Source organism: Stenotrophomonas sp. JAG2, from assembly GCF_041080745.1.
Taxonomy (GTDB): Bacteria; Pseudomonadota; Gammaproteobacteria; order Xanthomonadales; family Xanthomonadaceae; genus Stenotrophomonas; species Stenotrophomonas maltophilia_AA.
The window spans coordinates 1-57671 of sequence record NZ_JBEUMH010000017.1; the positions used below are offsets into that span (position 1 = coordinate 1).

Below are 57671 nucleotides of genomic sequence, written 5' to 3' on the forward strand. Positions count from 1 at the left end.
CGCCGGTGGCCGAGCCGCCGCGCCGCGCGCGCGCCGCCGCTGCCGCCGTACCTGCAGCGCCCGCGCCCAGCGCCGTCGCCACCGGTGGCGCGCCCAAACCCGGTCGCATGCAGACCAGCAATGTCCGTTCGGGGCAGCAGCTGTATGCGGAAAACTGCGACTTGACCGTCATGGCCACCGTCGGCGCGGGCGCCGAAGTGATCGCCGACGGCAGCATCCACATCTACGGTACGTTGCGGGGCCGTGCCCTGGCAGGTGCCCAAGGCAACACCACGGCGCGTATTTTCTGCCGTGAATTCCACGCTGAACTGGTCGCCATTGCCGGCCACTACAAGGTACTGGACGATGTCCCGGACTCCCTGCGCGGCAAGGCCGTGCAGGTGTGGCTGGAACAGGACCAGATCAAGATCGCTGCGCTGGACTGACGCAGCCCCCAAACAGAAGAATCAGGAGAAATCCTTTGGCTGAAATCATCGTAGTCACCTCCGGCAAGGGCGGCGTCGGCAAAACCACCAGCAGCGCCAGCCTGGCCTGTGGGTTGGCGCGTCGTGGAAAAAAGGTGGCGGTGATCGACTTCGACGTCGGCCTGCGCAACCTGGACCTGATCATGGGCTGCGAGCGCCGCGTGGTGTACGACTTCGTCAATGTCGTGCACGGCGAAGCCACTCTCAAGCAGGCCCTGATCAAGGACAAGCGCTTCGACAACCTGTACGTGCTGGCTGCCTCGCAGACCCGCGACAAGGACGCGCTGACCCAGGAAGGCGTGCGCAAGGTGCTCGACGATCTCATCGCCGACGGCTTCGAATACGTCATCTGCGACTCCCCGGCCGGCATCGAGAAGGGTGCATTCCTGGCGATGTACTACGCCGACCGTGCGGTCGTGGTGGTGAACCCGGAAGTGTCCTCGGTGCGCGACTCGGACCGCATCATCGGCCTGCTCGACTCGAAGACCCACAAGGCCGAATCCGGCAAGAACGTGCCGGCCTTCCTGCTGCTCACGCGCTACAGCCCGGTACGGGTGGAAAGCGGCGAGATGCTCAGCATCACCGACGTGGAAGAAGTGCTGGGCCTGAAGGCCATTGGCGTGGTGCCCGAATCGGGCGACGTGCTCAATGCGTCCAACAAGGGTGAACCGGTCATTCTGGACCCCGAATCGGCGGCGGGCCAGGCATACGAAGATGCGGTGGGCCGCATCCTTGGCGAAGAGCGTCCGATGCGCTTCACCACCGTGGAGAAGAAAGGCTTCTTCAGCAAGCTGTTCGGAGGGTAAGCATGGGACTGTTCGATTTCCTGAACCGAAAGAAGACCACTGCCGAAACGGCCAAGAACCGCCTGCAGATCATCATCGCGCAGGAACGCAGCCACCGCGGCGGCCCGGACTACCTGCCCCTGCTGCAGCGCGAGCTGCTGGAAGTGATCAAGAAGTACGTCAACATCGACGCTGATGCGGTCAAGGTCGATCTGGTCAAGGACGGTGAGCACGACGTGCTCGATATTTCCGTCGCCTTGCCGGAAGGCCCGCAGCAGCCCTGATCGACATCGCCCCTTCCGGACCGGAAGGGGCGGTTGAGCGGCAACCCATGAACGACGCTGCCCCCACCGCCGAACCGCAGGTCACCCGCGTCGGCGATATCCGTTTCGACGATGCCCATGCCCTGCTCGCCGCCCACCATCTGCACCTGCATCGTGTGGCCGAAGGCGCGCCGATTCCGGGCAGCTATTGGGGCGAACCCGAGGCCGGCATCATCGGCAGCGACGTGTATGTCCGCGATGACACGCCGGTGCACTCGATGCTGCACGAAGCTTGCCACCTGATCGTGCTGCCGCCGGAGCGGCGTGCGCTGGTACATACCGATGCCACCGATTCGGTGCCCGAAGAAGACGCCACCTGCTACCTGCAGATCGTGCTGGCCGGCAGACTGGCCGGTGTCGGCAGTGCGCGGTTGATGGCCGACATGGATGCGTGGGGGTATACGTATCGGTTGGGGTCTACGAGAGCCTGGTTCGAGCAGGATGCGGAAGATGCAAAGGCGTGGTTGGTCGAACGCGGTCTTCTTGCGGCGTAAATCCGCACGTGCGGTCATTCCCGGCGGCCTTGATCCCCGGTAGTGCCGGCCGCTGGCCGGCAACCTCCTGGACAAGTGACGCATCGCCTGGTTGCCGGCCAGCGGCCGGCACTACCGCCCTCAGCCCTGCCCGGCCATCGCGCGCAGGGTAATGCCCACGATGTAGGCCAGATACGTGCCCGTCGCGTAGCCCATCGTGCCCAGCAGCACGCCGACCGGGGCCAGCGAGGGATGGAACGCCGCGGCCACCACCGGGGCCGACGCCGGCCCACCGATATTGGATTGCGAACCGATCGCGAAGTAGAAGAACGGCACCTTCAGCGCGCGCGCCAGCGCCCATAGCAGCACGATGTGCACGGCGATCCAGATCAGGCCGAGCAGGAACAGCCACGGGCGGTCGAGCAACGCGAGCAGGTCCATCTGCATGCCGATGCAGGCGATCAGGAAGTACAGCAGCAGCGAGCCCAGCTTGGAGGCCCCCGCACCTTCGAGGTTGCGTGCACGGGTGAAACTCAGCGCCAGGCCGCAGGTGGTGGAGATCACCACCACCCAGACGAACGGCGCGTCCAGGCTGAACTGCGACGCCCAGGCCACGTGCCCCTTGAACCACGCCGAGACCGGCCCGGCGATCGCATGCGACAGCCCCACCACGCCGAACGCCACGGCCACGATCAGCATCAGGTCGGTGAGGCTGGCCACGCGTTCGTGCTGCGCCTGGAAGGCCTGGATGCGCAGCTTCAACGCGTCGATGCCCGAGGTGTCGGCACCGCTGCGCGCATCGATCTTCGCCGAACGGCCGGCCATGAAGATCAGCACGGCCATCCACACGTAGCCGACGCCGACATCGACCACCGCGAACTGCCCGAAGGTGGTCGCGTTGACGTCGAACACTTCGCGCATGGCGAGCATGTTGGCGCCGCCGCCGATCCAGCTGCCGGCCAGCGCGGCCATGCCGGCCCAGGTATCGCCAGCGACGGTGGCCGGATGCAGCCACTTCATCAGCTGGAAGGCCACCACCGCGCCGATCATGATGCTCAGCGAGGCGCCGAGGTACATCACGATCAGTTTCGGGCCCAGCCGCAGGATGCCCTTGATGTCCACGGCCAGCGTGAGCAGCACCAGCGCGGCGGGCAGCAGGATGTCGCGCGCGACCGGGTTGTAGAGATGGGTGTTCTGGCCGTCGATCAGGCCAACGGTGTTGTACACACCGGGAATCAGGTAACACAGCAGCAACGCGGGCACGTAGGTGTAGAAGCGCTTCCACAGCCCCTGCTCGCGCGAGGCGGTCCAGAACACGGCACCGAGGGTGGCGGCGATCAGGCCGAAGACGACGATGTCGTTCTGGATCAGGGCAGGTGCTTTCACGGAGATGGGGTGCCTGGGTCGTGCCGGCCGCGGGCCGGCAACCTCATGAGTACTGAAAGCGCGGTGCAGATGCCGGCCAGCGGCCGGCACTACGGATGAAGATACAGATGCTGGCCTGCGGCCGGCACCAGCGATGCAAAAGCGCCGCCCCTGGGGGCGGCGCTTCAAACCGGCTTATTCGCCGATGTGCTGCTTCAACCAGCCGTTGACGGTGTCGTGCCACTGCACGCTGTTCTGCGGCTTGAGCACCCAGTGGTTCTCGTCCGGGAAGTACAGGAACTTGGACTCGATGCCCTGGCGCTGTGCGGCGGTGAACGCTGCCAGGCCCTGTTCCACCGGAATGCGGTAGTCGAGCTGGCCGTGCACGATCAGGATCGGCTTCTTCCAGTCCGACACGTGGTTGACCGGGTTGAACTTCTCGTAGCTGGCGGCCTTTTCGTACGGCGTGCCGCCCTGCTCCCACTCGGTGAACCACAGCTCTTCGGTGGCGTAGCCCATCATGCGCTGGTCGAACACACCGTCATGATTGACCAGGCACTTCCACGGCTCGTTCCAGTTGCCGGCGATCCAGTTGACCATGAAGCCGCCGTAGCTGGCACCCAGCGCGCACGCCTTGTCGCCGTTGAGGAACGGGTACTGCTTCTGTGCCGCGGCCCAGCCCTTCTGCAGATCTTCCAGCGGGCGGTCGCCCCAGTGCTGGCTGATCGCATCGGTGAAGGCCTGGCCGTAACCGGTGGAGCCGTGGAAGTCGATCATGACCACCGCGTAGCCCTGGCCGGCGTAGGTCTGCGGGTTCCAGCGGTAGCTCCAGCCGTTGCCGAAGCTGCCCTGCGGGCCGCCGTGGATCAGGAACGCGACCGGGTAGCGCTTGCCTTCCTGGTAGTTGTACGGCTTGACCACGTAACCGTGCACGGTCTCGTTGTTCCAGCCCTTGAACTGGAACTGCTCGTAATCGCCGAAGGCGACATCGGGCAGCATCTCGCCGGCGCTCGGGGTGATCTCGCGCGGGTTCGCACCATCGAAGGCGGCCACGACGATCTGGTCGCCGCTCTTCAGGCTGTTCTTCGTATACGCCAGCGTGGTGCCGGCGATCACCGGCGAGCCGATGCTGCCGCCGTCGACCACGACCTCGGCCTCGCCGGTGGCGATGTCGACGCCGAACAGGCGGTGCTCGCCCATGTCGTCGGCGCTGGTGTAGATCAGCGTGCCGTCACCGGACAGCACGATCTCGCCGGCCGAACGATCCCACTTCGGTGCGATCTCGCGGGTCTTGCCGGTGGCCACGTCCATGGCCATCAGGCCGAAGCGGTCCGCTTCGAAGCCCGGGCGCTTCATGGCGCGGTAGTACAGGGTCTTGCCGTCGGCGCTGAACACCGGGCCGGCATCCCAGGCCGGGTTGGACGCGGTCAGGTTGACCGGCGCCTGCTTGCCCTCGGCATCCAGGCGGTACAGGTCGAAGTTGGTCGACCACGGCTCCTGCTTGCCGGCCACGCGGATCGCAGCGACCACGGACTTGCCGTCCGGCGACCAGGTGAAATCGTCATTGCCACCGAACGGCTTGGACGGCGCATCGCCGGCCAGCGTCGCGCTGATCGCCGAGGCACCCTTCACCGCGGCAGCCTTGGCGGCCGGCAGCGGTGCCACGAACAGCGTGTTGCGGCGGCCATCGGCCCAGGTGTCCCAATGGCGCACGAACAGGCTGTCGAATACCTCACCGGTGTTCTTGCGCGCCTTGTGCGCGTCCAGTTTCTTGCTGGTGCAGGCCAGGTCCGAACCGCAGTCCTGGAACACACCGCTGCTGAAGGCGACGCGGTCGCCCTGCGGCGAGACGTGGAAGCTGTCCACATCGACCGGGAAATCGGTCAGCTGGCGCGGGGTGCCGCCGGTGGTCGGCTGCGCGTACAGCTGCTGACTGCCGTTCTTGGCGCTCAGGAAATACACCGTCTGACCATCGGCCGACAGCGCGGCGGAATTGACGTTCCAGCCGGCCGGGGTGAGCGGCTTGGGCGGGGCCAGGTCACGCGTGCGCAGGTTGCGGATGAACAGGCCGGTGCTGGCCTTGCTGTCGGCACCGACCACGCGCTTGGCGAAGATCACGTTGCCGCCATCGGCGGTGAGCAGCGGGCTGGAGACCCGATCCAGCGCGATCATGTCGCGCACATCCAGGCCACGCGTGGCCGCCAGCGAGGGCATCGCGGTCAGCAGGCACAACGGCAGCAGGGCGTAACGAAGTTTCATCGGGGTCTCCGCGGAACGGCAAAACGCCGATGGTAGGGCCGCAGGGGCTGCACATGCAAAGGCCATCGGTCATGCCGGCGCCTTGCCTGGGGACAGAAACGACAAACCCCGCCGGAGCGGGGCTTGTCGTGACGCTGACCGGGGCTTTTAGACCGAACCGACCGCGCGCTTGCCGGTGCGGTAGATCAGCCAGCCGACCAGGAACAGCACGGCCAGACCGATCCACTGCGCGCCCGGCAGGTGGAACGGCAGCGCCAGCACGTCGGCACGGCTGCTGATCACGATCGGAACCGCGATGGCGATACCCATCAGGGCTTCACCGGTGATCAGGCCGGCGGCGAACAGCACGCCCGGCTTGTGCACGCGGTCGCGGCCTTCTTCGTCGTCGCCACGGATCTTGTGGAAACGCTCCACCAGATAGGCGATCAGGCCACCCAGGAAGATCGGCACCATCAGCTCCAGCGGCAGGTAGATACCGATCGCGGCCGCCAGCACCGGCACGCGGAAGCGTGCGTTGCGCGACTTCAGCCAGCTGTCGAAGGCGATGATCGCCGCGCCGACCACCGCGCCGATGCCGATGAAGGTCCACGGCAGTTCGCCACCGAACAGACCCTTGGCCACCGAGGCCATCAGGTTCGCCTGCGGCGCGGCCAACGCGTTGGGATGCAGCTCGGACTTGACGCCGATGCCGTAGGCGGTGGCCAGCAGGTTCAGCACCGGGGCCATGATCAGCGCGCACGAGAACGCGCCGATGCCCAGCATCAGCTGCTGCTTCCACGGCGTAGCGCCGACGATGTAGCCGGCCTTGAGGTCCTGCAGATTGTCACCGCCGACCGCAGCCGCGCAGCACACCACCGCACCGATCATGATCGCAGCCACTGCACCCAGCGGTGCACCGCCGACGCCGACCGGGGTCAGGCCATCCTTGCCGAGCAGCAGTACCAGCACCGCCGAAGCGAACAGGATGGTGGAGATGGTGATGCCCGAGACCGGGTTGTTGGAGGAACCGATCAGGCCGGCCAGGTAGGCCGAGACCGACACGAACAGGAAGCCGGCCACGATCATGATCAGCGTCATCGGGATCGAGACGTGCCACTGGCCCACGATGGCCTGGTACAGCGCCAGCAGCGGCAGGGTGAAGACGACCAGCGCCACCAGCATCCACTTCATCGGCAGGTCGCGCTCGGTGTCCGCCAGCGCCGGGCCACCGCTCTTGCGGGCCGCGGCGAAGCCACTCTTGACGCCATTGAGCAGCGACTTGCGCAGCGAGATCAGGGTCCAGACGCCACCGATCAGCATCGCGCCCACGCCCAGGTAACGCATCTTCGCGCCCCAGATGGCGAAGGCCGCCTCGGTGGAGGAGGCCGTGGCGATCGAGGCCGCCAGCGCCGGATCGGTGTTCATGAAGAACGCCTGGTACAGCGGAATGGCGATATGCCAGGTCAGGATAGAGCCGGACACCACCACGATGCCGACATTCAAGCCGACGATGTAGCCCACGCCCAGCAGCGCCGGGGACAGATTGGTGCCGATGAAAGCGCTGATCTTCGAGCCGCCCACGTAGGCCGAGGTGGCCCAGGCATCCGGAATCAGGCGCAGGCCGCTTTCGGCCGCCAGCTTGACGAAGGCGCCGATGACCGCCGACACCGCCAGGATCTTCAGGCCCGGACCCGGGTTTTCACCGGCCTTGAGCACTTCGGCGGCGGCCTTGCCTTCCGGGAAGGGAAGCGGATCTTCCACGATCATCGAACGGCGCAGCGGCACCGAGAACAGCACGCCCAGCAGGCCACCCAGGCCGGCGATGCCCAGCACCCACCAGTACTTGAAGTCCGGCCAGTAGCCCATGATCACCAGCGCGGGGATCGTGAAGATCACGCCGGCGGCGATCGACGAACCGGCCGAGGCGCCGGTCTGGACGATGTTGTTTTCCAGGATCGTGCCACCGCCGAGCAGGCGCAGCACCCCCATGGAAATGACCGCGGCGGGAATGGCGGTGGCGATGGTCAGGCCTGCGAACAGACCGAGGTAGGCGTTGGCGGCCGACAGAATCACCGCCAGCACGATGGCAAGCACCACCGCGCGGAAAGTGAGCTGGCGTGGCGCAGCGTCGTTGTTCATGGAAGCCCCTGCTGGCAAAAAATCCCTGCCACGCTAGCGTTCATGTACGGGCAAGTCCAGTAGTGCCCGCCGCTGGCCGGCAACCCTGCACCAGCTGATCGAGGCCCCTGTTGAGCTACGCGTGCCGACGCAGCCGCGACACGCCGGACTCGGCAAGGTCCAAGGCCGGGTCCATCGATTTTAGTTATGTTATATCCTATCGCACCGAACACCCGGCGCTGCTGTGACGTCTTCCCCCACCTCCCGCCTGACCTCCATCGACCAGCTGCGCGGCACCGTGATCGTGCTGATGCTGCTCGACCACGTGCGCGAAACCTTCTATATGCACCAGCAGGTCGGCGACCCGATGGCGGTCGACCAGGTCGAGCCGGCGCTGTTCGTCAGCCGGCTGCTGGCCCACCTGTGCGCCCCGGTGTTCGTGCTGCTGACCGGTCTGTCGGCCTGGCTGTACGCCAGCGGCAAGCCGGACGGGCGGCGGGCCGCGTCGGCCTTCCTGCTCAAGCGCGGCCTGTTCCTGGCCGTGCTGGAGCTGCTGGTGGTCAACTTCGCCTGGACCCTGCAGTTCCCGCCCAGCGTGGTCTACCTGCAGGTGATCTGGGCGATCGGGATCAGCATGATCGCGCTGGCCGGGCTGCTGTGGTTGCCACGCGGCGCGCTGGCGGTGCTGGCACTGGCCGTGATCGCCGGGCACAACCTGCTCGATGGCATCCGCGTGCAGGGCGACGGTGCACTGGCCGTGCTCTGGAAGGTGCTGCACCAGCGCGACTGGATCGCTGTGACCGACGGGCTGCGCCTGCGCACCTCCTACCCGGTGCTGCCGTGGATCGCCGTCATTGCGCTGGGCTGGGTGATCGCCCCGTGGTTCGCGCGTGGCGGCGATGGCCTCCTGCGCCACCGGCGCCTGTGGATGGCCGGCGCCGGTGCGCTGCTGGCGTTCGTCATGCTGCGGGCGGTCAACGTCTACGGCGACAGCCCATGGCAGTCGTTCGCCAGCGCCGGCGGCACGGTGATGAGCTTCTTCAACGTCACCAAGTACCCGCCTTCGCTGCTGTTCCTGCTGCTGACCCTGGGCATCGGCCTGCTGTTGCTGCGCCTGTACGAGCAGCCGCGCGTGGCCCGGGCCTTGGCACCGCTGGCCGACATCGGCGCGGCACCGATGTTCTTCTACCTGCTGCACCTGTACGTGCTGAAGCTGCTCTACGTGCTGGCCGAGGCGCGCTGGGGCCAGACCCACGGCGGGTACTTCGCCGTCGACCACGTGGCGACGCTGTGGCTGGTGACCGCCGGGCTTGCGTTGGCGCTGTATTGGCCGACGCGGGCGTTCGCGCGATTCAAGGCACGGCGGCGGGACCTGGCCTGGCTTCGCTATCTGTAAGCGCGCGATGCCGGACTGCTGAGGCTGCCGGCCAGCGGCCGGCACTACCACAGCGGAGCGGCCAGACCCGGCACGGCCGACCCTTCGCCCCGGGCCTATACTCGCCCCCTTGTCCGCCCTGCCCTATCCCTCGATGACCGCAGCCGCCCTGCCCGCCGCCTCGACCTCCACCGCGACCGACGACTTCCTCGGCCATCCCAAGGGCGTTTACATCTGCTTCTTCACCGAGATGTGGGAGCGGTTCTCGTTCTACGGGATGAAGGCGCTGCTGCTGCTGTACCTCACCAAATACCACCTGTTCGGCGACAAGGCCGGCCTGGACCTGCTCGGCGCCTACGGTGGTCTGGTCTACTGCATTCCGGTGTTCGGTGGCCTGCTCGCCGACCGCTGGCTGGGCATGCGCAAGGCCGTGGTGTTCGGCGGCGTGCTGCTGGTGCTCGGCCATCTCGGCATGGCCTTCGAAGGACATGCAGCGGTCCGCATCGATGGTGCGGTGGTGCGCGATGACGCCGCACTGGGGATCACCTACCTCTCGCTGGCGCTGATCATCATGGGCGTGGGCTTCCTCAAGCCCAACATCTCCACCATCGTCGGCAAGCTATACCCGGAAAACGATCCACGCCGCGATTCAGGCTTCTCGCTGTTCTATGCCGGCATCAACCTCGGCGCGCTGTTCGCGTCGCTGGTGTGCGGTTTCCTCGGTGAAGCGTACGGCTGGAAATACGGCTTCGGCGCGGCCGGCATCGGCATGGTGATCGGCCTGGTCATGTTCCTCTGGGGGCAGAAATACCTGCAGGGCCATGCCGAACCGTCCGACCTGCCGGCACTGCGCCAGCGCGTGCTGGGCATCCGCCGCGAATGGTTGATCTATGCGGTGGCCGTGCTCGGCGTGATTCCGGTCGCCGCGCTGATGTGGGCGGCCGCCAATGGCGCGTTCGCGCTCGGCGGGGAAATCAGCCTGGCGCTGATGCTGATGATCGTCGTGCTGGGTGGCGTGCTGGTCTGGTTCGCCTGGTTCACCGGCACCCGCTGCACGCCGGTGCAGCGCCAGCAGATGATCGCGCTGATGGCACTGATCTTCATGGCGCTGGTGTTCTTCACCCTGTACGAGCAGACCTACGGCTCGTGGGTCACGTTCACCGATCGCCTGCTGACCAAGGATCTGGTGCCCTCGCTGGTGATCCAGGGCGGTACGCCGCTGCCGTGGTCGATCGCCTCGCTGCTGCTGGCACCGCTGGGGTTCGTGGTGGCCGCGCGCCTGTCCGAGCGCAGCCCCGGCTCGTCCGCACCCCGCACGCTGTTCATCGCCATCGTCGCTGCGATGCTGGTGATGCTGATCCGCGACTGCCTGGTGATCCCGCAGACCGCCGGCTCGCTGACCTACCTCGGCGGCCTGTTCCTGGTCGTGCTTGCGCCGCTGTTCGCGATGCTGTGGGCGTGGCTGGATCGTCGCCGCATGGACCCGTCCAAGCCGGTCAAATCCTCGATCGGCCTGGTCTTCGCCGCGCTGTCGTTCGTGCCCCTGGCACTGGCCGCCCAGCACGTCGGCGCGACCGGGCAGATGGCCAGCGTGTGGTGGCTGGTGCTGGCGTACCTGATCCTGGAGATCGGCGAAATGTGCCTGTCGCCGGTCGGCCTTTCGGCGGTGACCCAGCTGGCCGCGCCGCGCGTGGTCAGCCTGATGATGGGCACCTGGTTCCTGGCCACCGCGTTCTCGGAAACGCTGGCCGCGCTGTTCGGCAAGCTCGCCGCGATCGAGGTGCCGGAAGGCCAGACCATGGACATCGCCAGCGCCGCCGCCAGCTACGAGCACCTGTTCTGGCTGCTGATGTGGATCGGCCTGGGCTGCGCCGCGGTCGCCCTGATCTGCTCGCCGCTGCTGAAGCGGATGATGCACGGGGTGAAGTGAGTCCTGCCTGCTGCGCACACGACAACGGCACCTTCCGGTGCCGTTGTCGTTGAAGCGGTGTTTCCTGCGCGCCGAACTCAGGGCTGGGCCGGCGTCGACACCGTGGCGGTCTGCCCGCCCAGGCTGTTGGACAGGAAGGCCAGCAGCCTGGTGTAGTACTCGCGGCGATGCGCGTCGGTGTAGAAGCCATGGCCTTCGGTGGGGTAGTACAGCGTATCCACCGGCACGCCGGCCTTCTTCAGTGCCGCTTCCATCCGCCGGGTGTGCAGGATCGGAGCGCGCTCATCTTCGCCACCGGCGGCCAGGAACACGGGCACTTTGATCCGCCCGGCCAGGTTCACCGGCGATACCGCCGCCAGTGCCGTGCGGTCACCCACCCATTCCCTGAGATAGGTCTCGCCCGAGCCACGGCGCTGGATGTCGCCGGTGGTGTACATGATCGGCAGATCATAGACACCGACATAGCCCGCCGCACACGCGTACAGCGACGGCTCCTTGGCCACGCCCATCAAGGCCGCATAGCCGCCGTAGCTCGCACCGTACATGCAGACCTTCGCGCCATCGGCGATGCCTTCGGCCACTGCCCAGCGGGTCGCGTCGGTCAGGTCGTCCTGCATGGCACCGCCCCATTCCCGGCTGCCGGCGTTGGCATGGGCCCGGCCGAAGTTGGACGACCCCCGGAAGTTGACCTGCAGCACCGCATAACCGGCGGCGGCCAGCAGCTGGCTTTCCATGTCATAGGCGCCGTCGTCGTACACGAAGAAGGGCCCCCCATGCGGCATGACGACCATCGGCAGGCGCTTGCCCTCGCTGCCCCTGGGACGGGTGACGAACCCGTGCAACGGCATCCCGTCGCGGGCCTTCAGCGCGATCGGCTGCACCACGGCCGTGGTGTCCGGATCCACCCACTGGCTGCGGCTCACCACCAGATCGGCCTTCTTGGCCTGCGTATCGAACACGTAGAAGTCGCCGGGATTGCTCCCCGACCAGACCTGCACCATCGCCAGCCTGCCGTCGCGCGAGGACGAGGTAATGAACACCGCCTGGCCGCCGAAGGCCTGCTCCAGGCTGCGCTGCAGGCGGGCATCGGCCGAGGTTTCATCGAAGAAACGGGTGCGCGGCCTGTCGCCCAGGTACAGCGCTCCGATCGGGATCGAGGTCCCGCGCCGGTAGATCACCTTGGCCGGGTCGACCACCTCGTCGCGCAGCAGTTCGCGGCGCTCGTCGGTCGCCGGGTTCCACGACACGATCGTGTCGGGGCCACTGGGCTGCTCGACCAGCAGGTAGGCCAGCCTGCCATCCTCGGAGAAGCCCAGCGCCCGCTCGATCCGTTGGCTGACGCCTTGATCGTTGATCATTTTCCAGGCCGCGCCGGCGCCGTCGCGGTAGTACAGCTTGTTGACGTTGTCACCGGCGGCGCCGTCGGCGAAGCGCACTTCCCCCTTGCCATCGGCGACGAAGTCCGCGCGCTGCACCGGCGCGCGCGCGACCGGCGTGCGCTGGCCGCTGTTGACGTCCAGGCGCTCGGCCGAGGTGAACGGATCGACGGAGAACGGCATCACCTTGACCAGCACGCGGCGGTCCTGGTCGGGCAGCGCATCGATCATGAAGGCAGCCACCGCTTCGACCTTCTTAGGCTGGATGCGCGTGCCCGGGCCGCGGCTCTGCACCCGGTAGCCGATCAGCAGCTCGCCCCGCCCGCCGTCGGCATTGATGCCGAACAGTTCGCCGGTCGGCTGCGGCTCGTCGAGCGAGCCGAACTTCTCCGCCAACCCGATCAGGACGCGCTTGTCGTTGACCCAATCGAAGTCATTGGCGTGGTTGTTCTTCGGCGGAACGAACGAGCCGATCAGCTTGCCGTCCTCGCGTCGCACGATCGCCAGCCCGGTGCGGTCCTCCATCGGAATGGTGGCCGCATAGAACGCGCCGGTCGGCGAGATCTTGATGTCCGTAAACGTATCCCGGCGCAGATAGTGCTCCAGGTCCACCGCACCGGCCTGGCCCGTCATGGCCAACAGCGCGGTCATTCCCCACACGCATGCACGCTTCATCCTTCCCCCCTGCTCCACTGGACATCGTGTCCGGAAGGGCGATTCTAGGCGCAAGCGCGGCGGGTCAACCAGCGGCGTTTTCCAAAAAAAATGGCACCGCGAACGGTGCCATCTCCAGGGCCTGCATCGAGGAGAGAGTTCAATGCATGCCGCGGAACGCGAGGCTGAGCGCCAGGATCGACAGGATCACCGCGATGGTGCCATCGAGGATGCGCCAGGTTTTGGGCTTGGTGAACAACGGGGCCAGCAGGCGCGCGCCCAGGCCCTGGGCGGTGAGCCACAGGCAGCTGGCGGTGAACACGCCGGCGGCGAAGGCCATGCGTGCGTTGCCGAAGTTCTCGGCAATGCCACCGATGACCATCATGTCCAGCCAGAAGTGCGGGTTGATCAGCGAGAACCCGACCGCCGAGATCAGCACCGCGCGGCGCGAGGTGCTGTCGCCGTCGTCCACATGCATGCCGCCGCCACCGGCCAGCGCGCGTCGCGCCGACTGCCAGGCATACCAGGCCAGGAAGGCGACACCGCCCCATAGCACCACCGTGGTGAGCCACGGCACCGCCTGGGTCAGCGTGCGCAGGCCGGCCACGCTGGCGAAGATGAAGATGCCATCGATGGCGGCACACGTGGCCACCACCGGAATGATGTGCTTGCGCAGGATGCCCTGGCGCAGGATGAACGCGCTCTGCGCGCCGACCACCGCGAACAGGCCGATGCCGGTTGCGGCACCACTGAGCCACGCGCTCAGCCCGGCGCCGCCGGAAAGGATCGAAAACATGGGATACCACCTGTGTCTTGCTAGGGGGCGGTGCCTCGCCAAGGCGTACAGCACCGGATGGCGCATATTGTCGCGCCGCAACATTAAAAAGTAGAGCTAAACTTACTTAACCATCTTTAGCCGAACTTAAGATCATGCGCATCGACCATGCCCAGCTCCGTGCCCTGGCCGCAGTGATCCGCGAAGGCAGCTTCGAGCGTGCCGCGCAGTCGCTCAATGTCACCGCCTCGGCGGTCTCCCAGCGGGTCAAGGCGCTGGAGGACCGGGTCGGTCGCCTGCTGGTGAAGCGCTCGTCCCCGGCGGTGGCCACCACCGAGGGCCAGGTGCTGGTCCAGCTGGCCGAGCAGACCGCCCTGCTCGAGCACGATGCCCTGCACCGGATGGGCATCGCCGATGAGGACCTGCCCCACGCCAGCATCCCGGTGGCGGTGAACCATGACAGCCTGGAAACCTGGTTCCCCGAGGCCGCCCTGCAGTTCGCGCGGCAGACCGGCACCACGCTGGACCTGCGCTCGGAGGACCAGGACCACACCGTGGCCCTGCTCCGCCAGGGCGCCGTGCTGGGCGCGGTGACCACGCTGGACGAGCCGGTACAGGGCTGCCAGATCCACGCGCTGGGCAGCATCCGCTATGCGGCCACCTGCACCCCGGCCTTCCATGAGCAGTACTTCGCCAAGGGCGTCAACGCGCAGTCGCTGGCCCAGGCGCCGGTGCTGGTGTTCAACCGCAAGGACGACATGCAGGCCCGGTTCGCCCGCCGCCTGGCCGGCAACGACCTGCCGCTGACCGCACCGACCTGGTGGATTCCCTCCACCCGCGCCTTCGTCCAGGCCAACCTCGGCGGGCTGGGCTGGACCATGAACCCGCTGCCGCTGGTCAAGCGCCATCTCGATGCCGGCCGGCTGGTGCACATGAAACAGCGCGCCTGGGAAGACGTGCCGCTGTACTGGCAGCACTGGAAGGGCGACGTGCAGACCATGGCACTGCTGACCCGCGCGGTATTGGCGGCCTCGGCGACGCTGGTGCGGCGGAAGCGGTAAAAGCGGCGGCCCAGCCCTGCCCTACACAGGCCACCGACTCGGCCCAGTGCAGGATCGGCCATCCAGCCGTGGGGGTCTCGATGGACAGCGATCCGGTCTACCTGCACATCCGGGTGGTGCTCAGCATCATCCTCGGCCTGAGCATCACCACCCTGCTGCGCGGCCTGGCCGGGATCATCGAACACCCCAAGCGCCGCGGCTGGTCGTGGATCCACCTGTGCTGGGTGGTCTGGGCGCTGATCTCCGTGGTGACGTTCTGGTGGTGGGAATTCCGCCTGGGTGAAGTGCGGCAGTGGACGTTCGAGCTGTATCTGTTCGTGATCGCCTACTGCGCCGCCTGGTACCTGCTCTGCGTCCTGCTGTTTCCCGACGATGTACGCGAGTTCGGCAGCTATGAGAACTACCTGCTGCAGCGGCGCGGCGGCTTTTTCGGGATGCTGGCGCTGGTCACCCTGCTCGATCTGGTCGATACCGCCATCAAGGGCCACAGCCGCTGGCAGATGCTCGGCGATGCCTACTGGGTCCACACGGTGGTGATGCTGGCGATCGCGGGGTTGGGCATCGTCCTGCGCCAGCGCCGCGCCCACCTGGCCCTGGCACTGATAGCGCTGATCTATCAAGCCAGCTATTTCCTTCTTGAATACTTCACCTTGGCCAGCGACTGACCCGGCGCGGCACACCCACCGGATGCTGCGTTGCACCAAATCCGTACCGGAAAGGGCTAAAATCGCCTCCAAGGTACCGCTGTGACGCCCGTCTTCACGGGCGTTCCCGGCAGCGGCGGCATCCTTCCCATGTCTCCCTACCTGAGATCCCCATGAAAAAACTAGCGAAGGTCGTCCTCGGCCTGCTCGTGGTGTTGCTGTTGGCAGCGGCACTGTTCCTGTACTGGCCGCTGCATCAGCGTTCGGTCCCGGCTGCCGGCAACGACAAGCCGGTCGACGTCGTCCTGGTCGGCGGCGGCATCATGAGCATCACGCTCGCCACCTTCCTGCAGGAGCTGCAACCGGACTGGAACATCCAGGTCTATGAGCGCCTGGACGGGGTCGCACTGGAAAGTTCGGACGGCTGGAACAACGCCGGTACCGGCCATTCCGCGTTCGCCGAGCTGAACTACACCCCGGAACTGCCCGACGGCAGCATCGAGACCAAACGTGCGGTCGGCATCGCCGAGCAGTTCGAGATCTCGCGCCAGTTCTGGTCGCACCAGGTCCGCGAAGGCCGCCTGAGCCAGCCCAGCGATTTCATCAATCCGACCCCGCACATGAGCTTCGTCTGGGGCGATGAGAACATCGCCTACCTGCACAAGCGCCAGCAGGCGCTGGTCAAGAACCCGCTGTTCTACGGCATGCAGTACTCCGAGGACGCCGCGCAGATCAAGCAGTGGGCACCACTGCTTATGGAAGGCCGCGACCCGAAGCAGAAGGTCGCCGCGACCTGGATGCCGCTGGGCACCGACGTGAACTTCGGGGTGATCACCCGCCAGCTCACCGCCGGCCTGGAACGCAGCCCGAACTTCAAGCTGCACCTCAACCATGAAGTGCGCGCCCTGCGCCAGAACGACGACAAGAGCTGGAACGTCACGGTCAAGGACCTGGCCTCGGACACCGAATCCACCCTCAAGTCGCGCTTCGTCTTCATCGGTGCCGGTGGCGCCGCGCTCAAGCTGCTGCAGCTGTCGGGCATTCCGGAATCGAAAAACTATGCCGGTTTCCCGGTGGGGGGCCAGTTCCTGGCCTTCCAGTCGCCGGCGATCGCCGGGCGTCATTCGGTAAAGGCCTATGGCATGGCCGAAACCGGCTCGCCGCCGATGTCGGTGCCGCATCTGGATGCGCGCAAGCTGGATGGCAAGCCGGTGGTGCTGTTCGGGCCGTTCGCGCTGTACAGCACCAAGTTCCTCAAGCATGGCTCGTGGTTCGACCTGTATTCCTCGGTCAACCACAACAACGTGGCCGGCATGATGGACGTGGGCCTGGAGAACCTGGACCTGGTGAAGTACCTGATGGGCCAGGCGCGCCTGAACGATGACGACCGCCAGGCCGAGCTGGTCAAGTACTACCCGAACGCCAAGCGTGAGGACTGGAAGCTGGTCACCGCCGGCCAGCGCGTGCAGATCATCAAGAACGACCCGGAGAAGGGTCCGATCCTGCAGTTCGGTACCGAGATCGTGACCGATCAGGACCACACCCTGGCCGCTCTGCTCGGCGCCTCGCCGGGTGCTTCGACCTCGCCGCCGATCATGCTCGACCTGCTCAAGAAGGCGTTCCCCGAGCAGATGGCCGCGGGCTGGGAAGCACGCCTGAAGGAAATCGTGCCGTCGTATGGCCGCAAGCTCAACGACAGTCCCGCGCTGACCAATGAGATCCGCCGCCTGACCAGCGAGACGCTGAAGCTGCCCTACCTGGACGTGCCACTGGAAGGCGCGACCAGCCCGGCGGTGATGCTGACCCCGCCGCCGGCCGCCAAGCCGGCCGAGGCCAAGCGCAACGCCAACGAAGAACTGCAGGCCCTGTAAGCCTGCCCCGGCGGGGCCTGCGGGCCCTCGCCACGGTTTCCCTCCGGCCACCCTCGCGGTGGCCGGTTGCGTTTTTGGGCCTCTCCCCGCTGCTCGGCCCCTCTACGCCGACGCGGACGATTGTTCAAGAATTGTAAAGCGACTGAGAACGATTTACATTTACGCATCGCAGGGTTGTCGCTTCGGGCGGTTGACGGTCTCAACGGACTGCCGTCACCCCGGAGCTGCCCCACGCCCTGCCTTTCCCAGGATGGATCTGCCCTGTGCCTGGCGCCTGCGCGCCGGCGTTGCCTGCCTGCTGCCCTCATTCCTTACTGCCCGTCCAGAGACCCCCATGTCCCTCCGCGCCCACCCGCTCCGCTCCCGCCGTGCCCCACTGGCCCTGGCCCTGCTTTCCGCCCTGTCGCTGACCGCTCCGCAGGCCTTCGCCGATGCGCTGGCCGACGCCAGTGGCAGTGCCGATGCCAAGACGCTGGACAAAGTCAGCGTGGTCGGTGCGCGCGCAATGCCCTCGAGCACCACGCGTCTGCCGATCAGCCTGCAGGAAACCCCGCAATCGGCGACCTCGATCGGCCTGCAGCGGCTGCAGGACGAATCGTTGTTCAGCATCAACGACGTGATGCGCAACGTCACCGGCGTCAGCGTCTCCTTCTATGACACCCAGCGCCCGCTGTACTACGCGCGCGGCTTTGCCATCACCGATTTCCAGGTGGACGGCATCCCCACCTACAGCGGCTCGACCAACCAGGAATACGACACCGCCTTCTACGATCGCGTTGAAGTGATCCGCGGCGCCAACGGCCTGCTGAGCGGGGCCGGCGTGCCGTCGGCCACGGTCAACCTGCTGCGCAAGCGACCGGGCAAGGAATTCGATGCCTCCTTCGCAGTGAGCGCCGGCAGCTGGGACTACCAGCGCATGGAAGCTGATGTCACCGCGCCGCTGACCGCCGATGGCCGGTTCCGCAGCCGCGTCGTCGCCGCCTATACCGACCGTGATCTGTATTACGACCGTTACCACGAGAACAAGATGGCCGGCATGGCCGTGCTGGAAGGTGACCTGACCGACAGCACCACGCTGACCGTGGGCTACCAGACCCAGGACAACAATCCGGTCGGTTCGACCTGGGGCACCGTGCCCTTCTTCGACAGCCAGGGCAACTTCGCGCACCTGCCGCGCTCGACCAACGTCGCCCCGAAGTGGAGCTACTGGCAGCGCGAGACCAGCACCGCGTTCGCGAACCTGGAACAGCGCTTCGGCGAGGACTGGCTGCTGAAGATCAACACCGCCTACATCCAGGGCAACGTGCAGAACGTGCGCGTGTACGGCAGCGGCTACCCCGATCCGGCCACCGGCGCGGGCATTTTCCTGCGCACCGCCGCCGGCGATTCGGAAGACACCCGCCGCAACGTCGATGCCTATCTGAGTGGCACCTTCACCCTGTTCGGCCGCGAACACGACCTGACCGTGGGCGGCCAGTGGGCGGATATCGAGGGCACCACGAACACCATTGCGCTGCGCTACCCCACAGACTGGGCACGGTGCGGAACCGAGCGCTGCTACTACATCCCGGACATCCGCGCGTGGGATGGCGACATCTCCGAAGTGACCTACTCGCGTACCGGCGCACGTCGCGTCGCCAAGACCACGCAGAGCGGCGTCTACGTGGCTACCCGCCTGCGCCTGGCCGATCCGCTGGCGCTGATCGCCGGTGCGCGCCTGAGCCGCTGGGAAACGTTGACCCGTGCCTACAACGCGGCCGGTGCGTACACCGGCACGAGCGGCGCCTACAAAGTGACCGATGAAGTCACGCCCTATGTGGGCCTGGTGTACGACATCACCCCGCAGGTGGCCGCCTATGCCAGCTACACCGAAATCTTCAACCCGCAGAACTTCAAGGACCGCAACGAAAACCTGCTGGCGCCGGTGGAAGGTTCCAATCTGGAAGCAGGCATCAAGTCGCAGTGGTTCGACGGTCGCCTGACCGCCAACGCGGCGGTGTTCGAGGCCAAGCAGGACAACTACGCGGTACTCGATACGAGCGTGCCGGAGCGCTCGCTCAGCGATGGCAGCTCGGCGTACATCGGCATCAACGGCACCAAGGCACGCGGCTGGGAAGTGGACGTCAACGGCGAGATCCTGCCGGGCTGGACGGTCAATGCCGGCTTCACCCACGTCAAGGTGACCCGCGCGGCCACCGATCTGCTGTACGCCAACCCGGCCGAAGATCTGCTGCAGCTCAACACCCAGGTGCGGCTGCGCGGCGCGCTGGAGCGCCTGAGCGTGGGCGCGGGCGTGCAGTGGCAGGGCAAGGTGCAGGGCTACAACATCCCCTATCCGCTCGGCGGCACGGTGACGGTGAACCAGCCGGCCTACGCGCTGGTGCAGTTCAATGCCAACTACCGCATCAGCGACAGCTGGACGGCCACCCTCAGCGTGCGCAACGCGCTGGACAAGACCTACTGGGCGAACCTGGATTACAACAACTACGGCGAACCGCGCTTCGTCGCGTTGAGCCTGCGCTGGAAGTACTGAGGCCTGGCGACATCGCTGAGTTGAACGAACGGGTCGCCTTCGGGCGGCCCGTTTTTTTTCCCCGGCCAGCGGCCGGCACTACCGGGGCCGCGTCTCGCGCAGCGTCCACATCACCGGCAGCACCAGCACCGCGACCACCGCGATCATCGCGCCGGGCGCGGACGACCACCCGGTATGCCGCACCAGCAGCTCGGCCAGCAACGGCGTTGCCCCACCGAAGAACGCGGTCGCCATGGTGACGCCCAGCGCCAGGCCACTGAGTCGCCCTTCCCCGGGGAACTGCTCGGCCGTGGCGGGGGCCGCCACCGCGCTCACGCCGCCCGCGAGGCAGGCCAGCACCACCGCCGCCAAGCCGATCGCCACGGTACTGCCGCCGGCCATCAGCGAGAACATCGTCAGCGGCAGCAGGGCCGACAGCACGGCCAATGCGATCAGCACCGGACGGCGCCCGACCCGGTCCGACAACGCGCCCGCCAGCGGGGTCACCACGATCACCGCCACCGCTGCGACCGTGGACAACCACAACGCCTCCGATTCACCGACCTGGCCGGCCGAACCCAGGAACGCGGGCACATAGGTGATGCCGACGTAATAGGTGATCGAGCCCAACGCGGAGATCGCGAACGTGCGTGCAATGGCGGCCTTGTGGTGGCGCCAGGTGTCGCGGATCGGCGACACCGGCACGGTGCCTTCGGCCTGCTGGCGCTCGAACTCGGGCGATTCATGCATGGTCGAGCGTGCCAGCAGGATCGCACCGGCCAGTGCTGCCCCGACGAAGAACGGAATGCGCCAGCCCCAGCCATCCAGCTGCGCCGTGCTGAGCAGCGCGACGGTCAGCGCCGACAGCGCGACCGCGAGCAATGCCCCTACTTCGCTCGCGGCCGAGGCCAGCGAGGTCACCAGCCCGCGACGGCGCACCGGCGCGGTTTCCAGCAGATACGCGACCACGCCCGTGTACTCGCCGCCCACCGAGAACGCCATCAGGCAGCGCAGCAGCAGCAACAGCACACCGGCAGCGGCACCGATGCTCTCGAAGGTGGGCAGCAGGGCGGTGGCGAGCATCGCCACGGTCATCAGCAGCATCGAGGCCAGCAGCATGTAGCGTCGACCAAAGCGGTCGCCGAGGTGGCCGAACACCAGCGCCCCCAACGGACGCATCAGGTACGACACCGCGAAGCCGGCGAGCGTGGCCAGCAGTGCATTCTCGCCACCGCCGAAAAATACGCGGGACAGCACCGTGGCCAGGTACAGGTAGAGCGTGAAGTCGTACCACTCCACCACCGTCGACAGGCCGGCAATGATCATCGAGCGCGTACGTGGGCGCGTACCGGGCGCGGTGGGCGCCGGGCTCAAGCGTGCTTCCTGTGGGCGCGCAGGCCGTCGCGGATCGACAGCGGAAGAAATCGCATCGGGCTACTCCCGGCCGCCTCGGCCGCATCTGGACGGCGACAGCCTACGACAGCCGATCTGCACGCCGCGTCACGGGAGCGCAGCGTTGTCGCAACACGCCCCGCCCGCGCTCAGGCCGCGGCCACGGGTCGGACCGCACCTCGCCGATAGCTCAGCAACCGGCCATTGCCCGGCGCATTGCCCTCGTCCTCGAACAGCCCAAGTTCTTCGGTCACGTCGAAGCCCTGCAGGGCCATGCCACGCGAGAACGACCCGACATTGCCGCGGCCGGGGTCGGTGATCAGCAGCTCGGCCACGGGTTTGGCATGCCGCAGCATCATTGCCGCGACCTGATGGGCATGCCCCCGCTCGTAGAGGATGTCACTGCCGATGATCAGGTCGAAGCGGCCGAGTGAGCCATCGGGAACTTCCCAGGGAAGGTCGCGATAGCTGACGGCCGGCAGGTTGTTGAGCCCCGCGTTGTAGGCAAGGAACGATTCGGCCAGGGGATGGTGATCGGTCGCAACGACGTCGGCCCCCCGATGCGCGAGCACCAGGCTGGACAGGCCCAGCCCGCAGCCCAGTTCCAGGATGCGTTTACCGGCCACATCGAAGTGGCTCATGGTGTCGGCCAGCGCGCGGCCGGCCGGCCAGATCTGGCCGAACAGGCTCCACAGCGAAGAATGGATACCGGCGCGCTCGGCGCGTCCGGTGGGATCGGAGAACTGCTGCAGGTCGCTGAGCGCGCGGATGCGGAAGTCGTGGCCGCCGACCGGAATGGTGAGGATGCGGGTGGTATAGCCCGGCATGTGCGCTCCGTGGGACACGGGAGCCTTCATTCCGGGATCGGCATGAAGGGCTCGGAGAAAGGAGCGGGGGCGATCAGGTGTCGATCGCGCAGGACGCGCGCAAGCACGTGTGACCCCATCCTACGCCATGCGCACGGACCTGGCTGAACGCCTCGGCGCCGCCTTGCGTGGCGTCGGTGGGGCCTTGCGTGGCATCGGCGGAGCCTTGCGTACGGCGGGCGCGGTGCCATAGCGCACCTGGCAGACCGGGCAGAAGAACGTCCGCCGCCGGGTCGTGCCCGGGTAGGTCTTGCTGAGCGGGCCACCGCAGTGGGGACAGGTGCGCTTGGTGTGGACCAGCCAGTGCTGGCGCAGCACGAACTGCCGTTTCCAGTCCAGGAAGTCGAAACTGTACTGCCGCGCCTGTTTGATGACCTCGCCCAGCTTGCGCGGTGACAGCGCGCCGACCGTGGATTCGGGATGCACACGCGTACGGAACAGCACCTCGTTCTTGATGATGTTGCCCACGCCGGCAAAGATGTCCTGGTCCAGCAGCGCGTCGCAGATCAACGTCTCCGGCTGCTGCTTGAGTTTACGTCGCGCCAGTGTCGGATCCCACGCCGGATCCATCACATCGCCGCGCCAATCGTAGGTGTCCGCCAGCGCGCCTTCGATGTACTTCACCGACGAGGCATAGATGTTGAGCTCGCCATTGTCGAACTGAAGCGACACCCGCGGTGGCGAGGGCTTGCGCTCATCGATGCGGTAGCTGCCGAACATCAGCATGTGCACGCGCAGGCTGAAGCCGCGGAATTCGATCAGGAAGTGCTTGCCCCAGCTGCGCAGCGCGACCACGCGGCGGCCTTCCATGCGGGTGAGGTCGAGCGAACTGTTGCCGGTGGCCAGCCGCACGGTCTTGCCGCGGAACTTGGCGGCCGCTTCCCGCAGGATGACGATGGAAGGACCTTCAGGCATGCGTGGTGATTTCCTTCAGGCGCAGGGCATTGGCGATCGCAAAGCCATGGGCGGTGTTGTCGAAGATCACCCACGGTGCCTGCGCCTGCCCGGGCTGCTGTATGACCTGTGTCGCCAGAGAGGCCAATGCGGCCTCGGGATAGTCGCTGTAGTACATGCGCGGCGAACCGTGCCAGCGCCAGTAGTGCCAGCCCTGCGCGCCGCCCGGTAGCGCGGCGGCGGCAACGCGCGCCGGATCCACCGCGGCCCGGGAAATCGCGTGGCGCTGCAGCAGCGCATCGGACTGCGTACTGAACCAACTGGCATGGCGGGGCTCGCAGACCACAGGCACCGGGGTGCGTCGACGCAGCGCGCGGAAAAAGCTCCCGGCGCGGCGCGTATCCAGTGCCAGCGATGGTGGCAACTGCAGCAGCAGGGCGCCCAACGTACGCCCCAGTCCACCCACCTCGTCCAGAAAGCGGTCCAACAGTGGGCCCACGCCGACCAGTCCGGAATCGTGCGAGATGGTCCGCGGCAGCTTTACCGAGAAGCGAAAGTTGGCCGGTACGGTGGCCGCCCAGCGCGCGTAGGTCGCGCGTTGGTGCGGCCGGTAGAACGAGGAGTTGATCTCCACCACGTCAAAGCGCGTCGCATAGCGCGCCAACAGGCTGTCGCCGGGCCCGAAGTGCGTGGCGTAGCGGCTGGGGATCGACCAGCCGGCACACCCGATCTTCGGCATACGCGACGCGGCCATGCGTGCCTCCTTCAGCGCAGGATTTCGCCCTGGTCTTCCCCATCCCAGTAATGGATGCGCGCCGCAGCCACCTGGATCAGAACCAGCCCAGGGCTATCCACCCCCTGCGCGAACCAGCGCTCCAGATCTTTCACCCAATGCTGCCGCATCACCGCCTTGTCGCGGATCAGGGTCGCCCTGCCCTGCACCGCCACGAACAGAGGCGGCTTGCCCAGCAGCGACTTGCTGCCGGTGAAGCTCAGCGCCACCTTCGGGTCGTGCGTGATCTCGCGGACCATGTCGGTGTCTTCGGTGGTGAAGAACCAGCTGTCGCCGTCGTAGTCCACATCACCGTTGTTGCTCATCGGCCGCGCCGCGATCTCGCCGCTGTCGGCATGGGTCTGCAGCATGGTGAAGTCGATGTTGGCCATCTTCTTGGCCAGTTCGGGCAGGGTCAGCGTGGTCATGGAATCTCCGGGGTCAGGGCTCGTACGCCCAGCCTCCGCGCAGCGCAGTGACCGAGGCGTGCACGGCCACTGGCGGGACATTCACATGGTTGCGGTCGGGGTTGCACTGGGGAACATCGCCAGCAGCGCACGGGTCAGCACGGCCGGGTAGACAGTCAGGTGATCCTCGTCCGGGACCACGCGCGTTTCCAGCTGCAGGCCGGGATAGCCGCGCCCGTGCAGACGATCGGCAAAGCGCCGGGTATGCGCGACCATGTCGTTGCGCGCGGCGAACGGCGCATCGGAGGCGGGCGTTTCATGCGCACCAATCGACAGCAGCACCTGCGCCTCCAGGTCCGTGTGCATGCCCGCATAGTCCGCCTCGATCCGGTCGATCACGTGCTGATCGAACCAGAGCGATGGGCTGGACAGCAGGTATCGCTGGAACATCGCGGGGCGGGTCAGCAGCACGTACATGCCGAACAGCCCGCCGTACGAATGGCCGGCGAAGGCGCGCTGCGCCGGGTCGGTGCGATAGCGCGCCTCGACCCGGGGCAGCACATGCGCCTCCAGGAAATCGCGGTAGTGCGCAGCGCCGCCGTAGATGATGCCATCGGTGTAGTCATCGCCTGCACAGCGCACCGGCGGGGTCGGCGTGTAGTCGCGTGAGCGGCTCTGCTGCGAGCTCAGCCCCTGTTGCGGCGGCAGCCCGACCAGGATGAACGGCATCAGGTGCGCGCCACCCTGCCCGACCATGTTGCGCACGCTGCGCACGAGCGGAAAGCTGTACAGCGCATCGGTGACATACAGCACCGGGTAGCGCAGGTGGGTATCGCGCTCATACCCGGCGGGCAGGGCCACCCAGACCGGGTAGTCCCGGCCCGTCGGGTCGCGGACCCACCAGGCTTCGGTATCCGGCAGCACGACCCCGGTCACGGCAGTCGGTGCCGCCATCTCCAGGCCACCTGCGCATTCCTGGCGTTCACTCCAAGGCATCGGCTCATCCCCTCCGCAGCGTAATCAGCGTGATCTCCGACGGCACACCGATACGTGCCGCGAAGCCCGGCCACAGTCCGGCACCGTTGCTGACATACAACGTCATGCCATCCACCTCGTAGCGGCCGGATACAAAGCCGCCGTTGGCGCGCTTGACCAGCTGGTCCATGCCGACGATGTGGCCGCCATGGGTGTGGCCGGAGAGCTGCAGCGCCACACCCTTCGCGGCATTGGCGCGTGCCTCCACCGGGCGATGGTCGAGCAGGATCACCGGCGCCTGCGGGTCTGCCCCGGCGAGCGCGGTGGCGAGGTCCGGCATGGGCAGGCCGTAACGCGCGGCCACCGGATCGGTGACGCCGGCGATGGTCAGCGTGGCGCCCTGGCGCTGCACCCGGGTGTGGCTGTTCTCCAGCACCTGCATGCCCTGCCCCCGGAACGCCTGCATCCACTCGGCGTACTGCGCGTAGTACTCGTGGTTGCCGGTGATGGCGATGACGCCATCGGGTGCCTGCAGTCTGGCCAGAGGCGCGAAGTCGTTGGCGCGGGCGCTGACAGTGCCGTCGATCAGATCACCGGTGATCACCACCAGGTCAGGATGCAGGGCGTTGCTCTCGGCCACCACCTTCTCGACCCAGGCACCGGTGAGCAGGCGGCTGGCGTGGATGTCGGTGAGCTGAAGCACGCGATAGCCGTCGAACGCGGCCGGCAACCCGTCGATGGCCACCTCGATCTGGCGCGGCTTGGGGACCGCCATGCCCTGCCAGATACCGTAGGCGGAGAGCAGCAACGCCAGTGTGCCCGCCGCAGGGCGCAGCCACGGCGCACGCAGGATCGGCAGCACGCGCCGCGCCCGCACCAGTCGCGCGATCAGCAGCAGCGCATCCAGGACAAGCACGAACACCGCACTGATCAGCAGCGTGGTGAACCCGGTTGCAAGCACCGCGATCAACGCTTTGGGAATCTCGGGCGAGGCCATGGTCCCGGCGAACTGCGCCACGATCCGGTGGTGCAGCGCCAGTGCCACCACCAGCAGCCCCAGCACGAGCCGAACCGGACGCGGCAACCGCAGCGGCCAGATCAGCCGCCATACCAGATACAACGCAAGCAAACAGCCGATCACACTCAGCACAGGCACATCCTGGAAACGTTGGGGGGGAATGGGCCGGCCGCATCGCTGCCGCCTCGCCCAGCCCTTCATCGTTGCCGAATCGCGCGGCGTGTTCCAGTGCAGGAGGTCGTGATGATTCAGGCAGAGCGCTGGCTCGCCTTCGCACGCGCTGCAGCGGCGGGAGGCTTCGCTGCCCGGTTGCGCGCGATCGCGGCGCGGATCAATGCCTTGAACGCGGTGGCGCTGATCGTTTCGCCCTCGTGCAGATCGATGGCGCGGCGCGTGTTGCCCTCCAGGCTGGCATTGAACAGCCCCTTCGGATCGGGCAACGCCGCGCCCTTCGCGAAGGTCAGCTTCACGGCCGCCTTGTAGGTCTCGCCGGTGCACAGGATGCCGTCATGCTCCCACACGGGCACGCCTCGCCACTTCCAGGTTTCCACCACCGCCGGATCGACCTCGTGGATCAGGCTGCGGATGCGCGCCAGGGTCTCGCCCCGCCAATCATCCAGCGACTGGATGCGCGCATCGATCTGCTGTGAGGCGGACGGCTCGCTGGCGGCGGCAGCGCGCGGCGTAGTACGGGCTTTGGGCTGGGTCATGAGGTCACCACCGATCGCCATGGGCGGCCCGGTCGGCGGCGCCCTTCGTGCGACTTATAGACCTGATCGAAGAGCCCATCAAGAACCCAGGGGAAGCGAACATTAATGCAATGTTATATTATTTCTTTATTGGCACCCATCCCATCAGCGAGCGACCTCTGTCCGCTTGCCCTACCCCTGTCCTCACGGCTACTGAAAGGCACAACTAGATGAGAACCAAGGCAATGGTGTCCGCCGTGCTGGCGACCCTGTGCGCCGGCGAAGCGCACGCGCAGTCCAGCGATGCGGCAATCACCCTGGGCAGCGTGCACGTGCGGGAAGGCTCCCGCCGTCCCCTCGCCGCGAACCGCGTGCTGACCTCGGTGGATGTGATGGGCGGCGACCAGGTGCATGAGAAGAACGTCTCCAACAGCTGGGAACTGCTCGGCCAGATGCCGGGCATGCAATTGACCGAAACCCGCCAGGGCGCGGAGTCCGGCAAGGCCACCTTCCGCGCGTTCAATGGCGAGGGCTACCTCAACGGCATCAAAATCCTGATCGACGGCATTCCCAGCAACGTCAACAGCGGCAACCAGCGCTTCATCGACATGGTGTTTCCGCTGGACATCGACTACATCGAGGTCGTGCGCGGCACCAACGACCCGCGCTACGGCCTGCACAACATCGGCGGCAACATCAATCTCGGCACCCGCCAAGGCGGTACCTACACCGATGCGCGGCTCACGTATGGCAGCTACAACACCCGCGAAGCGCAGGTCGCGATCGGACGCGAAGCCAACGGTGTCGCGCAGAACTACTTCCTGGCCTCGCAGGCCTCCGACGGCTACCGCGACCATGACCGTTCGAAGAAGTACTCGCTGGGCGGCAAGTGGTTCTACAGCGGCGACGGTGACCTGTTCAACCTCGGTCTGATCGCGCGCATCTACCACCACGAGGCGGACGAGCCCGGTTTCATGACCGCCGATGAGTTGGCCACGGACCGCCGAGGATCCGCACTCAAGAATGCCAACGACGTCGACGACCGCGACATGCGCCATCTCAGTACCCATCTGGACCTGCAGCTCAGCGATACGGTGCACCTCAGCAACAAGCTGTACTACAACCGCTACGAAGACGACCGGCAGGTGACCTTCACCAGTTACGTGCCCGGCAACGCACCGCGCCAGCGCCGCCAATGGGATGAGACACAGACCGGCCTGCTCAGCACGCTGACCTGGGCAGCCACGCCAGCACTGACGGTCGAGGGCGGTCTGAATGCCGAGCACCAGGACAACACCTACCGTCGCCTGCGCTATGCCCATTCCGTTCCCACCGATTTCTCGACTCCGGCGCGGATCCAGAACGATGATCGCTATACGCTGGACAACCTCGGTGCGTACGTACAGGCCGTGTACCAGCCCACGCCTGCGTTGAAGATCGTGCCGGCCTACCGCGTCGACCGTTTCTCCGGCAGCACCCGCCTGCCGGGTGGCATCACCGCCCCGCTGCAGCGCTACGGCACCATCGAACAGCCCAAACTGAGCGTGGTCTATGCGATCACCCCCGCGCTCAACGTCTATGCCAACTGGGGCAGGACGTTCCAGGTGCTGAACGGTTCCACCGCACCGGCCTACCTCACCGCCGGCCAGGACACGTTCCGGCCCTCGATCAATACCGGCAAGGAGGTGGGCATCAAGTTCACTCCGGCCGTCGGCACCGACGCGCGCATCGCGGTGTGGCGCCAGGACGCGACCGACGAAGTCGCCAACATGCCGGCCACCGGCACCTCGGTCGGCCTCGGCCAGACCCGTCGCGAAGGCGTCGATCTGCAGTTCAGCTCGCGGCTGGGCGACCACTGGACGCTGTGGGCTTCGCACGCGATCCAGCAGGCCAAGGTGGTCCGCGCGTTCAACACCGACGGCACCGCCCTCGCCGGCAACGAGGTCATCGCCACGCCGCGCTACATCAGCAACCTCGGGCTCGACTACCGCAGCAACGAACGCTGGAGCTTCGGGCTGCAGGGCCGGATGCAGGGCGATTACTACATTGAAGAGCGCAACACGCAGGGAAAATTCGGCGCCTTCGCGGTGCTCGATGCCAGCGGGTCTTACCAGCTGTCCGAGCGGCTGAGTGTCGATGTGCAGGTCAAGAACCTGACCGGCCGCGACTACGCCTATGCGTGGTACGACACCTTCTTCTGGGGCGGCGATGACCAGCCGATGTTCTCGCCGGCACCGGGGCGCTCGGCCTACGTGTCATTGAACCTGAAGCTCTAGGGCAGCCCTGCCCTCACATCCGTTCGCCGGGCAGCCGGCTGGCCTGCTGTACCCAGGCACGGAACTGCGCTTCGTCCAGCGGCACGCCTTCCTCGATATGCAGGTAGCGCGTGTCCTGGCTTTTGGAGGCGACCGGCGGGACCGGCTGCAGTGCCTTCCCCCGGAAGAACGCGACCTTGATGTAGCGGGTGAAGCAATGCAGGCTCAGGAACCAGCCATCGCCTTCGATCCCGTACAGCGGCGAGTTCCATTTGACCGCCTTGTGCACCCCCGGGACGGTGGCCACGATCAGCGCATCCAGCCGTTCACCCACTGCACGCTTCCAGCCGGGCATGGCCGCGATATAGGCCTGCACCGGGCCATCGCCCTCGCCTTTGGGAATCTGCGGGTTGCCGCCTGACAGCAACCGAGGTTCGCCGTCAGCGATCGAGGGCTTTCCCTTGTCAGCTGACGCTCGTGGACCGTTCGACGCCATGGTGCCGTTCCTCTGGAGACCCACAGGCGTTATAGACCGCGCCGGGCCTGGCGGCAACGCGGCACACGCGGCCGCCCCGGCTCAGATCCAGCGCTGGTCCAGCAGTTCGCGCTTGATGTAGGCGTAGAACACCGGCGCCGCGACCAGACCCGGCAGACCGAAGGCAGCTTCCATCACCAGCATCGCCAGCAGCAGCTCCCACGCCCGCGCCTGGATCTCGCCACCGACGATGCGCGCGTTGAGGAAATACTCCAGCTTGTGGATGACCACCAGGTACAGCAGTGCGACCACGGCGACGTAGAACGACACCGACAGCGCCACGATGGTGATGATGGTGTTGGAGATGATGTTGCCCACCACCGGCAGCAGGCCGGCCAGGAAGGTGATCAGCACCAGTGTCTTGGACAGCGGCAGGTGCACGCCGAACAGCGGCAGCACCCCGAGCAGGAAGATGGCGGTGAAGAGCGTATTAAGCAGGGAGATCTTCACCTGCGCGAACACCACCTGGCGGAAGGCCGTGGCGAGGCGACTGGTGCGGCCGATCAGCTCGCGCGCCAGCGGCCCCATTTTCGGCAGCGGCAGCTCGTCGTAGAGCGCGATCATCGCGCCCAGCACCATGCCGATCAGGATCCGCACACTGATCTGCACCGCCGAGGTGCCGGCGATGCCCAGCTGCTGGCGGTGGGTGGCGGCCCAGTCGTTCATCGCCGTGCGCAGCGCCTGCAGGTCTTCGGGGATGTACGGCTGCAGCAGGTCCGGCACCTGGTGGCGGGAGGTATTGAGGATGTCCATCAGCCGCATCAGCAGCGCATCCGGCCCACCGGTTTCATTGCGGAAAAACGAGGCGATGCCGATCGCCGCCAGCGTCAGCACGCCGATGATCAGCGCCGACAGCACGATCACCGAATAGGCGCGTGCGCGCCCGGGCGGCAGCTTGCCTTCGACGGTGGAGGCCAGCAGGTGGGTCAGGTGGAACACCAGCAGGCCCGACAGCAGGGTCACCACCAGCCCGAGTTTCAAGGTCAGCCACATGCCCAGCAGCATCAGCAACCAGGCCGCGATGCGGGCGGTGGGCGGCTTGGGCAACGCGGGGATCACTATGGACATGCGGGCGCATCCTGACGGGTGGCCCATGGTAGTGGATGTGGTGCGGGCGCAGCCGTCGAGCCCCGCAGCATCAAGCTGAAATCCAGCGTCTGCTGAAGCGGCACATCGACACGTTCGATGATGGCGAGCAGCAGGTTGACCGCGCGGGCACCGATCTCGCGCATCGGTTGCCGGATGGTCGTCAACGGCGGCGTGAGGTAACAGGACGACGCCAGGTCGTCGAAGCCGACGACGGACAGATCACCCGGCACCCGGATGCCCAGATCACGGCAGGCCGCCAGGACGCCCAGCGCCATCTGGTCGCTGAAGCAGAACACCGCGGTCGGCACCGGCGCGCGCGCCAACAGCGCCATCCCGGCCGCGTGACCGGATTCGACGGAGAAGTCGCCCGGTACCACGCCCAGCTGGCGCAGGCGGCCACGCGCCCTGGCGGCGGCGCGAACCCCTTCGAGCCGTTGCTGGTGGAGGGGATTGTCGGGCGGCCCGCCCACCACGGCGATCCGTTCGTGTCCCAGTCCATACAGGTGTTCCATCACGGCGCGCGCGGCGGCCGCGTTGTCGATGTGGACACTGGGAATCCCGACCGCAGGATCGAACTCGCATCCATTGACCACCGGCGCCGCGGCGCCCAGCTGCTGGACGATCGCGCGCGCCGTCGGCGGAAGGCGATGCCCCAGCACGATCAGACCGTCGGCCTCGTTGCGCCGGAGCATCTGCGCGTAGCGCTCCTCGCGGTCGGGTTGATGCTGGGTATCGCCCAGCAGGACGGCGTAGCCAACGGCCTGCGCGGCGTCCTCCGCACCCTGCAGAATCTGGGCGAAGAACGGATTGGCGATGTCCGGGACGGTGACCAGGATCTTGCCGCTGCGCTGGGTCTTGAGCGTGCGGGCAACCGTGTTGGGCACATAGCCCAGCGCGGCGGCGGCCTGCTCGATGCGGGTACGCGTGGCCGGCAGGACTTTCTCCGGCCGGGACAGCGCCCGCGACACCGTGCCGGCGGAGACGCCAACGTGTTTTGCGATGTCGTAGATGGTTGCCATGGCGTCAGTGTTTCTGTCCGCTGTGCACTGCACAACGCGTCCTGCGAAAGCCCCTGCTAGGATAATGCAATCGATTGCATCGAGGATGAATCACGTTGAAGACGCTCAAGGGTCCAGCGCTTTTCCTGGCGCAGTTCATCGGCGACACACCTCCATTCGATCGGCTGGACACGCTGGCCAAGTGGGCCGCGGGGCTGGGCTATTCTGGCGTACAAGTGCCCACCAGCGCGCCCCACCTGTTCGATCTGGCCGAGGCGGCCCGGAGCCAGGCCTACTGCGACGACGTCGCCGGCATGCTGACCGGACAGGGGCTGCAGATCACCGAGCTGTCCACTCATCTGCAAGGGCAGCTGGTCGCCGTCCATCCCGCCTACGACAGCCTGTTCGACGGGTTCGCGCCGCCCGACAAACGCGGCGATCCGGCCGCCCGCCAGGCCTGGGCGGTGGAGCAGTTGCTGCTGGCCGCCCAGGCCAGCCAGCGCCTGGGATTGACGGCGCATGCCACGTTCTCCGGCGCGCTGGCCTGGCCTTATTTCTATCCGTGGCCGCAACGTCCGCCCGGGCTGGTGGAAGAAGCCTTCGCCGAACTCGGCCGCCGCTGGCGCCCCATCCTGGATGCCTTCGACGCCTGCGGCGTGGACCTGTGCTTCGAGATCCACCCGGGTGAGGACCTGCATGACGGCGCGACCTTCGAGCGCTTCCTTGACGTGGTGGACCACCACCCCCGCGCCAAGATCCTGTACGACCCCAGCCACCTGCTGCTGCAGCAGATGGACTACCTGGGCTTCATCGACCGCTATCACGACCGTATCGGCATCTTCCACGTCAAGGACGCGGAGTACCGCACCAGTGCGCGCAGTGGCGTCTATGGCGGCTACCAGGACTGGATCGATCGTCCGGGGCGGTTCCGTTCGCTCGGCGATGGGCAGATCGACTTCAAGGCGATCTTCTCGAAATTCGCGCAGTACGACTTCCCGGGCTGGGCGGTCCTGGAGTGGGAGTGCTGCCTGAAGCACCCCGAAGACGGCGCCCGGGAGGGGGCCGCCTTCATCCGCGACCACATCATCCACGTGACCGAACGCGCCTTCGACGACTTTGCCGACAGCGGCACCGATCCTGGATCCCTGCGCCGCATGCTGGGGATCTGAGCCATCACTGCCTGGGAGGGCAAGCCATGACGCACACCATGTCGCGCTTGGGCGCGATGATGTTTCTGCAGTTCTTCATCTGGGGGGCATGGTTCGTCACCCTGGGAACGTACCTGGTGCAGGGGCCGTTGCAGGCCAGCGCGAGCCAGGTAGCGACGGCGTTCCTCAGCCAATCGATCGGCGCCATCGTCGCGCCTTTCCTGGTCGGCCTGATCGCGGATCGCTACTTCGCGGCGCAGCGCATCCTCGCGGTGCTGCACCTCGCCGGCGCGGCGCTGATGTGGCTGGCGTCCACGGCGACCGACTTCAGCACCTTCTCCGCTTACGTCATGGGGTACATGCTGCTGTTCATGCCGACGCTGGCGCTGGCCAACAGCGTGGCGATGCGGCACATGCACTCGCCTGAGAAACACTTCCCGCTGGTGCGGGTGGCCGGCAGCGTCGGCTGGATCGTGGCGGGCGTGCTGATCGGCTGGCTGGGCTGGGAACAGGCGCATCGGCTCGAGCTGACGTTCCGGATGGCGGCGATGGCGTCGCTGGCGCTGGGCCTGTATGCGTTCACGCTGCCGCACACGCCGCCGCTTGCGCAGCAGCGCGACGCCGGGCTGGGGCAGATCCTGGGCCTGGATTCGCTGCGGCTGCTGAAGTCGCGCTCCTACCTGGTGTTCTTCCTGGCATCCATCGCCATCTGCATCCCGCTGTCGTTCTACTACAACTTCACCAATCCGTACCTCAACGACCTGGGCGTGCGCGGCGCGGCCGGCCTGCAATCCCTGGGGCAGGTCTCCGAAGTCCTGCTGATGCTGGCCATGCCGTTCCTGTTCGTGCGGCTGGGGGTCAAGACGATGCTGGCGGTCGGCATGGCCGCATGGGTGGTGCGCTACGCCATGTTCGCCTTTGGCGATGCGGGCGGCGGCTTCTCCCTGCTGGTGATCGGCATCGTGCTGCACGGCATCTGCTACGACTTCTTCTTCGTCACCGGCCAGATCTACACCGATGCGCATGCCGGCCCCGCCGCGCGCAGCAGCGCGCAGGGCTTCATCACCCTGGCCACCTACGGCGTCGGCATGTTGATCGGCACGTTCCTGTCCGGCGCGGTGGTCGAGCACTACACCACCGCCGCGGGCCCGGACTGGCAACGGATCTGGCTGTTCCCGGCCGGCGTCGCGCTGGTCGTGCTGATCGCTTTCCTGCTGCTGTTCCGCGACCGGCCGGTGCTTGCCGCCGCGCCCACCACGCACTGAGGAACCCACCCGATGCGCAAGCTTGGAATCGCCATTGTGGGCACGGGCATGATCGGCGCCGTGCATCGTCGCGCGGCGCTGCTGGCCGGTGCCGAGGTGCGCGGCGTGGCCGCCTCTTCGCCGCAACGCGCAGAGGAGGTGGCGCAGGCGTGGAATGTTCCGCGCGGCTATCGTGACATCGAGGAGGTGGTCACCGATCCCCAGGTGCAGGTCGTGCACATCTGTACGCCCAATCACCTGCACCGCCCCATGGCGCAGGCGGCACTGGAAGCCGGCAAACACGTGATCTGCGAGAAGCCGCTGGCGACGACGCTGGAAGACGCCGAGGCCCTGGCGGCATTGGCCACCTCGACCGGGCTGGTCGCCACGGTGCCCTTCGTTTACCGCTACCACCCGGTGGTCCGCGAGGCACGCGCACGCATCGCGCAGGGCGAGCTGGGGCCGCTGCACCTGATCCACGGCAGCTACCTGCAGGACTGGCTGCTGGACCCCGCCAGCAACAACTGGCGCGTGGACCCGGCGCTGGGCGGCGCGTCGCGCGTGTTCGCCGACATCGGCTCGCACTGGTGCGACCTGGTGGAATGGGTCAGCGGCGAGCGTTTCGTGGACGTCAGCGCGGCTTTCGCCACCGTGATCGCCGAGCGCAGCATCGACACTGGGCAGAGCTTCACCACCGCGGTGGCGGGTGGCGCGATGCAGGCGGTCGCGAGCGAGGACGTGGCGGCAGCGATGTTCAGGACCGGCGCAGGTACGCTGGCGTCATTGACGGTCAGCCAGGTCTCGGCCGGACGCCACAATCGCCTTTGGTTCGAGATCGATGGCGGCAGGTCCAGCATGGCATTCAACCAGGAGGACGCCGAGCGGCTGTGGATCGGCCTGCCCGACCAGCGCGAGGAGACCTTCGTCCGTGGGCCGGGGGCCGGCAGTGCCGAACAGCGCCGGCTGTCTGTCCTGCCAGCCGGGCACGCGCAGGGCTACGGCCATTGCTTCGAGGCGTTCGTCGCCGACACCTATCGCGCCATCGAAGGCGAGCGGCCGCAGGGCCTGCCCACCTTCGACGACGGACTGCGCTCGGCGCGGATCGTAGACCGCGTCATCGCATCGGCCAGGACACGTGCCTGGACCACCATCGGCTGACTCCCGGGAGACTCTCTTGATGAACACCTCTGTTCGCGGAACTGCAATCCTCGCTCTGCTGCTCGCTGCCCTGCCCGCCTTCGCGCACGACATGGTCACCCCGCAGCAGCCCATCGCCGTGCAGATGTACACACTGCGCAACGCCGGCTCGCTCGACCAGCAGTTGAAGATCGTCCATGACGCGGGCGTGGGGGCGGTGGAAACGGTGGGCACGCAGGGCGTCAGCGCCGCCGAACTCAAGCAGCTGCTGGACAGGTACGCGATCAAGGCGATTTCGTCCCACGTGCAACTGGCCGAGCTGCGCAGGGACCTGGACGGCGTGGTGGCCTTCAACCGGTCCATCGGCAACACGACGCTGGTGGTGCCCTACCTGGACGAAAAGGATCGGCCCACCGATGCCGCAGGCTGGACCGCACTGGGCCGGGAACTCGGCGGAATCGCGAGGCAGGCACGGGCCAAGAGCATGCAGCTGGCCTACCACAACCACGACTTCGAGCTGGTCGACTTCAACGGCAGGACAGGGTTGGAACTGCTGTTCGCGGCCGCCGGACCCGATCTGCTGACCGAGCTGGACCTGGCCTGGGTCGCGCGTGCGGGTCATGATCCGGCGGCCATGCTGGAGACATTCCGCGGCCGCCTGTTCGCGGTACACGCCAAGGACAATGCGCCAAAGGGTCACGCCGACGAAGGCGGCTTTGCCGCCGTCGGCCAGGGTGTCCTCGACTGGAACACGATCCTGCCGGCCGCGGCCGATGCCGGGGTGCGGTGGTACATCATCGAACACGACCAGCCGCGTGATCCGGCCAAGGTCATCCAGGCCGGGGCGGACTACCTGCGCAGACACCTGACTGCCCGCCTGCCCGCCAGCGCACCGCGCCAGCCAGCAAAGGAGTAATGCTTGAATACGCGTTTCAGACTGATCCCGATCATCGCCGTACTGGCATCGAGTGCGCTGCTTGCCCCTGAGGCGTGGTCCAAGGACGACCCCGCGGCCGGCGCGACCCTCTACGCAACCCACTGCACGGCCTGCCACGGTGCCGAGCGCGCCGGTGTTCCGCCAACGTTCCCCGCGCTCACCGACGTCGCCAAGCGGCTGCAGCCGGCGCAGATCAAGGAGAAGATCAGCAAGGGCGGCGGATTGATGCCGCCGTTTCCACAGCTGTCGCCCCAGGAGATCGACGATATCGCCAGTTACCTGGCGCGCTAGGCTGCCCGCGCCGTCGCCAGCAGCCGTTTCGCGTCGGCGCTACAGCTCGCGCACCCAGATGTTGCGGTAGCTGACCCTGGAATCGTGCTCCTGCAGGTAGATCGGCGCACACGCATGCGGCGAGTACGAAGGCGCGCCGATGTACTCGGTCTTGCCGGCCAGGACGGTGTCGTTCTGCACCAGCACGCCGTTGTGCAGCACGGTGATGCGGGCGGGCGAGGTGAGCCCGCCGCCCGGCGAGAAGCGCGGTGCCTTCCAGATGATGTCGTAGGCCTGCCACTCACCCGGCGCACGCGAGGCGTTCACCAGCGGCATGGCCTGTTTGTAGATCGAGGCCGCCTGGCCGTTGGCATAGGTCGGATTGTTGTAACTGTCGAGCACCTGCAGCTCATACAGTTCCTGCAGGAAGATGCCGCTGTTGCCCCGATCCTGGCCGTTGAAGCCCTTTGTCGCGATGGGCGAGCGCCATTCGACGTGCAGCTGGATGTCGCAGAAGCGCTGCCGGGTCCGGATGCCCTTGCTGCCGGGAACCACGGTCAGCGCACCGTCGGCGACGCTCCAAGGCACGCGCCCCCCCTGCTCGGACTCCCAGGCGGAAACATCCCTGCCATCGAACAGCACGACCGCGTCGGAGGGCGCACCGCCCGGCGGCGTGGCCACGCTCGCGGGCACGGGGGTCCACACCTCGGTCTTCGCTGGATCGCGCGCGGGATCACTGTTGGCCTGTGCAGACACAGCTGCGGTGGCCAGCAGGCCCACCGCCATCAGCAACGGGCGGGTCATGATGCTGCGGTCCATCAGCTGGTCCCCCAGGCGGGCGTACCGGGAACATAGGCGAGGTCGCCGTCGTAGCGGCCCGGCACGGCGACATACTTCAGCACCTCGGTCGCGCCGACCTTCGACGTGAAGAAGCCGAAGATGGCGAGCTGCTTGATCATCGTGAAGTAGTGCGGCATCGCCTCGCCTGCTTCGGCGGTGCCGGTCTCGGTGACCTCGACTGCGTGTTTCCTGGCTTCTGCATCCAGCGCGCGCAGGAGTCCGGTACGGTCCTGCGGCGCGAGTGAAACGAAGCGGCCTCCGGCGCGTTTGTCGATATCGGCCAGGCCGGCGCGGAACGCCGCCTGCTGCTTCTGCGTGTAGCAGTCCGTGACGAACGTCGTCATGAACGCACCGGCGCCTGCGTCTTTCGCCCCCGGCGTTTTCGTCCGCGGCAGGATGGTCTCGGCAATCTCGTCCAGCGTGCCGACATCGGCGTCGGAGAAAAGGGTCTTCGCTCCTGCGGTGGGCGACTGTCCATGCACAAGCGCGGGCAGGCCGATCATGGCCGCACCGGTGGCGGCGACGATCATCTTCAGCAGTTCGCGGCGGTCCATCAGAGATTCCCCGCTTTCAGTTCGCGCACGGCGTGGTCGGCGGCCCGGGCCGTCAGCGCCATGTAGGTCAGCGAAGGATTCACGCAGCCGCTGGAGGTCATGCAGGCTCCGTCGGTCACGTAGACGTTGGGCGCATCCCATACCTGGTTGTGCTGGTTCAGCACGGAGTTCCTGCGGTCACGCCCCATGCGCGCGGTTCCCATTTCATGGATGCCCTTGCCCGGGGCATAGTCGTTGTCGTGCATCTCCACGTCCTTGACGCCGGCGGCCTCCAGCATCTCGGCGGCATCGGCGGCCATGTCCTTGCGCATGGCCATTTCGTTGGCGCGCATGGAAACGTCCATCGCCAACACCGGCAACCCCCACTTGTCCCTGCGGTCCGGATCCAAGCGGATCGTATTGTCGTGGTGCGGCAGCATCTCGCCGAACCCGGTCATGCCGATGCGCCAGTCGCCGGGTACGGTCAGCGCCTCCTTCAGGTCGGCACCGATGTTCAGCTCGGCGATCTCGCGCGACCACCCGTTGCGGCTCGCGCCGCCCTGGTAACCGAAGCCCCGCATGTAGCCGCGCTTTTCCTCGGCGACGTTGCGGAAACGGGGAATGTAGAAGCCGCAGGGACGCCGGCCGAAGTAGTACTTGTCCTCAAAGCCCTCGACCCGGCCGGAGGCTCCCGCGCCGAAATGATGGTCCATCACGTTGTGCCCCAGTTCGCCAGACGCAGAGCCCAGCCCGCCTTCCCAGACATCGGTGGCCGAGTTCATCAACAGCCAGGTCGAGTTGAAGGAGGATGCGTTGAGGAAGATCACCTTGGCCGTGTACTGGTAGGTCTGCCCGGTCTCGGCATCGATGACTTCCACGCCGCGCGCACGCTTGCGGTCCTTGTCGTAGAGCACTTCCTTGACGATCGAGAAGGGGCGCAGCGTCAGGTTGCCGGTCTTCATGGCGGCCGGCAGCGTCGCCGACTGGGTCGAGAAGTAGGCGCCGAACGGGCAGCCCAGGATGCACTTGTTGCGGTACTGGCAGTTGACGCGGCCCTGCTCGGGCATCGGCTGGGTGATGTTCGCCGTGCGCGAGTGGATCATGTGCCGGGTGCCGCCGAAGGCCTTTTTGATCCGCGCGGCCACGTCCTTCTCGACGATGTTCAACGGGATCGGCGGCAGGAACTCGCCGTCCGGCAACACATCCAGCCCTTCGCGCGTGCCGGCGATGCCGGCGAACTTCTCCACGTAGTCGTACCAGGGCGCGATGTCGGCATAACGGATGGGCCAGTCAGTGGCGATGCCATCCTTGAGGTTCGCCTGGAAATCCAGGTCGCCCAGGCGATAACTCTGCCGCCCCCACATCAGCGAGCGACCGCCCACGTGGTAGCCGCGGAACCAGTCGAAGCGCTTGGTCTCGATGTAGGGCGATTCCTGTTCGTCGGCCCACATGCCCTGGAGGTTCTCGGCCAGCGCGTAGTCGCGCATGAGCACCGGGAAGGCGGCCTTCATCGCCTGGGTTGGCCGGTTACGATGCGGGAAGTCCCACGGCTCCTTCATCGCGTTGACGTAGTCCTTCACGTGCTCGATGTTGCGGCCTCGTTCCAGCATCAGGACCTTGAGGCCCTTCTCCGTCAATTCCTTCGCCGCCCAACCGCCACTGATTCCCGAGCCGACGACAATGGCGTCGTAATGATTGTCTGCCATGGGTCTGTTTCACCTAGGTGGATATCGTTTCAGACGTCGCAGAGGCGGATCGCCTCGCGCAGTGAGCCGACGGGATCTGGCGCCGCAGGCATGAATTCCTGCGCCAGATACCCATCGAAACCGGTGTCGCGGATCGCGCGACAGATGGCCGGATAGTTCAGTTCCTGCTGATCCCCGATCTCGTGCCGGCCAGGCACGCCCGCGGTGTGGTAGTGCTTGAAGTACGCGTGATGCCTGCCGATGGTGGCGATGATGTCGCCCTCCATGATCTGCATGTGGTAGATGTCGTAGAGCAGGCCGAAATGATCCGAGCCGATCCGTTGGCACAGCTCGACGCCCCAGGCGGAGGTATCGCAGAGGTAGTCGGGATGATCGACCCTGGAGTTCAGCAACTCCATCACCAGCACGACGTTGCGTTTCTCGGCATGCCGGAGGATGCGCTTGAGCCCCGCCTCGGCATGGGCCATGCCTTCATCGGGGTCCATGCCGTTGCGATTGCCGGAGAAGCAGATGAGGTTGCGATAGCCGGCATCGGCGACCAGATCGATGTGCCGCGTGTAGCGTTCTACCAGCGCGTCGTGGAACTCGCGGCCGGCAAAGCCCTTGGTGAGGCCGAGCTCCGCGCCGTTGCACATCGAGCTGTACACGCCATGGGCCTTCAGCGTGGGCCAGTCCTCCGGGCCGACCAGATCAATGGCGGCGAACCCGATGTCCTGCACCGTCCTGCACAGCTGGGCGACCGACTGCTGCGGAAAGGTCCAGCGGGCGACGGCGTGCTTCAGGTTGCCCTTGAGCGGCGCGGCCGCGGCAAACGCCGGCAGCACTCCCGCAGCACCCAGCCCAAGGCTCGCGGCGGCCGCCAGGCGCAGGGCGTCACGCCGCGTGAGCCCCGGCCCCGATGACGACGCCGGTCTGATCGAATGGATGGACATCCGTCTTCCGGCCTCCCAACCGGTATCAAACGCTGACGATCCGCTGCAATGCAATCGATTGCACCATAGAGGAGGACATCGTTTTTTTGCAAGACGCGGTGCACGAAAACGCATGTTGCGGGGCACAACGCGCGTGCGGCCTCTCGCCGCGTGCGCGCGATGGGAGCGCGGCCTGCCACGCAATCGCGTTCACCGGGCTGCGGGAGGACGGCGCCGCCGCGCGGCAGGCATCCGCTCATCGCCGGCGATGCATCGCCTGGCGCAGCTGCTCCCGCGCCTCCGGGTCAGCCTCGATCATGCGCCGCAGCGACCGATAGACATACGCGCGGCAGAGCCCGGGCCAGGCGACCAGCAGATAGACCGCGCCGGCGATCAGCCACGCATTCGGTGCCTGTTTCATCAGGCCGGTATGACCACCGGTCGCGGCCACTGCCAGGATGACCAGCAGCACCCAGCGGAACCAGCGCCAGAACCGCATTCCCCAGTCGACATTGAGCACGTGCTTGAGTTCCTGGTCGGTCAGTCGCATGCCGTCACTCCTTCCTTGAGCAATGACCCATCGTGCCACGACCAGAGATAGAAGACCGGCGTCAGACATGCAGGAACCCGAACGTCCCGTGCAGAAAAGAAAAACCCCAGCAAGCACAGGGGCTTACCGGGGTTTCATCTGCATCCGTAAAAATCATAAACCACAACGGTTGTGCACATAAGCACCCCCCTATAAACCATCCCGAAAGGACACAACCACTTGCTTTTATTGGACTTTTCTCCACGCTTGTCATCGCTGTTTCAAACAAAAAGTAACGAAAACGTAGAAAACGCTATGGAAGGGAGGGATCACGACAGCGTCCCTTAACACTTCTCGCGTCAATCCAAGAACGCAACGACTGAACCGATGCCGCATGTGTGGTCTCCGCCGAACGCTACGCCAACGCCTCCAAAGCATCCATTGACGGACCAATGGCTGCTGGAGCGTCACTCGCGCGCTTCGTGCGAGCACATGCACTTTACAATTCCTGCGACCCGCACCAATCCAACATGAGCTGTCCTAGTCAGTGAACATTGGCAGAAATCGCTCTACTAAAGCTGTGTGCGGACTGACGACCAGAACCAGCCAACAGCAGGGTTCGGAGAGCGGATCCACTGTTAACAGTTATGATTAGGTAGGGCACCGCGAAGGCTTGGAAATGGAAATACCTATTGAGATGGACAAAGAGGTCGGAAGAGCGCTCCTCTGGATGCACCATGTTGCAGGGCCGTCATTGGTAGATAGAATCCAAGCTGCGAAGGTTCAGTTCCTAAAGGCATCCATCCCTGCAGATGGCTCTATACTTTGGCCGGCACCAGTCGATTTACTGCCTCCAGGCGATATGACCGCCGGCCTTCTGCTGCAAGCCATCGCCTTGGTGGAGGATAGGCGCTTCTTCGATGCTCGACTTGCCCCTCGAGTAATTCCATTCCTGAAACTCATAGGCAGCGCATTGAAGAAGCTCTACTTCACCGAAGGCGCGGAGCAAAGAGCGAAAGAGTTTCTGAACCCTAAGAACAAGCATCCCGAGGGAACCCTGCTAGAACTGGCAGTAGCAGCCCGCTATCTGCTGGAGGGGTTCCGCGTAAGGTTCATTCCCGAGTGCAACCTCAAAACCCCAGATCTCGAACTCATCTTTGACGAGGGCACCATCAGGATCGAATGTAAAAGATTGCGACCGGGTGCTTATGAGGAGATGGAGTCAGACCGAGCACGACGACTGTTTTCCCCCGCTTGTGCCAAAGTCAATGCGGTCGGAGCCTTCAAACATCTAGACGTAACGTTCAAGACTGAGCTCTCAGCTGTGCCCGATATGTACCTTGCGGAACATATGCAAGCCTCTCTTGACGACTGCAGCGAATGTTACGAGTGGGAGGACAACCAAGCGAGGGGCAGTATCCGGCAAGGCGACCTAGCGGCGATCGTAGCTGATACCGAAGTCGGAGCCCTTCTCGTGGGGCCAAAACTGTTTCGACTATTTACCGGATCCGTTGTTCCATCGCAGCGGGTGTTCTTGGGTGCCCGTGGTGAAGGACACGAGCTCGATCCGAGATACCTCGATAGCTTCGACGCTATTGCCCTCTGTAGCTGGGACACGGTGAATGAAGAGTCCATGAGCGCAAGAGCCCGGCATTTCGGCTCGAAGCTCGCTGAGATCGATGCGCAGCTGAAAGGATGCACTCTTGGAGCCGCCCACGTTGTGGTGGACGCTGAGCGGGACAGCGCAACAGCTGACCTTCGGCGACAGCGCATACGTGATCGAGTCTGCTCATTCGACTTTAAGTCAAACCTCGCAGCTCTGACGACTCACTACCTTCTGGTGCATACCGCAGAAGGCGCGTCTTGGACCATAGATGAGACAGTGGATCCGGCAATGCGCACCACCGAACCCCTGCTTGATGATCCGAGGCTGTTCTTTGACGCACAGGTACTAGGAGATGGACCCGCCTGGCACCTACCACCACCAGCCTAAGCGACCGCTTCCCTTCCGCAGAGGACGTTTGAAAGTAAAAGCGGCCTCTCGGCATAGATCACAATTTTGATCAGCAGCGCAAATGCATCACTATATGCAGCTCATGCCTTCAGCGAGCGAGAAGCGGAGTGATCCAGCCTCCCGTTTGTTCTTTCAACGTTACCACTTAGGCCTGACGGGGGGGGGGGCAGCAGTCGATGATCCTCCAACCACGACCAGCCAACACATCAAGTTCACCTTCACTGAAAGAATCACAGCGAGCGCTGCCTCGTCACCGTGCCAGCCAGCAACCAGGGTCTAAAACGGACATAAAGAGCTAGCCTCGAAACGGCAAGTGCTCGACGTGCTAACAGAAACGGGAGGCCGCCACGCGCGCTCAGACATCAGTGCGAAACGCGCAGCTGCCTGGACGTTTCCCCACAGGATCGCCCCCCACGCCTAGTTCAGCCAAAAAATTGATCGCAGGCTAGGAACCCAAACGTCAATCACGAACGCCATCTGCACCCTAGCCTCCCGCGCGGTCCGCTTTCGGCAGCGGCGTGTCTAGCAGGAGTGGACCCGTCCGATTATTGTTGGCGACCTTGACCCCGCCGGCGCAACTCTCCGTGCCCATAACTAGGCTATTCACAAGTCGATTAAGGGCTAACTATGACCTTGATGTCCGACCCCGAGATGCTCTTGATGTAGGAGTAGCTCGTTCCTAAAACGGCAAGCTGATCCTTCGACACCTTCTCGGCCGATATCGCGGGCTGTACGATCACAAATTTAAAGATCAACTCATGGTCGTGGCATTTGTTGCGAAGTATCTCTATATGCTGAGGCGTGCCCTTCAGGATTCTGTCGAAATCCTTAAGCAGTGATTGCTGGTAGCGATCCATCAGCCGGTTAAAGAACTTATCGCTCGTATACAGCCATTTCACCGATCTCGATGCCTGACCGCATACCTCGTAGACGTCGGCGACGCGTGCCCCCGGCGCGGCCACGCCATCCGTCATTGGGCAGAACTTGCAGTGGTAGAGGTCAACGTAGATAGCGCCCTTACTTTCCCGAATTGCCACTAAGTCAGCAATTTCGCCTTTTCCGTCATCGTTGAAGACGATCGAGTAGTCATCAGCGATCTTGGAAAAGGTGAAGCCTTGTACAGAATCCTCACGTCGCTCAGCACGCATAGACTCTTGATGAATTTTTGTCGCCCCCCAATCCCAAGGCTCGAGCAAACCAGCGGGCAGCTTTACATCCATGCTGCTGAGCGAATAGTGGCGATAGTTACCCTGCACCATGGATCCGTCGACCTTGAGCAGCACAAGCGGCTCTCCATCCAAGTAGGCATCTAATGGCATTTCGTATGGGTAGAGGAGCTTCACACCGGGGCAGGAAGTCTTGTATCCGTCCTCCAACAAATTGATTGCAATGGAAGTGAGGAGGCGCTCCTCGCCATCGACACCCGCGATCCAGAGTGGGATATCCAACGTCCGGGCGCCACGATACTCAGGTTTACCAAGCTCAACGTCGAGAAGGTTATAAGTCTCTCCCTCAAAGAGCAGCGAGATCCTCTGCTCATTCTCGATCGCGATCGATTCAGGCCAGTCTGCGTAAAACAGCCCTTCCGGCCAACCTCCACTGATTTTCTCGACGCGCATGACGTTCTTGAGTACATCAGCTGGGTCGATGGTGCTGTCATTCAGTTTTACGGACATCCGCCTGCACCAATCAACCCAGTAATTAATAGGCGAGGAGTTCATTTCCCAGATTTTGCCTCTGTGCGAGCAACCAACGGTAGTCCGCTCTCCACCCTCGAAACCAGTCGCAAAAATATTAGATTTTGTCGCACTACCTTTCTCGATATCACTAATTACTTGATTGATATCGCGCCCCACGTGCATCGTGAACCGAAGGTCTTTCCTTGCACGTGATAGGCCAACGTTCTGCAGCTTCATCAATTTTATGTCATGGAGCGCACGGAATGTCGGCTCACCACTGATGCGACGGGGAGCACGTGCTACCAAGTTGAGAAAGCGTGTGGCCTGGGTGTCGTCACCGGAGGCGTGAACGAATAGAGTGTTCCGCGTCTTGTCATAGAACGCTATGTATAGATTCCAGTTGGTATCGATGATTTCTTCGGTCTGAGCCCATCCAACTGGCGTCTCTCGCCTGGTTATGGCAATTACTGTATTGGCTTCATCGTTGATCGAGATGTATTGCAGCAGTTCTCTTCGCCCATCCAGACCCTGCGCACGTTGTGGCGTCCAGTCCTTCGGAAGAACGTGGTATGCCACGGCGCTAATTTTGGGGTTCGGGTTCAGTCCGAAGATCACCTGGGCATCGTCACCTTCGGCAAACTGCTCGTTGAACTCAGCCTTTTCAATTTCCCGGCCTACCTTCTGCTCGCTTACGTCGCGAATGACCGCCCCCCAGTCGGCGCTCTCCTTATAAAGGGCGGCCATTTGGTGGTCGGTCCTCTGGTTAGCGATATTGGCAACGAACTTGGCGTCACCAAGAGCCGCATCTACCCTTGTCAGCCGACCAATGAACTGAAGCGTCACTGCAGGGCTTTGGTGTTGATCATGAATGGCGGCGATCTTAAGCTCGGGCAGATCGAATCCTTCGCCTAGCATGTCGACGCAGACGATGATCCGGTGCTTCTTATTCACGATCTCCGCCATGACCTTGGCCTGGTCCGGCACCTTGCTGTGGATCAAGACTGGCATCAGATCGGGGTGCTGCTTGTAAAGCTCAAACAGGTCTGTCGCCCGCTTATGCGACTTTGCGCGCACCATCATCAAATGGTTATAGCCTGCATCGAGGTCGGCCCGGAGCAGCTCAACTGCCTTATCAGCGATGGCCTGGTCGGACAGCTTGAGGTTGTATTCTCTTACCGGATGGAACTCGATACCTTTGAAATAGCCATCAATCTGCGCATCCCTGAGCGGGTAGTTGTAGACGATCTTGCCACCCAGAGCGAGACCATCCTCCCGGAAGGGAGTCGCCGTGAACTGTATGCAAGGTTTGCCCATGAAGGCTGTCTTGATCCGACTCCAACTGACTGCTACAACATGGTGAGCCTCGTCGATCATCAGGTGGCTACACATATTCACCAGCGCCCCCAGAGCGGCGTCCTCGAATAGCTGCAAGGCCTGGGGAGTGGCCACAATGATGTTCGCGGCAGCCAACTCGGCAACCTGCGCCTCAGATAGCTTCGAATCGATGGCCGCAACAATGGGGTTGCGCGCCATGTCCGATACCGCCCCAACAGTACGAAGGGTCTTCAGCTCCCCGCACTTGCTCACCAATTGAGCTCTGAGGGCGTCCGAAGGAACAAGGATCAGGGTCCGTCTCATTCTCGCCGCGATGATCAGCGCGAGCATTGTGTCGGTTTTCCCAGTACCGGTGGGCATGACCACGGTGGCTGTAACGGTGGGGTCGACCAACAGATGACCAAGGGTCGCGTAGAGCGCGGCTAGTTGCGGCTTGCGCAGGCCGAGCGCCCCGGTTTTGGGATCGTCCAGCTTGAAATTGAAGAGGTGGTTTTGCCAACTCTGGTACACATCCGAATGCGGTATTACTACGTCGTCCATGGAGATTACCTGAGGGCCGAAAGGGCTTCGTGGATAAACTGGCGAAATGGTAGCACTACCTCTATCGGTCGCATGGCCTTAGCGGTTTATACATGACGCCAAGGTCTATGCACGTCTGAATTTCACGTATGCGTGGCTATACCTAGTTTTTCCTACCGGGCAAAGAACACAAAAAAGAAGGAGCCCCACGAATGGGGCTCCTCTTGGATATCTATTGACACTTACCGTCAAGTGTTAGTTAGAACGGAATGTCGTCATCAGCGAAGTCGTCCATCGGCGGCGCCGACTGCTGCGGGGCCTGCTGCTGTGGGCGCTGCTGGCCGTAGCCACCACCACCGCCGCCGCGCTGACCACCGCCACCGCCACCACCGCCGTACTCCTGGCGCGGGGCCTGCGGGCGCTGCGGACGTTCGCCGCCAGCACCGCCACCGCCACCGCCGCCTTCACGGCCGCCGAGCATCTGCATCTCATCGGCGATGATGTCGGTGGAGTACTTCTCCACGCCGTCCTGGCCGGTGTACTTGTCGTAACGCAGGCTGCCTTCGACGTAGACAGAGCTGCCCTTGCGCAGGTATTCACCGGCGATTTCGCCGAGCTTGCCGAAGAACACCACGCGGTGCCATTCGGTGCGCTCCTGCTGGTTGCCATCCTTGTCCTTGCGGACGCTGGTGGTGGCCAGGCTGATGCGGGTGATCGCCATACCGCCCTGGGTGTACTTCACGTCCGGGTCGTTGCCGAGGTTGCCGACCAGGATGACTTTATTGATGCCGCGCGCCATAGGGTTGCTCTTCCGTTGTCCGAGGGCAGGCCGCAGTCATATCACAGCCCCGGACAGGCTGCAGATACGCGGGGCCGCCCCAGGTGAAATTGGGGGAATCCAGAACGGCCCATCTTATCATTGCCATCGTCCCCGGCCCTGTCGGAATTCCGGCCGGAAGCGACCGGAAACCTGCTCGAGCCATATGCCGCAAGGGTGACGGCGATTGGGCCCGCAGCCCGCCGGCTGCTGGCGCGGGGCCCCTCCGTCCGCCCGGCCCGGCCCTGGCGGCGCATGGCATGATGTCCCTTCACTGTTCCCACGCCTGCAGCAATGACCATCCGCGGTAAAGCCACCTCCCTCGATATCGCCCACTTGGCCGGCGTCTCCCAGCCGACGGTGTCGCGGGCGCTGCGCGGCAGCCCGATGGTCAATGCCGAGACCCGGCAGCGGATCCTGGCCATCGCCCGGGAGCTGAACTACAAGGTCGACAAGAACGCCTCCAGCCTGCGCCTGCGCAATGCCGGCACGCTGGCCCTGCTGTTCTTCGAGGACCCGACCAACGACGACTCGCTGATCAACCCGTTTTTCCACGCCATGCTGGGCTCGATCACGCGCGCCTGCGCGCTGCGCGGCTACGACCTGCTGGTCTCCTTCCAGCAGCTGTCCACCGACTGGCAGGCCGATTACGAGGACAGCAACAAGGCCGACGGCATCATCCTGCTCGGCTACGGCGACTACCACGAGTCGCGCGAGCGCCTGCAGCGGCTGGTCGAGCAAGGCACCCATTTCGTGCGCTGGGGGGCGTCCCTGCCCGACCAGCCGGGTGTCTCGATCGGCAGCGACAATTTCCAGGGCGGGTTCGACATCACCGCCCACCTGCTCGACCAGGGCTGTCGACGGATCGCCTTCGTCGGCCACGCCTCCAGCCACTATCCCGAGTTCGAGCAGCGCTACCGCGGCCACGTCGAGGCGATGCGGGTGCGCGGCCTGACCGCCGAGCCTTCATTGCAGCACGATGCGATCACCACCGAGCAGTCCGGCTTCGACGCCTGCCAGGCGCTGTTGGCAGGCGGCGAACGTATCGATGGGCTGTGCGCGGCCAGCGACCTGATCGCGATCGGCGCGATGCGTGCCCTGCGCGAACATGGGCTGCGCGTCCCGGAGGACGTGGCCGTCACCGGTTTCGATGACATCCCGCTGGCCGCCTCGGTGTCCCCGCCGCTGTCCACCGTGCAGCAGGACACCAAGCAGGCCGGGCACCTGCTGGTGGAAAAGCTGCTGGCACTGATCGAAGGCCAGCCGGTGGAAGGCCAGAGCATCGCGGTGAAGCAGGTGCTGCGGGAATCCTCGCTGCGCGGCTGAGCATCCACCGCTGTCGGCTTATTTCAAACGACGATCCAGCACGAAGTACACGACATTGCCCAGCCCGGTCGCACCGAGCAGCAGCGCGATCGCCCCGGGCGTGACCCGGTCGATGCCGAGGACATCCACCACCCCGAAACCGAGCGCCAGGGCCAGCATCACGCAGCCCCAGTGCAGCGCGGCCAGCCGCCGCTTGGTGGTGTCGCCGGCCAGCAGCGAGCGCACCAGCTCTTCCGAGCCGCGGGCTTCGACGATCCGTCGACGGGTGTGGCCGTCGACCACGCTCTTGATGGCATACACGATGCCGAGGATCAGGACGACGGGCAGAATCAGGTTGTAATCCATGGTGCGTACGTTCCGTTGAGGAGGGGCTTGTCCACTGAGATACGGCCGGGGCGGGATCGGTTGCACGGGCCCCGGTTGCAACCGATGGCGCACTCGACGTATCCCTATGGGACATGTGCACGCCGCCCACCCCTGCCGACTGCCTCGACGCCGACCGTGCCCTGGTCGCCGCCATCCTGTCGCGACAGCCCGGGGCGTTCGAGCAGCTGGTGCGCGAGTATCAAGGACTGTGCTGGCGCGTGGTCGACCGCATGGTCCGCCATCCGGACGACACCCGCGAGCTGTGCCAGGAAGCGTTCCTTCGCATCCATCAGACGCTGCATCAGTACCGCGGCGAGAGCGCACTGAAATCCTGGGTGGCGCAGGTCGCCTATTCGATCGCCAGGCGCCACCTGGAGCGACGCCGTATTCCGCTGGTGGACAACAGCGTGACCGAAGACGGTGCCGCGTTGATCGACCAGATCGGCGACGGCCACGACCTCGAGGCGCGTACCAGCGAGCAGGACATCAACGCCCATCTGCACGCCGCGATCGACGCGTTGCCGCCGCTGCAGCGCACCCTGCTCACGCTCTATCATCTGGAAGAGATCTCCATCGCCGAGATCGCCACCCTGACCGACCTGGCCGAAGGCACCATCAAGAGCCACCTGTTCCGCAGCCGCAAGCGACTACGCGAGCTGCTGGAATCCCGTATTGGAGTGCCCGCATGAGCACCGCAGACGAGCCCCGGATCGACCCCGAGGAATGGCAGGCCCAGGAAACCGGCCTGCGCGCCGCACTAGGCGGCCAGCGCGCCGGCCCGGACGACGTCGACTACCTGCGCATCGCCGAGGCGATCGCCTCCGCACCACAGAGCGGGCCGCCAATGCGCTTCGCCCGCGATGTCGCCCTGCGCATCGCCCGCCATGACGCCGGCATCGAGCGCTGGGTGTCGCGGGTGCTGCTGGCCGTGCTGGCCATCGCTGCCCTGGCAGTGGGCACCCTGTTCGGCCCGGCATGGTGGAGCGCGATCGAGCAGACCGCGGGCCGCGCGGCGACCGGGTGGCTGCTCGCTGGCGCCGGATGCGTGGCGGTATCGTGGCTGGCGGCCCGTTGGCGGGCGACCGGCCGCGGGCACCCATGACTTACGGCGGATGCAGCCTATCTGAATAGGGCGGATAACCGAGGTATCGCCCAGGGGAAGCTGTCCGCATGCTTGAGATCCGCGCGCTGTCCAAGACCTACGCCAATGGTGTGCATGCCCTTGCGGGTGTGACGCTCGATATTCCCCGCGGCATGTTCGGCCTGCTCGGTCCCAACGGCGCCGGCAAGTCCTCGCTGATGCGGACGCTGGCCACGCTGCAGGAAGCGGACAGCGGCACCGCCACCCTGTCCATCCCCGGGGAGGCGCGCATCGATGTGCTGCGTGACAAGGATGCGGTGCGTCGGCGGTTGGGCTATCTGCCGCAGGACTTCGGGGTGTATCCCAAGGTCAGCGCACTGGACCTGCTCGACCATTTCGCGGTGCTCAAGGGGCTCACCCACAAGGCCCAGCGCCGCGAAGTGGTGGAGGCGCTGCTGCAGCAGGTCAATCTGTGGGATGCGCGCAAACGCAAACTCGGCACCTACTCCGGCGGCATGCGCCAGCGCTTCGGCATCGCGCAGGCCCTGCTCGGCGATCCGCGGCTGGTGATCGTCGATGAGCCCACCGCCGGGCTCGACCCGGAAGAGCGCAACCGCTTCCTCAACCTGCTCGCGGCGATCGGCGAGAACGTAGCGGTGATCCTGTCCACGCACATCGTCGAGGATGTCACCGACCTGTGCCCCAGCATGGCAATCATGAACAAGGGACAGGTGCTGCTGACCGGCAAGCCCAGCGATGCGATCGACGCGCTGCAGCACCAGGTCTGGCGCAAGCAGGTGGACGTTGCCGAACTGCCCGCCTACGAAGCCAACCATGTGGTGCTGTCCACGCGCCTGGTCGGTGGCCGGCCGGTGATCCACGTGCACAGCGCGACCGACCCCGGCGACGGCTTCGCCGCCGTTGCTCCCGATCTGGAAGACGTCTATTTCCAGCGACTGCGCCTGCAGTCGCGGGCCGCCTGACCGGAGCCCGCCCATGATCGCTGCCTTTTTCCGCTTCGAGCTGCGCGAGCAGCTCCGTTCCCCCCTGCTGTGGCTGCTGGCGGGCCTGTTCGCGCTGATGGCCTTCGGTGCCGCGTCGTCCGACGCGATACAGATCGGCGGTGGCTCCGGCAACGTGCACAGCAATGCGCCGACCGTGATCGCCTCGATGCTGGGCGTCTTCACCCTGCTCGGCATGCTGGTATCCACGCTGTTCGTCAGCAATGCGCTGCTGCGCGACGTCGATCTCGGCACGGCCGAGCTGATCTTCGCCAGCCCGATCAAGCGCCGCGACTATCTGGCCGGCCGCATCGGCGCGGCCCTGGTCAGCGGACTGCTGGTGTACGTGATCATCGCGCTCGGCCTCGCGCTCGGACCGCTCATGCCCTGGGTCGATCCGGCACGCATGGGGCCGGGCTCGCTGTACAGCTACGTCTGGGCATTCGGGGTGATCGTGATCCCGAACCTGATCTTCACCACGGCCCTGCTGGCGTTGCTGGCGGCGACCACGCGATCGATCCTGTGGGTCTACATCGGCGTGATCGGCTACTTCGTGCTGTACGGGGTCAGCGCGGCCCTGCTCAGCGACATTGACAACACCTGGATTGCCGTACTCAGCGAACCGCTCGGCCTGCGCGCGCTGTCGCGGACCATCCGCTACTGGTCGGTGGCCGAGCGCAACAGCGGGTTGCCTGCCCTGGCCGGGCAGCTGCTGGCCAACCGTGCGCTGTGGCTGGGCGTAGCCGCGCTCCTGTACGCCGCGACGTTTGCCCTGTTCCGCACCGAGCGCAGCGGCAGCGGCGGTCGTCGCTGGGGCCGCAAAGCCACTGCCGCGGCGGCCGCGCCGTCGTTGCGTCCGGCCCAGGTCGTGGTGCCCCGCGTGGTGCCGGGCCGTGGCGCCGCTACCGCCTGGGCGCAGTTCCTGCACCAGGTGCGCTTCGACACCCGCGGTGTGCTGCGCAGCGTGCCCTTCCTGGTGCTGCTGGTGCTGGGGCTGTGCAACTTCCTGCCCGGTGCGCTGTTCCGCCAGACCCTGTATGGCACGCCGATCTGGCCGGTCACCTCGGAGATGCTGACCGCCCTGCAGGGCGCCTTCAGCTGGCTGCTGATCATCATCGTGCTGTTCTTCGCCGGCGAGCTGGTCTGGAAAGAACGCGCGGCGCGGATCAATGAAGTCACCGATGCGATGCCCGTCCCCAACTGGGTGCCGCTGCTGGCCAAGTTCGCCACGCTGGTGGCGGTGATCGCCTGCTTCCAGGCGATCGGCGCACTCGCCGCGATCGGGGTGCAGCTGGCCAAGGGCTATACGCAGATCGAGCCGCTGGTGTACCTCAAGACGCTGGCGCTGGACTCGGTGGTCTACCTGTTGATGGGCGGTCTGGCGCTGGTCCTGCAGGTACTGACCAACAACAAGTTCGTCGGCTACGCGCTGCTGATCGTGGTGATGATCGGCCAGGCCGTGCTGGGCATGCTCGATTACACCCAGAACCTCTACAACTTCGGCAGCTGGCCGATCGCCCCGTACTCGGACATGAACGGCTACGGCCACTTCCTCCCGGGGCAGCTGGCCTTCCAGGGCTACTGGGCGCTGTTCCTGCTGGCGCTGCTGTGCGTCGCCTCGGCGTTCTGGGTGCGTGGCGTCGGCACCAGCCTGCGCCAGCGCCTGGTGCTGGCCGGCCGTCGCCTGCGGGGCCCGGCCGGGCTCGGCGCCGCCGTGGCGATGCTGGGCTTCATCGCATTGGGTGGCTGGCTGTACTGGAGCACCAACATCCGCAATGCCTTCCTCTCGCCGGACCAGCAGCTGGACCTGCAGGCCCGTTACGAGCGCGAACTGTCGCGTTACCGCGACCTGCCACAGCCGCGCATCGTCGCCGTGGACAACCGGATCGACCTGCATCCGGAAACCCAGTCGGTGGTGATCGATGCGTACTGGACCGTGCGCAACACCCACACCGCGCCCATCGCCCAGCTCCACGTGGCGATGAACGACGACCAGCAGCTGACCGCGGTCGACCTTGGCGGCCAGACCCTGGCCATGCATGACGCCGACCTGGGCTACCGCATCTACCAGCTGGCCACCCCGCTGCAGCCAGGCGAGGAGCGCCGCATCCACTTCCGCGTGAACCAGCACCCGACCGGCATCACCGCCGATCAGGCACCGACCAACCTGGTGGAGAACGGCAGCTTCTTCAACAGCAGCCTTCTGCCCTCCTTCGGCTACGACCAGGGCGTGCAGATCACCGACCGCAATGAACGCCGCAAGCGCGGCCTGGGCGAGCCGAGCCGCATGCCCAAGCTGGAAGACCAGGCCGCCCGCGCGAACAACTACGTGACCGACGATGCCGACTGGCTGGCGTTCCGCAGCACGATCTGCACCGCACCGGACCAGATCGCGCTGGCGCCCGGCTACCTGCAGCACGAAGCCACCGTCAACGGCCGGCGCTGTTTCAGCTATGCCATGGACCGGCCGATGCTCAACTTCTATGCGTACCTCTCGGCCCGCTGGGACGTGAAGCGCGCGGCATACAAGGGCATCCCGATCGAGGTGTACTACGATGCGCGCCATGGCTACAACGTGGACCGCATGATCGAAGCGGTGCAGAAGTCGCTGGCCTGCTACGAAGCCAACTTCACGCCCTACCAGCACCGCCAGGTACGCATCATCGAGTTCCCGGGCTACGCGCGGTTCGCCCAGTCCTTCGCCAACACCATTCCCTACTCCGAAGGGATCGGCTTCATCGCCGACCTGCGCGACCGCGACAAGGTGGACTACGTGTTCTACGTGACCGCCCACGAGGTGGCGCACCAGTGGTGGGCACACCAGGTGATCGGCGCCAACGTGCAGGGCGCGACGATGCTCTCCGAATCGTTGTCGCAGTACTCGGCACTGATGGTGATGGAGAAGGAATACGGGCGGCAGCAGATGCGCCAGTTCCTCAAGACTGAACTGGATGGCTACCTGTCCGGACGCGGTAGCGAAGGCATCGAAGAGCTGCCGCTGGCGCGGGTGGAGAACCAGCAGTACATCCACTACGAGAAGGGCGCACTGGCGTTCTACCGCCTGCGCGAGGAGATCGGCGAGGCCGCACTCAACCGTGCGCTCAAACGCTTCCTGCAGGACAAGGGTTTCCAGCAGCCGCCCTACACCACCTCCACCGAACTGCTGGGTTACATCCGCGCCGAGACGCCGGCCGACCGCCAGCAGCTGGTGACCGACCTGTTCGAGACGATCAGCTTCTACGACAACCGGGTGCTGGCCGCGACCGCGCACAAGCGGGCCGATGGCAAGTACGACGTCACCCTGACGCTGCACGCCGAGAAGCGCTACGCCGATGGCGATGGCAAGGAGACCGCCGGCAGGATGGACGACTGGATCGAGATCGGCGTGTTCGCCAACGGCCCCTCGGGCAAGGAGCGCGACCAGAAGGTGCTGTACCTGCAGCGCCACCACGTCACCGCGGCCAACCCGTCGATCACCGTGACGGTGGAGGGAAAGCCGGACGAGGCGGGCTTCGATCCGTACAACAAGCTGATCGACCGGGTCTCCTCGGACAACCGGCGCAAGGTGACGCTGCAGTAGGAGGCGGCGTCAGCGCGGGCCGTCGGCGAAGTCCTTGAGGATTTCGCCGACGCCCGACGGCGAGATCTCAAAGCCCAGCGAGGTACCCGGATTGATCACCACGCCGTAGCCGCCGGGCACGCGCTTGAGCACCTCCAGCATCAGCATGCGGATCGTGTGCGGGGCCTGCTGGCTGTGGAAACCGACGCGGCTCATATCGGTGAACACCGAAACGTGCAGAACACCCTGCTTGTCGAACAGCAGCGGATCGAAACCGCTGCCGTCCGGGGTCACCAGGCTGCCGGTGAGCAGCACCACCTCGGAGGCGACGAAGGCCTTCATGAACAGGCCAATCGGCAACTGACCGTCCATCGCGGTCTTGAGCAGCGTTTCGATCGGGGTCTGGGGGGCGGCGTCGTTCATGGAATGCAGGCATACGGGGGATCCCTCATTGTACCCGCGGGGTGACTGGGAGCCGGCCAGCGGCCGGCACTACCCGCGCGCGGGGGCGCCGATCAGGAACAGGTGGAAGGTGGCGTCCTCGTCGTCGAGGGCGACGAACGGCACCGCGAGCCGCGGCAGCGTCCGCAGCCAGTAGGCATGCGCGATCACGTCACCGCGGAACACCGCGAGCAGCCATTGCCCGTCGCCGGGGCGGACCAGTTCCTTGACCACATGCGCGGCCAGGCCTTGCCGCCGGTACTTGGGCAGCACGAAGAGGTCGGCCAGCTCGGGATAGTGGCGCCCTTCCCGCTCCACCTGATCCACCAGCACGAACCCGGCCAGCGCGTCGTCGACGAACAGCAACCGTGCCCACTGCGGGTCATCGCGCAGGGACGACTCGACATCGCTGCGGTCACAATCGAAGAGGCCGTCCGGACGCACCGCTTCTCCACTCCAGGCCGAGGCCTCGAAGTAGTAGAACTGCATCAGGTGGAACAGGCGCTCGGCATCATCGGGCGTTGCGTGGTGCAGGGACAGGCGTGACATGGACAGCGGACCCGGAAGGACCGCACTGCGCGGTCGCGGACCCGATTGTAGTGCCCGGGCCACCGCAGTGCGGCGGGCCGGGCACGCTCCGGCTACTTCGCCAGGCGCCTGGTGCGTGCACGCTGATCGTCGACCGCCGCCTTCAACTGCTGCTGCAGCGCCGTCTGCTCGACCTGCGCATCCAGCACGAACACGCGCACGCCGTGTGCGGGCACCTCGGCGGTCAGCGATCCCGTCACCGTCTGGCTGGCACCGCCCAGCGCGTCGCGCCAGGTACCGGCCTGCAGGTAGCGGCGGACCTCGATGGAGCGCGCCGTATCACCCTTGTTGAGCAGCACCAGTGCGGTCTGCGCGGTATCGTCCTGCTGCAGCACGCGGAAGAACACCGCTTCATCGCCCTGCAGGCGCTCGTTGACCTGCAGGCCGCGCTGCAGGGCCGGCGTGGCCTCACGCAGTCTGGCGATGCGCTGCAGCGGCGCGAAGATCGGGCTCTTCGGCGCGTCGTTGACGCGCTCCTGCCCGAAGTAGGCGCGGTTGCCGGCGTGCTCGGCGCGGCTACGCATGAAGCCGGTTTCCGAGCCGTAGTAGATCACCGGGATGCCGCGCGCCGTGAACAGCCAGTTGTGGGCATCGATGAACCCGGCATCGCTGGCATCCAGCCGCGCCATGTCGTGGTTGTCGTAGAAGCTCATCAGCTCGTACGGATTGGCATACGGCCCGTCGAGCAGGTGCAGCGGCTCGGCGAGGGTCTCGAAGCCCTTCTGCTCTTTGCCGAACACCGACGACAATGCGCCGCGCAACGGGAAATCCAGCACGCTGACGTTCGCGTTGGCCGGCCAGGTGTGCTCGGCAATCTTGCCCGCGTCGTAGTCGAATGCCTCGCCGAACATGAACATGCCGGGATGCTCGGCGCGGATGCGATTGACGAAGGCATGCCACCACGGATGCGGCAGCCAGCCGATGGTGTCGATGCGCAACGCATCCACCCCCTGCGCGGTCCACTGCAGGTAGGCGCCCACCAGGTAATCCATCACCGCCGGGTTGTGCTCGTTGAAGTCGGACAGCTCGGCGAGGTTGCCTTCGAAGATCGAGCCGTTCTTGCCGTCGACCGGGCCGATGCTGTTGTAGAAGGCATGCAGGGGGTTATGCGCCGGATCCAGCTGCTGCGGCGGCAGGTTCTGGTGATCGGCGATCAACCGGCCGTCCTTGTCGAAGATCTGGCCGAACTGCGGCTGCGCCACCGGCATCGTCCACGCGGGCGAACCATGGTTGCCGACGATATCCAGCACCACCTTCAGGTCGGCGGCGTGCAGGCCACGGGTGAAGGCGGCGAAGTCCAGGCCGTTGCTCGGCAGATGCTCGTCGAGCGTGTAAAAGTTGACGCCCCAGTAACCGTGGTAGCCGGTCTTGCCCCGGTCGGTCAGCGTGCTGGTGCAGCTGATCGGCTTGCTGCCGGTGAAGGCCTGGTCCGGGTTGTCGATGATCGGGGTGATCCACACCGCACCGAAGCCGAGGTTGCGGATGTACGCGGCGTTGTCGAGCACGCCCTTGAAGTCACCGCCCAGGTAGCCGATGTTGCCGTCCACCTTGTCCGGGCACGGCACCGGGATATCGAACGTGGGATGCGCGCCGCCCTGGTCGCGGTGGTCGTTGGACGGATCGCCATTGACGAAGCGGTCGGTCACCACGAAGTAGACCGCCTGGCTGGCGAAGGGCTCGCGCGTGCCGACATAGTCCGGGCGCTCGACGGCCAGGGCGGGGCTGGCCGACAGCGCGAACGACAGGGCCAGCGACAACGACGAATACCGGGACATCAGACACTCTCCTGTTGGGATGGCACGAACAGCACGCACAGGCCGGCCAGCAGCAGGCTGC

General features: G+C 65.5%; 50 protein-coding genes (1 of these 50 running past the window's edge). 22 read left to right on the forward strand and 28 right to left on the reverse strand.

Annotated elements, in window-relative coordinates; translation table 11 throughout:
• From minC to AB9O74_RS17130, 4 genes are all read left to right on the forward strand, one after another.
• Positions 1-425, forward strand: a 425-nt coding sequence (gene minC, locus AB9O74_RS17115; protein WP_369350017.1) for a septum site-determining protein MinC, incomplete at its 5' end; no start/stop codon positions are given.
• 35 nt (positions 426-460) lie between these two features.
• A complete protein-coding gene (gene minD, locus AB9O74_RS17120) occupies positions 461-1270 on the forward strand; it encodes a septum site-determining protein MinD (protein ID WP_088432112.1) in 810 nt (269 codons plus the stop codon).
• 2 nt (positions 1271-1272) lie between these two features.
• Positions 1273-1533: a cell division topological specificity factor MinE gene (gene minE / locus AB9O74_RS17125; RefSeq protein ID WP_017355894.1), complete on the forward strand. Its 261-nt coding sequence runs from the start codon at positions 1273-1275 to the stop codon at positions 1531-1533.
• 47 nt (positions 1534-1580) lie between these two features.
• On the forward strand, positions 1581-2066 hold the full coding sequence (locus tag AB9O74_RS17130; protein WP_369350018.1) for a hypothetical protein: 486 nt from the start codon (positions 1581-1583) through the stop codon (positions 2064-2066).
• 120 nt (positions 2067-2186) lie between these two features.
• On the opposite strand, the gene AB9O74_RS17135 is transcribed toward AB9O74_RS17130, so the two are convergent.
• From AB9O74_RS17135 to AB9O74_RS17145, 3 genes are all read right to left on the reverse strand, one after another.
• The gene (locus tag AB9O74_RS17135) at positions 2187-3431 is read right to left on the reverse strand and encodes a DUF819 domain-containing protein (protein ID WP_369350019.1); all 1245 of its coding nucleotides are present in this window, start codon (positions 3429-3431) and stop codon (positions 2187-2189) included.
• A 174-nt stretch (positions 3432-3605) separates the two neighbouring features.
• Positions 3606-5669, reverse strand: coding sequence for a prolyl oligopeptidase family serine peptidase (locus AB9O74_RS17140; RefSeq protein WP_369350020.1), 2064 nt, complete (start codon positions 5667-5669; stop codon positions 3606-3608).
• Between the two features lie 147 nt (positions 5670-5816).
• Positions 5817-7787 (reverse strand): OPT family oligopeptide transporter, encoded by a 1971-nt coding sequence (locus tag AB9O74_RS17145; RefSeq protein WP_369350021.1) that lies wholly within the window; start codon positions 7785-7787, stop codon positions 5817-5819.
• 223 nt (positions 7788-8010) lie between these two features.
• On the opposite strand from AB9O74_RS17145, the gene AB9O74_RS17150 reads away from it, so the two are divergent.
• Together AB9O74_RS17150 and AB9O74_RS17155 are read left to right on the forward strand one after the other, a co-directional pair.
• Positions 8011-9162 carry a DUF1624 domain-containing protein gene (locus tag AB9O74_RS17150; RefSeq protein WP_369350022.1) on the forward strand — a complete coding sequence of 384 codons (1152 nt, stop codon included), beginning with the start codon at positions 8011-8013 and terminating at the stop codon, positions 9160-9162.
• Between the two features lie 133 nt (positions 9163-9295).
• Complete coding sequence (locus AB9O74_RS17155; protein WP_369350057.1) at positions 9296-11071, forward strand: peptide MFS transporter; 1776 nt, start codon at positions 9296-9298, stop codon at positions 11069-11071.
• Between the two features lie 77 nt (positions 11072-11148).
• On the opposite strand, the gene AB9O74_RS17160 is transcribed toward AB9O74_RS17155, so the two are convergent.
• The gene (locus tag AB9O74_RS17160; RefSeq protein ID WP_369350023.1) at positions 11149-13122 is read right to left on the reverse strand and encodes an alpha/beta hydrolase family protein; all 1974 of its coding nucleotides are present in this window, start codon (positions 13120-13122) and stop codon (positions 11149-11151) included.
• Positions 13123-13261: 139 nt separating this feature from the next.
• On the reverse strand, positions 13262-13897 hold the full coding sequence (locus AB9O74_RS17165) for a LysE/ArgO family amino acid transporter (RefSeq protein WP_179459514.1): 636 nt from the start codon (positions 13895-13897) through the stop codon (positions 13262-13264).
• Between the two features lie 134 nt (positions 13898-14031).
• On the opposite strand from AB9O74_RS17165, the gene AB9O74_RS17170 reads away from it, so the two are divergent.
• From AB9O74_RS17170 to AB9O74_RS17185, 4 genes are all read left to right on the forward strand, one after another.
• Positions 14032-14937 (forward strand): LysR family transcriptional regulator ArgP, encoded by a 906-nt coding sequence (locus AB9O74_RS17170; RefSeq protein ID WP_176990085.1) that lies wholly within the window; start codon positions 14032-14034, stop codon positions 14935-14937.
• 80 nt (positions 14938-15017) lie between these two features.
• Positions 15018-15602 carry a hypothetical protein gene (locus AB9O74_RS17175; protein WP_369350024.1) on the forward strand — a complete coding sequence of 195 codons (585 nt, stop codon included), beginning with the start codon at positions 15018-15020 and terminating at the stop codon, positions 15600-15602.
• A gap of 152 nt (positions 15603-15754) precedes the next feature.
• Complete coding sequence (mqo, locus tag AB9O74_RS17180; RefSeq protein WP_369350025.1) at positions 15755-17452, forward strand: malate dehydrogenase (quinone); 1698 nt, start codon at positions 15755-15757, stop codon at positions 17450-17452.
• A gap of 334 nt (positions 17453-17786) precedes the next feature.
• Positions 17787-19985 carry a TonB-dependent siderophore receptor gene (locus tag AB9O74_RS17185; protein WP_369350026.1) on the forward strand — a complete coding sequence of 733 codons (2199 nt, stop codon included), beginning with the start codon at positions 17787-17789 and terminating at the stop codon, positions 19983-19985.
• A gap of 78 nt (positions 19986-20063) precedes the next feature.
• Here AB9O74_RS17185 and AB9O74_RS17190 read toward each other — a convergent pair whose 3' ends face one another.
• From AB9O74_RS17190 to AB9O74_RS17225, 8 genes are all read right to left on the reverse strand, one after another.
• Positions 20064-21290: an MFS transporter gene (locus tag AB9O74_RS17190; protein ID WP_369350058.1), complete on the reverse strand. Its 1227-nt coding sequence runs from the start codon at positions 21288-21290 to the stop codon at positions 20064-20066.
• Between the two features lie 215 nt (positions 21291-21505).
• Entirely contained in the window at positions 21506-22183 is a 678-nt protein-coding gene (locus AB9O74_RS17195) for a methyltransferase domain-containing protein (RefSeq protein WP_346479702.1), read from the reverse strand.
• Between the two features lie 120 nt (positions 22184-22303).
• The gene (locus AB9O74_RS17200) at positions 22304-23137 is read right to left on the reverse strand and encodes a DNA-formamidopyrimidine glycosylase family protein (protein ID WP_369350027.1); all 834 of its coding nucleotides are present in this window, start codon (positions 23135-23137) and stop codon (positions 22304-22306) included.
• Positions 23130-23870 (reverse strand): DUF72 domain-containing protein, encoded by a 741-nt coding sequence (locus AB9O74_RS17205; protein ID WP_346490061.1) that lies wholly within the window; start codon positions 23868-23870, stop codon positions 23130-23132. Before AB9O74_RS17205 ends, AB9O74_RS17200 begins: the two co-directional genes overlap by 8 nt.
• A gap of 11 nt (positions 23871-23881) precedes the next feature.
• Positions 23882-24316: a pyridoxamine 5'-phosphate oxidase family protein gene (locus tag AB9O74_RS17210; protein WP_369350028.1), complete on the reverse strand. Its 435-nt coding sequence runs from the start codon at positions 24314-24316 to the stop codon at positions 23882-23884.
• Positions 24317-24397: 81 nt separating this feature from the next.
• Positions 24398-25291, reverse strand: coding sequence for an alpha/beta hydrolase (locus AB9O74_RS17215; protein WP_369350029.1), 894 nt, complete (start codon positions 25289-25291; stop codon positions 24398-24400).
• A 4-nt stretch (positions 25292-25295) separates the two neighbouring features.
• Positions 25296-26420, reverse strand: coding sequence for a metallophosphoesterase (locus AB9O74_RS17220; RefSeq protein WP_369350030.1), 1125 nt, complete (start codon positions 26418-26420; stop codon positions 25296-25298).
• A 116-nt stretch (positions 26421-26536) separates the two neighbouring features.
• Positions 26537-26998, reverse strand: coding sequence for a DUF1801 domain-containing protein (locus tag AB9O74_RS17225; protein ID WP_369350031.1), 462 nt, complete (start codon positions 26996-26998; stop codon positions 26537-26539).
• A 209-nt stretch (positions 26999-27207) separates the two neighbouring features.
• Between AB9O74_RS17225 and AB9O74_RS17230 the strand changes: the two genes are divergently transcribed.
• Positions 27208-29253, forward strand: a complete 2046-nt coding sequence (locus AB9O74_RS17230) for a TonB-dependent receptor (RefSeq protein ID WP_369350032.1) — start codon at positions 27208-27210, stop codon at positions 29251-29253.
• 13 nt (positions 29254-29266) lie between these two features.
• Here AB9O74_RS17230 and AB9O74_RS17235 read toward each other — a convergent pair whose 3' ends face one another.
• The 3 genes from AB9O74_RS17235 to AB9O74_RS17245 all read right to left on the reverse strand — a co-directional run bounded on the left by AB9O74_RS17235 (position 29267) and on the right by AB9O74_RS17245 (position 31875).
• Positions 29267-29728 (reverse strand): DUF1801 domain-containing protein, encoded by a 462-nt coding sequence (locus AB9O74_RS17235; RefSeq protein WP_369350033.1) that lies wholly within the window; start codon positions 29726-29728, stop codon positions 29267-29269.
• Positions 29729-29809: 81 nt separating this feature from the next.
• Entirely contained in the window at positions 29810-30835 is a 1026-nt protein-coding gene (locus tag AB9O74_RS17240; RefSeq protein WP_369350034.1) for an AI-2E family transporter, read from the reverse strand.
• Positions 30826-31875, reverse strand: a complete 1050-nt coding sequence (locus tag AB9O74_RS17245; RefSeq protein WP_369350035.1) for a LacI family DNA-binding transcriptional regulator — start codon at positions 31873-31875, stop codon at positions 30826-30828. The genes AB9O74_RS17240 and AB9O74_RS17245 overlap by 10 nt, the downstream gene beginning before the upstream one ends.
• 95 nt (positions 31876-31970) lie before the next feature.
• On the opposite strand from AB9O74_RS17245, the gene AB9O74_RS17250 reads away from it, so the two are divergent.
• The 5 genes from AB9O74_RS17250 to AB9O74_RS17270 are packed head-to-tail and all read left to right on the forward strand — an operon-like array spanning position 31971 to position 36611.
• Positions 31971-33023 (forward strand): sugar phosphate isomerase/epimerase family protein, encoded by a 1053-nt coding sequence (locus AB9O74_RS17250; protein WP_369350036.1) that lies wholly within the window; start codon positions 31971-31973, stop codon positions 33021-33023.
• 26 nt (positions 33024-33049) lie between these two features.
• Positions 33050-34267: a nucleoside permease gene (locus tag AB9O74_RS17255; RefSeq protein WP_369350037.1), complete on the forward strand. Its 1218-nt coding sequence runs from the start codon at positions 33050-33052 to the stop codon at positions 34265-34267.
• A gap of 12 nt (positions 34268-34279) precedes the next feature.
• The gene (locus AB9O74_RS17260; protein ID WP_369350038.1) at positions 34280-35404 is read left to right on the forward strand and encodes a Gfo/Idh/MocA family protein; all 1125 of its coding nucleotides are present in this window, start codon (positions 34280-34282) and stop codon (positions 35402-35404) included.
• 19 nt (positions 35405-35423) lie between these two features.
• Complete coding sequence (locus AB9O74_RS17265; RefSeq protein ID WP_369350039.1) at positions 35424-36299, forward strand: sugar phosphate isomerase/epimerase family protein; 876 nt, start codon at positions 35424-35426, stop codon at positions 36297-36299.
• A gap of 33 nt (positions 36300-36332) precedes the next feature.
• On the forward strand, positions 36333-36611 hold the full coding sequence (locus tag AB9O74_RS17270; protein WP_369350059.1) for a cytochrome c: 279 nt from the start codon (positions 36333-36335) through the stop codon (positions 36609-36611).
• 39 nt (positions 36612-36650) lie between these two features.
• On the opposite strand, the gene AB9O74_RS17275 is transcribed toward AB9O74_RS17270, so the two are convergent.
• From AB9O74_RS17275 to AB9O74_RS17295, 5 genes are all read right to left on the reverse strand, one after another.
• Positions 36651-37409: a DUF1080 domain-containing protein gene (locus AB9O74_RS17275; RefSeq protein ID WP_369350040.1), complete on the reverse strand. Its 759-nt coding sequence runs from the start codon at positions 37407-37409 to the stop codon at positions 36651-36653.
• Positions 37409-37984 (reverse strand): gluconate 2-dehydrogenase subunit 3 family protein, encoded by a 576-nt coding sequence (locus tag AB9O74_RS17280; RefSeq protein WP_369350041.1) that lies wholly within the window; start codon positions 37982-37984, stop codon positions 37409-37411. The genes AB9O74_RS17275 and AB9O74_RS17280 overlap by 1 nt, the downstream gene beginning before the upstream one ends.
• Entirely contained in the window at positions 37984-39669 is a 1686-nt protein-coding gene (locus tag AB9O74_RS17285) for a GMC oxidoreductase (protein ID WP_369350042.1), read from the reverse strand. Before AB9O74_RS17285 ends, AB9O74_RS17280 begins: the two co-directional genes overlap by 1 nt.
• Before the next feature lie 29 nt (positions 39670-39698).
• Positions 39699-40601 carry a hydroxypyruvate isomerase family protein gene (locus tag AB9O74_RS17290; protein WP_369350043.1) on the reverse strand — a complete coding sequence of 301 codons (903 nt, stop codon included), beginning with the start codon at positions 40599-40601 and terminating at the stop codon, positions 39699-39701.
• Positions 40602-40836: 235 nt separating this feature from the next.
• On the reverse strand, positions 40837-41130 hold the full coding sequence (locus tag AB9O74_RS17295) for a hypothetical protein (RefSeq protein ID WP_179459535.1): 294 nt from the start codon (positions 41128-41130) through the stop codon (positions 40837-40839).
• 658 nt (positions 41131-41788) lie between these two features.
• On the opposite strand from AB9O74_RS17295, the gene AB9O74_RS17300 reads away from it, so the two are divergent.
• A complete protein-coding gene (locus AB9O74_RS17300) occupies positions 41789-43102 on the forward strand; it encodes a hypothetical protein (RefSeq protein WP_369350044.1) in 1314 nt (437 codons plus the stop codon).
• A 635-nt stretch (positions 43103-43737) separates the two neighbouring features.
• Here the strand turns inward: AB9O74_RS17300 and AB9O74_RS17305 are convergent.
• Positions 43738-46677 (reverse strand): DEAD/DEAH box helicase, encoded by a 2940-nt coding sequence (locus AB9O74_RS17305; protein WP_369350045.1) that lies wholly within the window; start codon positions 46675-46677, stop codon positions 43738-43740.
• A 238-nt stretch (positions 46678-46915) separates the two neighbouring features.
• Positions 46916-47455 carry a single-stranded DNA-binding protein gene (locus AB9O74_RS17310; RefSeq protein WP_369350046.1) on the reverse strand — a complete coding sequence of 180 codons (540 nt, stop codon included), beginning with the start codon at positions 47453-47455 and terminating at the stop codon, positions 46916-46918.
• A 312-nt stretch (positions 47456-47767) separates the two neighbouring features.
• On the opposite strand from AB9O74_RS17310, the gene AB9O74_RS17315 reads away from it, so the two are divergent.
• Positions 47768-48799: a LacI family DNA-binding transcriptional regulator gene (locus tag AB9O74_RS17315; protein WP_179459549.1), complete on the forward strand. Its 1032-nt coding sequence runs from the start codon at positions 47768-47770 to the stop codon at positions 48797-48799.
• An 18-nt stretch (positions 48800-48817) separates the two neighbouring features.
• Here the strand turns inward: AB9O74_RS17315 and AB9O74_RS17320 are convergent, their stop codons facing one another.
• A complete protein-coding gene (locus AB9O74_RS17320; RefSeq protein ID WP_369350047.1) occupies positions 48818-49144 on the reverse strand; it encodes a hypothetical protein in 327 nt (108 codons plus the stop codon).
• Between the two features lie 113 nt (positions 49145-49257).
• On the opposite strand from AB9O74_RS17320, the gene AB9O74_RS17325 reads away from it, so the two are divergent.
• From AB9O74_RS17325 to AB9O74_RS17340, 4 genes are all read left to right on the forward strand, one after another.
• On the forward strand, positions 49258-49854 hold the full coding sequence (locus AB9O74_RS17325) for a sigma-70 family RNA polymerase sigma factor (RefSeq protein WP_346492758.1): 597 nt from the start codon (positions 49258-49260) through the stop codon (positions 49852-49854).
• Positions 49851-50267, forward strand: a complete 417-nt coding sequence (locus tag AB9O74_RS17330) for a hypothetical protein (RefSeq protein ID WP_369350048.1) — start codon at positions 49851-49853, stop codon at positions 50265-50267. The genes AB9O74_RS17325 and AB9O74_RS17330 overlap by 4 nt, the downstream gene beginning before the upstream one ends.
• Positions 50268-50335: 68 nt before the next feature.
• On the forward strand, positions 50336-51229 hold the full coding sequence (locus tag AB9O74_RS17335; protein ID WP_369350049.1) for an ABC transporter ATP-binding protein: 894 nt from the start codon (positions 50336-50338) through the stop codon (positions 51227-51229).
• Between the two features lie 13 nt (positions 51230-51242).
• Positions 51243-54827, forward strand: coding sequence for an ABC transporter permease/M1 family aminopeptidase (locus AB9O74_RS17340; protein WP_369350050.1), 3585 nt, complete (start codon positions 51243-51245; stop codon positions 54825-54827).
• A gap of 9 nt (positions 54828-54836) precedes the next feature.
• Here the strand turns inward: AB9O74_RS17340 and AB9O74_RS17345 are convergent, their stop codons facing one another.
• From AB9O74_RS17345 to AB9O74_RS17360, 4 genes are all read right to left on the reverse strand, one after another.
• A complete protein-coding gene (locus AB9O74_RS17345; RefSeq protein ID WP_121043258.1) occupies positions 54837-55229 on the reverse strand; it encodes an SseB family protein in 393 nt (130 codons plus the stop codon).
• A 69-nt stretch (positions 55230-55298) separates the two neighbouring features.
• Entirely contained in the window at positions 55299-55796 is a 498-nt protein-coding gene (locus tag AB9O74_RS17350) for a GNAT family N-acetyltransferase (protein WP_369350051.1), read from the reverse strand.
• A gap of 92 nt (positions 55797-55888) precedes the next feature.
• Positions 55889-57610 (reverse strand): alpha-amylase family glycosyl hydrolase, encoded by a 1722-nt coding sequence (locus AB9O74_RS17355; protein WP_369350052.1) that lies wholly within the window; start codon positions 57608-57610, stop codon positions 55889-55891.
• Positions 57610-57671 carry the 3' portion of an MFS transporter gene (locus AB9O74_RS17360; RefSeq protein WP_369350053.1) on the reverse strand. The gene runs 1426 nt beyond the window's last position, so 62 of the gene's 1488 nt are visible here — the last part of the coding sequence; its start codon lies beyond the right edge, outside the window; its stop codon occupies positions 57610-57612. The genes AB9O74_RS17355 and AB9O74_RS17360 overlap by 1 nt, the downstream gene beginning before the upstream one ends.

What these genes read in the sequence shown, in the direction of transcription:
- minE (WP_017355894.1), top strand. Translation starts at nt 1,273, where the DNA reads ATGGGACTGTTCGATTTCCTGAACCGAAAGAAGACCACTGCCGAAACG.
- AB9O74_RS17130 (WP_369350018.1), top strand. Translation starts at nt 1,581, where the DNA reads ATGAACGACGCTGCCCCCACCGCCGAACCGCAGGTCACCCGCGTCGGC.
- AB9O74_RS17140 (WP_369350020.1), bottom strand. Translation starts at nt 5,669, where the DNA reads ATGAAACTTCGTTACGCCCTGCTGCCGTTGTGCCTGCTGACCGCGATG.
- AB9O74_RS17145 (WP_369350021.1), bottom strand. Translation starts at nt 7,787, where the DNA reads ATGAACAACGACGCTGCGCCACGCCAGCTCACTTTCCGCGCGGTGGTG.
- AB9O74_RS17155 (WP_369350057.1), top strand. Translation starts at nt 9,296, where the DNA reads ATGACCGCAGCCGCCCTGCCCGCCGCCTCGACCTCCACCGCGACCGAC.
- AB9O74_RS17160 (WP_369350023.1), bottom strand. Translation starts at nt 13,122, where the DNA reads ATGAAGCGTGCATGCGTGTGGGGAATGACCGCGCTGTTGGCCATGACG.
- AB9O74_RS17165 (WP_179459514.1), bottom strand. Translation starts at nt 13,897, where the DNA reads ATGTTTTCGATCCTTTCCGGCGGCGCCGGGCTGAGCGCGTGGCTCAGT.
- AB9O74_RS17170 (WP_176990085.1), top strand. Translation starts at nt 14,032, where the DNA reads ATGCGCATCGACCATGCCCAGCTCCGTGCCCTGGCCGCAGTGATCCGC.
- AB9O74_RS17175 (WP_369350024.1), top strand. Translation starts at nt 15,018, where the DNA reads ATGGACAGCGATCCGGTCTACCTGCACATCCGGGTGGTGCTCAGCATC.
- mqo (WP_369350025.1), top strand. Translation starts at nt 15,755, where the DNA reads ATGAAAAAACTAGCGAAGGTCGTCCTCGGCCTGCTCGTGGTGTTGCTG.
- AB9O74_RS17185 (WP_369350026.1), top strand. Translation starts at nt 17,787, where the DNA reads ATGTCCCTCCGCGCCCACCCGCTCCGCTCCCGCCGTGCCCCACTGGCC.
- AB9O74_RS17190 (WP_369350058.1), bottom strand. Translation starts at nt 21,290, where the DNA reads ATGATCATTGCCGGCCTGTCGACGGTGGTGGAGTGGTACGACTTCACG.
- AB9O74_RS17195 (WP_346479702.1), bottom strand. Translation starts at nt 22,183, where the DNA reads ATGCCGGGCTATACCACCCGCATCCTCACCATTCCGGTCGGCGGCCAC.
- AB9O74_RS17200 (WP_369350027.1), bottom strand. Translation starts at nt 23,137, where the DNA reads ATGCCTGAAGGTCCTTCCATCGTCATCCTGCGGGAAGCGGCCGCCAAG.
- AB9O74_RS17205 (WP_346490061.1), bottom strand. Translation starts at nt 23,870, where the DNA reads ATGGCCGCGTCGCGTATGCCGAAGATCGGGTGTGCCGGCTGGTCGATC.
- AB9O74_RS17210 (WP_369350028.1), bottom strand. Translation starts at nt 24,316, where the DNA reads ATGACCACGCTGACCCTGCCCGAACTGGCCAAGAAGATGGCCAACATC.
- AB9O74_RS17215 (WP_369350029.1), bottom strand. Translation starts at nt 25,291, where the DNA reads ATGCCTTGGAGTGAACGCCAGGAATGCGCAGGTGGCCTGGAGATGGCG.
- AB9O74_RS17225 (WP_369350031.1), bottom strand. Translation starts at nt 26,998, where the DNA reads ATGACCCAGCCCAAAGCCCGTACTACGCCGCGCGCTGCCGCCGCCAGC.
- AB9O74_RS17230 (WP_369350032.1), top strand. Translation starts at nt 27,208, where the DNA reads ATGAGAACCAAGGCAATGGTGTCCGCCGTGCTGGCGACCCTGTGCGCC.
- AB9O74_RS17235 (WP_369350033.1), bottom strand. Translation starts at nt 29,728, where the DNA reads ATGGCGTCGAACGGTCCACGAGCGTCAGCTGACAAGGGAAAGCCCTCG.
- AB9O74_RS17240 (WP_369350034.1), bottom strand. Translation starts at nt 30,835, where the DNA reads ATGTCCATAGTGATCCCCGCGTTGCCCAAGCCGCCCACCGCCCGCATC.
- AB9O74_RS17245 (WP_369350035.1), bottom strand. Translation starts at nt 31,875, where the DNA reads ATGGCAACCATCTACGACATCGCAAAACACGTTGGCGTCTCCGCCGGC.
- AB9O74_RS17255 (WP_369350037.1), top strand. Translation starts at nt 33,050, where the DNA reads ATGACGCACACCATGTCGCGCTTGGGCGCGATGATGTTTCTGCAGTTC.
- AB9O74_RS17260 (WP_369350038.1), top strand. Translation starts at nt 34,280, where the DNA reads ATGCGCAAGCTTGGAATCGCCATTGTGGGCACGGGCATGATCGGCGCC.
- AB9O74_RS17265 (WP_369350039.1), top strand. Translation starts at nt 35,424, where the DNA reads ATGAACACCTCTGTTCGCGGAACTGCAATCCTCGCTCTGCTGCTCGCT.
- AB9O74_RS17275 (WP_369350040.1), bottom strand. Translation starts at nt 37,409, where the DNA reads ATGGACCGCAGCATCATGACCCGCCCGTTGCTGATGGCGGTGGGCCTG.
- AB9O74_RS17280 (WP_369350041.1), bottom strand. Translation starts at nt 37,984, where the DNA reads ATGGACCGCCGCGAACTGCTGAAGATGATCGTCGCCGCCACCGGTGCG.
- AB9O74_RS17285 (WP_369350042.1), bottom strand. Translation starts at nt 39,669, where the DNA reads ATGGCAGACAATCATTACGACGCCATTGTCGTCGGCTCGGGAATCAGT.
- AB9O74_RS17290 (WP_369350043.1), bottom strand. Translation starts at nt 40,601, where the DNA reads ATGTCCATCCATTCGATCAGACCGGCGTCGTCATCGGGGCCGGGGCTC.
- AB9O74_RS17295 (WP_179459535.1), bottom strand. Translation starts at nt 41,130, where the DNA reads ATGCGACTGACCGACCAGGAACTCAAGCACGTGCTCAATGTCGACTGG.
- AB9O74_RS17300 (WP_369350044.1), top strand. Translation starts at nt 41,789, where the DNA reads ATGGAAATACCTATTGAGATGGACAAAGAGGTCGGAAGAGCGCTCCTC.
- AB9O74_RS17305 (WP_369350045.1), bottom strand. Translation starts at nt 46,677, where the DNA reads ATGGACGACGTAGTAATACCGCATTCGGATGTGTACCAGAGTTGGCAA.
- AB9O74_RS17310 (WP_369350046.1), bottom strand. Translation starts at nt 47,455, where the DNA reads ATGGCGCGCGGCATCAATAAAGTCATCCTGGTCGGCAACCTCGGCAAC.
- AB9O74_RS17315 (WP_179459549.1), top strand. Translation starts at nt 47,768, where the DNA reads ATGACCATCCGCGGTAAAGCCACCTCCCTCGATATCGCCCACTTGGCC.
- AB9O74_RS17320 (WP_369350047.1), bottom strand. Translation starts at nt 49,144, where the DNA reads ATGGATTACAACCTGATTCTGCCCGTCGTCCTGATCCTCGGCATCGTG.
- AB9O74_RS17325 (WP_346492758.1), top strand. Translation starts at nt 49,258, where the DNA reads ATGTGCACGCCGCCCACCCCTGCCGACTGCCTCGACGCCGACCGTGCC.
- AB9O74_RS17330 (WP_369350048.1), top strand. Translation starts at nt 49,851, where the DNA reads ATGAGCACCGCAGACGAGCCCCGGATCGACCCCGAGGAATGGCAGGCC.
- AB9O74_RS17335 (WP_369350049.1), top strand. Translation starts at nt 50,336, where the DNA reads ATGCTTGAGATCCGCGCGCTGTCCAAGACCTACGCCAATGGTGTGCAT.
- AB9O74_RS17340 (WP_369350050.1), top strand. Translation starts at nt 51,243, where the DNA reads ATGATCGCTGCCTTTTTCCGCTTCGAGCTGCGCGAGCAGCTCCGTTCC.
- AB9O74_RS17345 (WP_121043258.1), bottom strand. Translation starts at nt 55,229, where the DNA reads ATGAACGACGCCGCCCCCCAGACCCCGATCGAAACGCTGCTCAAGACC.
- AB9O74_RS17350 (WP_369350051.1), bottom strand. Translation starts at nt 55,796, where the DNA reads ATGTCACGCCTGTCCCTGCACCACGCAACGCCCGATGATGCCGAGCGC.
- AB9O74_RS17355 (WP_369350052.1), bottom strand. Translation starts at nt 57,610, where the DNA reads ATGTCCCGGTATTCGTCGTTGTCGCTGGCCCTGTCGTTCGCGCTGTCG.